The 57,671-nt window shown below is 53.3% G+C and carries 51 protein-coding genes, 2 pseudogenes and 1 other annotated feature (2 of these 54 running past the window's edge); of the genes and pseudogenes, 17 read left to right on the top strand and 36 right to left on the bottom strand.

The features are described from left to right. Together D7I37_RS15725 and D7I37_RS15720 are read left to right on the top strand one after the other, a co-directional pair. Positions 1 to 763, top strand: the 3' portion of a protein-coding gene (locus tag D7I37_RS15725; RefSeq protein WP_129543975.1) for a cystathionine beta-synthase. It extends 605 nt beyond the left edge of the window; 763 of the gene's 1,368 nt are visible here — the last part of the coding sequence; its start codon lies beyond the left edge, outside the window; its stop codon occupies positions 761 to 763. Between the two features lie 12 nt (positions 764 to 775). After that, entirely contained in the window at positions 776 to 1,921 is a 1,146-nt protein-coding gene (locus D7I37_RS15720) for a PLP-dependent aspartate aminotransferase family protein (RefSeq protein ID WP_061798531.1), read from the top strand. Between the two features lie 45 nt (positions 1,922 to 1,966). Here the strand turns inward: D7I37_RS15720 and D7I37_RS15715 are convergent, their stop codons facing one another. Continuing rightward, on the bottom strand, positions 1,967 to 2,995 hold the full coding sequence (locus tag D7I37_RS15715) for an isopenicillin N synthase family oxygenase (RefSeq protein WP_061798547.1): 1,029 nt from the start codon (positions 2,993 to 2,995) through the stop codon (positions 1,967 to 1,969). A gap of 287 nt (positions 2,996 to 3,282) precedes the next feature. Between D7I37_RS15715 and D7I37_RS15710 the strand changes: the two genes are divergently transcribed. Beyond that, positions 3,283 to 3,939 carry an HAD family phosphatase gene (locus D7I37_RS15710; protein ID WP_129543974.1) on the top strand — a complete coding sequence of 219 codons (657 nt, stop codon included), beginning with the start codon at positions 3,283 to 3,285 and terminating at the stop codon, positions 3,937 to 3,939. 96 nt (positions 3,940 to 4,035) lie between these two features. After that, positions 4,036 to 4,656 carry a glutathione S-transferase family protein gene (locus D7I37_RS15705; protein ID WP_061798528.1) on the top strand — a complete coding sequence of 207 codons (621 nt, stop codon included), beginning with the start codon at positions 4,036 to 4,038 and terminating at the stop codon, positions 4,654 to 4,656. A gap of 14 nt (positions 4,657 to 4,670) precedes the next feature. On the opposite strand, the gene D7I37_RS15700 is transcribed toward D7I37_RS15705, so the two are convergent. Next, positions 4,671 to 5,771: a PQQ-dependent sugar dehydrogenase gene (locus D7I37_RS15700; protein WP_095096686.1), complete on the bottom strand. Its 1,101-nt coding sequence runs from the start codon at positions 5,769 to 5,771 to the stop codon at positions 4,671 to 4,673. Positions 5,772 to 5,902: 131 nt separating this feature from the next. Here D7I37_RS15700 and D7I37_RS15695 point away from each other — a divergent pair, with 131 nt between their 5' ends. Both D7I37_RS15695 and D7I37_RS15690 read left to right on the top strand, forming a co-directional pair. After that, positions 5,903 to 6,322 carry an N-acetyltransferase gene (locus tag D7I37_RS15695; protein ID WP_095096683.1) on the top strand — a complete coding sequence of 140 codons (420 nt, stop codon included), beginning with the start codon at positions 5,903 to 5,905 and terminating at the stop codon, positions 6,320 to 6,322. A gap of 11 nt (positions 6,323 to 6,333) precedes the next feature. Next, positions 6,334 to 7,317, top strand: coding sequence for a magnesium and cobalt transport protein CorA (locus tag D7I37_RS15690; protein WP_061798545.1), 984 nt, complete (start codon positions 6,334 to 6,336; stop codon positions 7,315 to 7,317). Between the two features lie 59 nt (positions 7,318 to 7,376). On the opposite strand, the gene D7I37_RS15685 is transcribed toward D7I37_RS15690, so the two are convergent. Then, positions 7,377 to 8,762, bottom strand: a complete 1,386-nt coding sequence (locus D7I37_RS15685; protein ID WP_095096680.1) for a sodium:solute symporter — start codon at positions 8,760 to 8,762, stop codon at positions 7,377 to 7,379. A gap of 75 nt (positions 8,763 to 8,837) precedes the next feature. After that, entirely contained in the window at positions 8,838 to 9,770 is a 933-nt protein-coding gene (gene speB / locus D7I37_RS15680) for an agmatinase (RefSeq protein WP_061798525.1), read from the bottom strand. Positions 9,771 to 10,023: 253 nt separating this feature from the next. Here speB and D7I37_RS15675 point away from each other — a divergent pair, with 253 nt between their 5' ends. Continuing rightward, positions 10,024 to 10,950 carry a LysR family transcriptional regulator gene (locus tag D7I37_RS15675; RefSeq protein ID WP_061798523.1) on the top strand — a complete coding sequence of 309 codons (927 nt, stop codon included), beginning with the start codon at positions 10,024 to 10,026 and terminating at the stop codon, positions 10,948 to 10,950. Here the strand turns inward: D7I37_RS15675 and D7I37_RS15670 are convergent. Beyond that, the gene (locus D7I37_RS15670) at positions 10,943 to 11,767 is read right to left on the bottom strand and encodes an SDR family oxidoreductase (RefSeq protein ID WP_061798522.1); all 825 of its coding nucleotides are present in this window, start codon (positions 11,765 to 11,767) and stop codon (positions 10,943 to 10,945) included. The genes D7I37_RS15675 and D7I37_RS15670 overlap by 8 nt on opposite strands. A gap of 230 nt (positions 11,768 to 11,997) precedes the next feature. On the opposite strand from D7I37_RS15670, the gene hisL reads away from it, so the two are divergent. The 9 genes from hisL (at position 11,998) to hisIE (ending at position 19,280) form a co-directional block, all read left to right on the top strand. After that, a complete protein-coding gene (gene hisL, locus D7I37_RS15665; protein ID WP_115939823.1) occupies positions 11,998 to 12,045 on the top strand; it encodes a his operon leader peptide in 48 nt (15 codons plus the stop codon). Next, positions 12,021 to 12,147: a sequence feature (His leader region), on the top strand. (Overlaps the previous gene by 25 nt.) A 70-nt stretch (positions 12,148 to 12,217) precedes the next feature. Beyond that, positions 12,218 to 13,117: an ATP phosphoribosyltransferase gene (gene hisG, locus D7I37_RS15660; RefSeq protein ID WP_061798521.1), complete on the top strand. Its 900-nt coding sequence runs from the start codon at positions 12,218 to 12,220 to the stop codon at positions 13,115 to 13,117. 4 nt (positions 13,118 to 13,121) lie between these two features. After that, complete coding sequence (gene hisD / locus D7I37_RS15655; RefSeq protein ID WP_061798519.1) at positions 13,122 to 14,429, top strand: histidinol dehydrogenase; 1,308 nt, start codon at positions 13,122 to 13,124, stop codon at positions 14,427 to 14,429. Next, entirely contained in the window at positions 14,426 to 15,514 is a 1,089-nt protein-coding gene (gene hisC, locus D7I37_RS15650; protein ID WP_095096670.1) for a histidinol-phosphate transaminase, read from the top strand. The genes hisD and hisC overlap by 4 nt, the downstream gene beginning before the upstream one ends. Then, positions 15,511 to 16,578: a bifunctional histidinol-phosphatase/imidazoleglycerol-phosphate dehydratase HisB gene (hisB, locus tag D7I37_RS15645; RefSeq protein ID WP_061798517.1), complete on the top strand. Its 1,068-nt coding sequence runs from the start codon at positions 15,511 to 15,513 to the stop codon at positions 16,576 to 16,578. Before hisC ends, hisB begins: the two co-directional genes overlap by 4 nt. After that, a complete protein-coding gene (gene hisH / locus D7I37_RS15640) occupies positions 16,578 to 17,168 on the top strand; it encodes an imidazole glycerol phosphate synthase subunit HisH (protein WP_095096667.1) in 591 nt (196 codons plus the stop codon). Before hisB ends, hisH begins: the two co-directional genes overlap by 1 nt. A gap of 5 nt (positions 17,169 to 17,173) precedes the next feature. Then, positions 17,174 to 17,911, top strand: coding sequence for a 1-(5-phosphoribosyl)-5-[(5-phosphoribosylamino)methylideneamino]imidazole-4-carboxamide isomerase (gene hisA / locus D7I37_RS15635; RefSeq protein ID WP_129543973.1), 738 nt, complete (start codon positions 17,174 to 17,176; stop codon positions 17,909 to 17,911). After that, positions 17,893 to 18,669 carry an imidazole glycerol phosphate synthase subunit HisF gene (gene hisF / locus D7I37_RS15630; protein ID WP_061798513.1) on the top strand — a complete coding sequence of 259 codons (777 nt, stop codon included), beginning with the start codon at positions 17,893 to 17,895 and terminating at the stop codon, positions 18,667 to 18,669. The genes hisA and hisF overlap by 19 nt, the downstream gene beginning before the upstream one ends. After that, positions 18,663 to 19,280, top strand: coding sequence for a bifunctional phosphoribosyl-AMP cyclohydrolase/phosphoribosyl-ATP diphosphatase HisIE (hisIE, locus tag D7I37_RS15625; protein ID WP_129543972.1), 618 nt, complete (start codon positions 18,663 to 18,665; stop codon positions 19,278 to 19,280). The genes hisF and hisIE overlap by 7 nt, the downstream gene beginning before the upstream one ends. A gap of 185 nt (positions 19,281 to 19,465) precedes the next feature. Here the strand turns inward: hisIE and D7I37_RS15620 are convergent, their stop codons facing one another. Together D7I37_RS15620 and D7I37_RS27580 are read right to left on the bottom strand one after the other, a co-directional pair. After that, positions 19,466 to 21,976: an acyltransferase family protein gene (locus tag D7I37_RS15620; protein WP_129543971.1), complete on the bottom strand. Its 2,511-nt coding sequence runs from the start codon at positions 21,974 to 21,976 to the stop codon at positions 19,466 to 19,468. A 206-nt stretch (positions 21,977 to 22,182) separates the two neighbouring features. Further along, a complete protein-coding gene (locus tag D7I37_RS27580) occupies positions 22,183 to 22,395 on the bottom strand; it encodes an integrase core domain-containing protein (protein WP_129543970.1) in 213 nt (70 codons plus the stop codon). Here D7I37_RS27580 and D7I37_RS15610 point away from each other — a divergent pair. Next, positions 22,394 to 23,494 (top strand): annotated as a pseudogene (locus D7I37_RS15610) (IS3 family transposase). The gene D7I37_RS27580 and the pseudogene D7I37_RS15610 sit on opposite strands and share 2 nt — an antisense overlap. 22 nt (positions 23,495 to 23,516) lie before the next feature. Here the strand turns inward: D7I37_RS15610 and D7I37_RS15605 are convergent. From D7I37_RS15605 to wbaP, 29 genes and pseudogenes are all read right to left on the bottom strand, one after another. Then, positions 23,517 to 23,750 (bottom strand): annotated as a pseudogene (locus D7I37_RS15605) (hypothetical protein); the annotation flags it as partial. 122 nt (positions 23,751 to 23,872) lie between these two features. After that, positions 23,873 to 25,279 carry an NADP-dependent phosphogluconate dehydrogenase gene (gene gndA, locus D7I37_RS15600; RefSeq protein ID WP_129543969.1) on the bottom strand — a complete coding sequence of 469 codons (1,407 nt, stop codon included), beginning with the start codon at positions 25,277 to 25,279 and terminating at the stop codon, positions 23,873 to 23,875. Between the two features lie 207 nt (positions 25,280 to 25,486). After that, the gene (locus D7I37_RS15595) at positions 25,487 to 26,617 is read right to left on the bottom strand and encodes a glycosyltransferase family 4 protein (protein WP_129543968.1); all 1,131 of its coding nucleotides are present in this window, start codon (positions 26,615 to 26,617) and stop codon (positions 25,487 to 25,489) included. Next, positions 26,610 to 27,755 carry a glycosyltransferase family 1 protein gene (locus D7I37_RS15590; protein ID WP_061798506.1) on the bottom strand — a complete coding sequence of 382 codons (1,146 nt, stop codon included), beginning with the start codon at positions 27,753 to 27,755 and terminating at the stop codon, positions 26,610 to 26,612. The genes D7I37_RS15595 and D7I37_RS15590 overlap by 8 nt, the downstream gene beginning before the upstream one ends. Positions 27,756 to 27,856: 101 nt before the next feature. Then, positions 27,857 to 31,501 carry a glycosyltransferase gene (locus D7I37_RS15585; RefSeq protein WP_129543967.1) on the bottom strand — a complete coding sequence of 1,215 codons (3,645 nt, stop codon included), beginning with the start codon at positions 31,499 to 31,501 and terminating at the stop codon, positions 27,857 to 27,859. Further along, the gene (locus D7I37_RS15580) at positions 31,501 to 32,796 is read right to left on the bottom strand and encodes a bifunctional 2-polyprenyl-6-hydroxyphenol methylase/3-demethylubiquinol 3-O-methyltransferase UbiG (protein WP_129543966.1); all 1,296 of its coding nucleotides are present in this window, start codon (positions 32,794 to 32,796) and stop codon (positions 31,501 to 31,503) included. The genes D7I37_RS15585 and D7I37_RS15580 overlap by 1 nt, the downstream gene beginning before the upstream one ends. Next, positions 32,793 to 34,010 (bottom strand): ABC transporter ATP-binding protein, encoded by a 1,218-nt coding sequence (locus D7I37_RS15575; protein WP_129543965.1) that lies wholly within the window; start codon positions 34,008 to 34,010, stop codon positions 32,793 to 32,795. Before D7I37_RS15575 ends, D7I37_RS15580 begins: the two co-directional genes overlap by 4 nt. Beyond that, positions 34,010 to 34,795, bottom strand: coding sequence for an ABC transporter permease (locus tag D7I37_RS15570; RefSeq protein WP_165283136.1), 786 nt, complete (start codon positions 34,793 to 34,795; stop codon positions 34,010 to 34,012). Before D7I37_RS15570 ends, D7I37_RS15575 begins: the two co-directional genes overlap by 1 nt. Positions 34,796 to 34,806: 11 nt before the next feature. Beyond that, complete coding sequence (gene cpsG, locus D7I37_RS15565) at positions 34,807 to 36,180, bottom strand: phosphomannomutase CpsG (RefSeq protein ID WP_129543963.1); 1,374 nt, start codon at positions 36,178 to 36,180, stop codon at positions 34,807 to 34,809. A gap of 14 nt (positions 36,181 to 36,194) precedes the next feature. Further along, positions 36,195 to 37,607, bottom strand: coding sequence for a mannose-1-phosphate guanylyltransferase/mannose-6-phosphate isomerase (locus tag D7I37_RS15560; protein WP_129543962.1), 1,413 nt, complete (start codon positions 37,605 to 37,607; stop codon positions 36,195 to 36,197). A 590-nt stretch (positions 37,608 to 38,197) separates the two neighbouring features. Next, complete coding sequence (gene galE / locus D7I37_RS15555) at positions 38,198 to 39,214, bottom strand: UDP-glucose 4-epimerase GalE (RefSeq protein WP_061798500.1); 1,017 nt, start codon at positions 39,212 to 39,214, stop codon at positions 38,198 to 38,200. Positions 39,215 to 39,436: 222 nt separating this feature from the next. After that, complete coding sequence (locus D7I37_RS15550; RefSeq protein WP_061798498.1) at positions 39,437 to 40,813, bottom strand: TolC family outer membrane protein; 1,377 nt, start codon at positions 40,811 to 40,813, stop codon at positions 39,437 to 39,439. Positions 40,814 to 40,815: 2 nt separating this feature from the next. Next, positions 40,816 to 42,147, bottom strand: coding sequence for an HlyD family type I secretion periplasmic adaptor subunit (locus D7I37_RS15545; protein ID WP_129543961.1), 1,332 nt, complete (start codon positions 42,145 to 42,147; stop codon positions 40,816 to 40,818). A 48-nt stretch (positions 42,148 to 42,195) separates the two neighbouring features. After that, positions 42,196 to 43,962, bottom strand: coding sequence for a type I secretion system permease/ATPase (locus D7I37_RS15540; RefSeq protein WP_061798494.1), 1,767 nt, complete (start codon positions 43,960 to 43,962; stop codon positions 42,196 to 42,198). Between the two features lie 350 nt (positions 43,963 to 44,312). Next, complete coding sequence (locus D7I37_RS15535; RefSeq protein ID WP_095096641.1) at positions 44,313 to 45,815, bottom strand: hypothetical protein; 1,503 nt, start codon at positions 45,813 to 45,815, stop codon at positions 44,313 to 44,315. A gap of 132 nt (positions 45,816 to 45,947) precedes the next feature. Then, entirely contained in the window at positions 45,948 to 46,937 is a 990-nt protein-coding gene (locus tag D7I37_RS15530; protein ID WP_231922134.1) for a glycosyltransferase, read from the bottom strand. Then, a complete protein-coding gene (locus D7I37_RS15525) occupies positions 46,934 to 47,890 on the bottom strand; it encodes a polysaccharide pyruvyl transferase family protein (RefSeq protein WP_095096638.1) in 957 nt (318 codons plus the stop codon). The genes D7I37_RS15530 and D7I37_RS15525 overlap by 4 nt, the downstream gene beginning before the upstream one ends. Before the next feature lie 2 nt (positions 47,891 to 47,892). Further along, positions 47,893 to 49,374: an MOP flippase family protein gene (locus D7I37_RS15520; protein ID WP_095096635.1), complete on the bottom strand. Its 1,482-nt coding sequence runs from the start codon at positions 49,372 to 49,374 to the stop codon at positions 47,893 to 47,895. A gap of 163 nt (positions 49,375 to 49,537) precedes the next feature. Beyond that, a complete protein-coding gene (locus tag D7I37_RS15515; protein WP_129543960.1) occupies positions 49,538 to 50,146 on the bottom strand; it encodes a haloacid dehalogenase-like hydrolase in 609 nt (202 codons plus the stop codon). Continuing rightward, positions 50,143 to 50,727 (bottom strand): phosphoribosyltransferase, encoded by a 585-nt coding sequence (locus D7I37_RS15510; protein ID WP_095096629.1) that lies wholly within the window; start codon positions 50,725 to 50,727, stop codon positions 50,143 to 50,145. Before D7I37_RS15510 ends, D7I37_RS15515 begins: the two co-directional genes overlap by 4 nt. A gap of 14 nt (positions 50,728 to 50,741) precedes the next feature. Next, a complete protein-coding gene (locus D7I37_RS15505; RefSeq protein WP_231922133.1) occupies positions 50,742 to 51,587 on the bottom strand; it encodes a glycosyltransferase family 2 protein in 846 nt (281 codons plus the stop codon). Positions 51,588 to 51,628: 41 nt separating this feature from the next. Beyond that, positions 51,629 to 52,240 carry an O-antigen ligase gene (locus tag D7I37_RS27375; protein ID WP_242502922.1) on the bottom strand — a complete coding sequence of 204 codons (612 nt, stop codon included), beginning with the start codon at positions 52,238 to 52,240 and terminating at the stop codon, positions 51,629 to 51,631. A 2-nt stretch (positions 52,241 to 52,242) separates the two neighbouring features. Then, positions 52,243 to 52,821: a hypothetical protein gene (locus tag D7I37_RS27370; protein WP_242502700.1), complete on the bottom strand. Its 579-nt coding sequence runs from the start codon at positions 52,819 to 52,821 to the stop codon at positions 52,243 to 52,245. Between the two features lie 110 nt (positions 52,822 to 52,931). After that, on the bottom strand, positions 52,932 to 53,804 hold the full coding sequence (locus tag D7I37_RS15495; protein WP_231922131.1) for a glycosyltransferase: 873 nt from the start codon (positions 53,802 to 53,804) through the stop codon (positions 52,932 to 52,934). Positions 53,805 to 53,839: 35 nt separating this feature from the next. After that, positions 53,840 to 54,703 carry a dTDP-4-dehydrorhamnose reductase gene (gene rfbD, locus D7I37_RS15490; RefSeq protein WP_095096622.1) on the bottom strand — a complete coding sequence of 288 codons (864 nt, stop codon included), beginning with the start codon at positions 54,701 to 54,703 and terminating at the stop codon, positions 53,840 to 53,842. Beyond that, the gene (rfbC, locus tag D7I37_RS15485) at positions 54,700 to 55,236 is read right to left on the bottom strand and encodes a dTDP-4-dehydrorhamnose 3,5-epimerase (protein ID WP_061798481.1); all 537 of its coding nucleotides are present in this window, start codon (positions 55,234 to 55,236) and stop codon (positions 54,700 to 54,702) included. Before rfbC ends, rfbD begins: the two co-directional genes overlap by 4 nt. A gap of 1 nt (position 55,237) precedes the next feature. Next, positions 55,238 to 56,107: a glucose-1-phosphate thymidylyltransferase RfbA gene (rfbA, locus tag D7I37_RS15480; protein WP_129543959.1), complete on the bottom strand. Its 870-nt coding sequence runs from the start codon at positions 56,105 to 56,107 to the stop codon at positions 55,238 to 55,240. 20 nt (positions 56,108 to 56,127) lie between these two features. Further along, positions 56,128 to 57,192 (bottom strand): dTDP-glucose 4,6-dehydratase, encoded by a 1,065-nt coding sequence (gene rffG, locus D7I37_RS15475; RefSeq protein WP_095100072.1) that lies wholly within the window; start codon positions 57,190 to 57,192, stop codon positions 56,128 to 56,130. A 26-nt stretch (positions 57,193 to 57,218) separates the two neighbouring features. Further along, on the bottom strand, positions 57,219 to 57,671 hold the 3' portion of the coding sequence (gene wbaP, locus D7I37_RS15470) for an undecaprenyl-phosphate galactose phosphotransferase WbaP (RefSeq protein ID WP_129543958.1). Its footprint extends 981 nt past the window's final position; 453 of the gene's 1,434 nt are visible here — the last part of the coding sequence; its start codon lies off the right edge, out of view; the stop codon is at positions 57,219 to 57,221.

The following is a 57,671-nucleotide window of genomic DNA, read 5'->3' as shown; positions in this document are numbered from 1 at the left end:
GCTGGCCGATCCCGCCGGCTCGATCCTGGCGGACTACCTGGACAACGGCCAGATTGGCGAAGCCGGCAGTTGGTTGGTGGAAGGCATCGGTGAGGACTTCGTCCCGCCGCTGAGCGACTTCGGCCAGGTGCGTAACGCTTACCGCATCGGCGACGCTGAAGCCTTCACCACCGCGCGCGACCTGCTGCGCAAGGAAGGCGTATTGGCGGGTTCTTCCACCGGCACCCTGCTGGCCGCCGCGCTGCGCTATTGCCGCGCGCAGACCGAACCCAAGCGGGTGGTGACCTTCGTCTGCGACAGCGGCAACAAATACCTGTCTAAAATGTATAACGACCACTGGATGCTGGAGCAGGGGCTGCTGAGCAAGCCGCAGCACGGCGATCTGCGCGATCTGATCGCCTACCGCCACGACGAAGGCGCCGCGGTATCCGTCTCGCCGGAAGACACGCTGGCGATCGTGCACGCCCGCATGCGGCTGTACGACATCTCGCAGCTGCCGGTGCTGGAGGGCGACCGGGTGGTCGGCCTGATCGACGAATGGGATCTGCTGAACGCCGTGCAGGCGGACGCCGCCCACTTCAGCCTGCCTGCCGGCAGCGCCATGACCCAACAGGTCGACACGCTGCAAAAAGAGGCCGGCTATCGGGACCTGCAGGCCACTTTCAACCACGGCCATGTCGCGGTAGTGCTCGACGGCGAGCGCTTCCTCGGCCTGATCACCCGCACAGACGTGCTTAACGCCTGGCGCCAAAAATTACGTTAATAAGGATCCGTTATGGCCAAGTTTGATACGTTGACCGTTCACGCAGGTTACACCCCCGACGCCACCGGCGCCGTGATGCCGGCGATTTACGCCACCTCCACCTACGCCCAACCGGCGCCGGGCGAGCATACCGGCTATGAATATTCGCGCAGCGCCAACCCGACGCGCACCGCGCTGGAAAGCGCCATCGCCGCACTGGAGGGCGGCAGCCGCGGCTACGCCTTCGCCTCTGGCCTGGCGGCCTGCTCGACGGTGCTGGAGCTGCTCGATCAGGGCAGCCATCTGGTGGCGGTCGACGATCTGTACGGCGGTACCTATCGCCTGCTGGAAAAGGTGCGCAGCCGCACCGCCGGCCTGCGCGTCACCTACGTTGCGCCGGCGGACATCGCCGCGCTGGAGCAGGCGATCGAGCCGGACACCAAAATGATCTGGGTGGAAACCCCCACCAACCCGCTGCTCAAGCTGGCCGATCTGCGCGCCATCGCGGCGATCGCCAAACGGCGCGGGCTGATCAGCGTAGCGGACAACACCTTCGCCTCGCCGTATATTCAGCGCCCGCTGGAGCTCGGTTTTGACCTGGTGGTGCACTCCGCCACCAAATACCTCAACGGCCATTCCGACGTGGTGGCCGGGGTGGCGGCGGTGGGCGACAACCCGGCGCTGGCGGAGCAGCTTGGCTTCCTGCAGAACGCGGTGGGCGGCATCCTCGATCCGTTCAGCAGCTTCCTGACGCTGCGCGGCATGCGCACGCTGGCGCTGCGCATGGAGCGCCACAGCAACAGCGCGCTGCGCATCGCCCAGTGGCTGGAAAGCCAGCCGCAGGTGGAAAACGTTTACTACCCGGGCCTGCCGAGCCATCCGCAGCATGCGCTGGCGGCGCGGCAGATGAGCCGCTTCGGCGGCATGATCTCGGTGCGCTTGCAAGGCGACGACGCCTATGCGCGCCGGGTGATTAAACGTTCGAAGCTGTTCACCCTGGCGGAGAGCCTGGGCGGCGTGGAGAGCCTGATCGGCCAGCCGTTCAGCATGACCCATGCCTCGATCCCGCTGGAGCAGCGGCTGAAGACCGGCATTACCCCGCAGCTGCTGCGGCTGTCGGTGGGGATCGAGGATGCGGAAGACCTGATTGCCGATTTGCAACAGGCGCTGGCGGAGTAACCCGCAGGCGAAAGATGCGCAAGCCCGGCGCAGTGCCGGGCTCTGTTATCTCTGGGCGCCGATAACGTCCCGATAGTAGCGCTGCGCGACGTCCGGATGGGAGCGGATGCGCCCTTTCAGGTAGTTGTAGCCGACGTCGCGAAACAGCGGATTGTGCGGATCGCTGGCCGGGCCCCGGGCCTCGGCCGCCAGATGCGCCGGCAGCCGATACAGCGGCACCACCGCGTCCAGCCGCGCACCGAGGAAAAAGGCGATCGACAGCCGCTCGCTGCCCGCCGGCGGCGTCTCCACCCGATGCATCGTGGCGCGCAGATAGCCGTTGCTCGCCAGCTCCAGCAGCTCGCCGATGTTCACCACGAACGTGTCCTCGCGCGGTTCGGCATCGATCCAGCGCCCTTCGCTCACCTCCACCTGCAGGCCTTTCTGCCGGTCCTGCAGCAGGAAGCTGAGAAAGCCGGAATCCTTGTGCGCCCCGACGCCCTGCCCGCTTCCCGTGGCTTCACGCCCCGGATAGCGGATCAGCTTGATGTGTTCGTTCGGCTTGTCGCCGTACAGCGGATCAAACGCCCGTTCCGGCAGCGCCAGCGCCAGGGCGAAAGCCCGCAGCAGCCGCAGCGACATGGCGGTCATCGCCCGTTGCCACTGCAGCAGCAGCGGCTTCAGCTCCGGCAGCGCGCTAGGCCACTGATTCGGGCCCTGCAGCCGCGCCCAGCGCGGGCTGTCCTCGTTCAATGACAGCGCCGGCCGTTCGGCGCCGATGTCAAACTGTTCGCGCCAGTCCGGCTGGCCGCGGGTCAGCTCCGCCGCCGCGCGGTTATAGCCGCGAAAATGCGGCGAATGCACCATCTGCACCGCCAGCTTGTCGGCCTCCGGCAGCGCGAAAAACCGCCGCGCGCACTGCTGCAGCCCGGCGTTCAGCGCCGGATCGACGCCGTGTCCGCGCAGATAGAAGAATCCGACGTCGCGCGCCGCCGCCCGCAGGCCGTCGAGAAACGCCCGCCGCTGCCGCGCTTCGCCGTCAAGCCGCGAAAGATCCAGCAGCGGCAGCGTCTTCAGCGTCAGTGGTGTGGTCATCATCCGGTTCCTCATCTTCCCCGATCAGGATCGGGCCGCTATAAAGGCGAATTATCAACATCGTCTGCTCCAGAGGGCTGCGCTCGTTGCCCCATAGTTATCACTGCCGCCGCCGGGCGAGCCAATATTGTTGCGTTCTAAGTTATGCAAAGCTTCAACAAAGTGTCGCAGAACTGTCATCAATGTTTCTTATGCTCTGCGCAATTTCACCGACGCCGCTGGCTGGCGGCGTACGGTATCCGCTATTATTCATGCGCCCCCATTCCCTGCCTGCCGGAGAAATACTGATGGATTTAGCCTTATTCGACCTGGATGAAACCCTGATTGATGATGATAGCGCCAGCCTGTGGATCCGCTGGCTGGTCGCTCAGGGGTTCGCGCCGGCGGAGCTGGAACTGCAGGAACAGCAGCTGATGCAGCTTTACTATCAGGGCAAACTGTCGATGGAGGATTACATGCAGGCCACGCTGGCGCCGCTGGCCGGCCTGAGCACCCGAACGGTGGCCGGCTGGGTGCAGCGCTATATTCGCCGCGATATCCTGCCGCGCGTATACCCCGCCGCCCGTGAACGCCTGCAGTGGCACCGCGAGCGCGGCGACTGCATCCTGGTGATCTCCGCCACCGGCGAACACCTGGTGGCGCCGATCGCCGAACAGCTCGGCGCCGACGGCGCGCTGGCGATCGGCGTCGAAGTGGTCGATGACCGCTTTACCGGCAACACCTACGGCACCATGACCTATCAGCAGGGCAAGGTCATCCGCCTGCAGCAGTGGCTGGCGCAGCGCCCGGAGGTGAAGTTCGAACACAGCCACGGCTACAGCGACTCGCTCAACGACGCACCGATGCTGCACTACGTCGACAGCGCGACGGTGATCAACCCCGACAGCGATCTGAGCGCGCTGGCGGCGGAACGGGGTTGGGAAGTGTGCCGCTGGGAACGCTGAGCGGCCGGCAAAAAATGCCTTTCGGTGTGACAAACATCATTTTATGGCGTAGGAATAAAGGCTTAGGTTCGTTAACCCGCTAAATAGAGGCATGACATGCTGACCATCTGGGGCCGTGAAAACTCGAACAACGTCAGGAAAGTGCTGTGGTGCGCCGCAGAGCTGGATCTGAACTACACCCACATCAACGCCGGCGGCGCATTCGGCAAGGTGAACGAGGAACGCTACCGTTCACTGAACCCCAACGGCCTGGTGCCGCTGCTGCAGGACGACGACTTCACGCTGTGGGAGTCCAACGCCATCGTGCGCTATCTGGCGGCCAAGTTTGGCGACGCGTCGTTTTATCCGCAGGATCTGCAGGCGCGCGCCAGCGCCGAAAAATGGATGGACTGGACCACATCGACCCTGGTCGCCCCCTTCTCCATCGTATTTTGGGGCCTGGTGCGCACCCCGCCGGAACAGCGCGACATGGACAAGATCACGGCGGCGATCGCCACGCTGGAAAAACACTTCGACATCGTGGAACAAACGCTGGAACGCCAGCCCTATCTTTCCGGCGAGTCATTCGGCTTCGGCGATATCCCGCTCGGCAGCTTTATCTACGCCTGGTTCGAAATGCCGATCGCCCGCCGCCCGCGCCCGAATCTGGAACGCTGGTACCAGCAGCTGCGCGCCCGCCCGGCCTATCAGCGCGGCGTGATGAGCGAACTGACCTGATTTTCCCCGGGGCGTCACGACGCCCCCACCTTCAGCAGCTTGCCGTCGCTTTCATCGGTCAGCAGATAAAGATAGCCGTCCGGCCCGCTGCGCACTTCGCGGATGCGTTCGCCGCGATCGCCCAGCAGCCGCTCCTCCGCCACCACCTTGTCTCCGTCCAGCGTCAGGCGGATCAGCTCTTTCTGCGCCAGCGCGCCGATAAACAGCGAATGCCGCCAGGCCGGGAAGCGTTGCGCATCATAAAACGCCATGCCGCTGATGCCGGGCGATACCTGCCAGTAATGCAGCGGCGGTTCGGTGCCCGCCGCCCGTTGGCCTTTGGCCTCCGGGATCGGCTGGCCGGAATAGTTGATGCCGTGGGTGGCCAGCGGCCAGCCGTAGTTTTTGCCCGCCTGCGGGATGTTGATCTCGTCGCCGCCGCGCGGCCCGTGTTCGTGTTCCCAGATAACCCCGCTCCACGGATTCAACGCCAGCCCCTGCGGGTTGCGATGGCCATAAGACCACACTTCCGGCCGCTTGCCGGCCTGGCCGACCCAGGGATTATCCGGCGGCACCGCGCCGTCGGCGGTCAGCCGCACCAGCTTGCCCTGCAGCTTATCGGCGTCCTGCGCCGTCGGCCGCTGGTTGTTTTCCCCCAGCGCGATAAACAGATACCCCTGTCGGTCGAACGCCAGCTTGCCGCCGAAGTGGTTGCCGACCGACAGCTTGGGCTGCTGGCGGAAGATCACCTTGAAATTATCCAGCCGCCCGCCGTCATCGCTCAGGCGCCCATAGCCCACCGCGGTGCCCGCCTTGCCGTCATCCCCCGGTTCGGCGAAGCTGAGATAAACCCGGCGGCTGGCGGCGAAATCCGGCGCAGGCAGCACTTCCAACAGCCCGCCCTGCCCCTCGGCATAGACCTTGGGCACGCCGGCTATCGGCGCCGACAGCCCCCGATCCTGCTGCCACAACCGCAGCCTGCCGGGCCGTTCGGTGATCAGCACGCCCTGTTCCGCCGGCAAAAAGGCCAGCGACCAGGGGTGCTCCAATCCGTCCTGCAGCTGAGTGACCGTCGGCGCGGCCTGCAGCAGGCCGCTGCACAACAGCAGGCCGGCCATTAGGGTAAGTCGGGGCATAACGTCCTCCTGAGCGTAAAATGTCCCATTCAGTGTAGCCCAATTGCCCGGCGCGATCGTTTGCATTAAATTTCAACGGGTTGCCTTTTGGCCGTGCTGTGCTTAAGTTAACGGATAACCGAGGAGGAAAGATGAACATTACCGTTGCGGATACGTTGGACGAACATACTCTCGATGCCATCCGCCAGGGCCTGCGCGCCCATAACCAACCCTATATTGACGGCGGCCTGCGCCGCTCCCTCAACGCCTATGCGCGGGACGCCGACGGGCGAGTGGTGGCCGGGCTGACCGCCGTCACCTGGGGCAACTGGCTGAGCATTGACTGGCTGTGGGTGGACGCTCCCCAGCGCGGCAGCGGTCTGGGCCGCCAGGTGATGCAGGCCGCCGAACGAGCAGCGCTGGCGCGCGGCTGCCGCTATTCCCGTTTGGATACCTTCAGCTTTCAGGCGCGGCCGTTCTACGAGAAACTCGGTTATCAGCTGCAAATGACGCTGAAAGATTACCCGGTTGAACATGAATGTTATTTTATGACCAAAACTCTGACTGAATGACGGGCGGCCCGATGGACAGCAAAAGCATGGTGGTGAACAGCGTGGCCTACAAGGCCGGCAAACGGCTGGGCGAAGTGACCATCGACGATATCAGCGAAGTGGTCAAACAACCGGACACTTTCGTCTGGCTGGGGCTGTGGCAGCCGGAGCCGGCGTTTATGCGCAAGGTGCAGGAGGAGTTCGGGCTGCACGATCTGGCGATCGAGGACGCGCTGTGCGCGCACCAGCGCCCCAAGCTGGAAAGCTACGGCGATTCGCTGTTTATCGTGGTGAAAACCGCGCAATGGGGCGACAACGAGGAAGTCGAATACGGAGAAACCCACTTCTTCGTCGGCAAGAATTTTTTGGTGACGGTGCGCCACGGCGCCTCGCCCAGCTACGCGCCGATCCGCGCCAAAGCCGAAGAAAACCATAAGCAAATGTGCCACGGCCCCGGCTTTGCGCTCTATTCGGTGCTGGACTTCGTGGTGGACAACTACCGCAGCGTGGTGGCCAAATTCGAGGCGACCATCGAAGGCATCGAAGCCAACATGTTCAAATCCGAGTTCGATCAGGCGGCGATCGAAAACGTCTACACCCTGCGCCGCCACCTGCTGGCGCTGCGCAACGCCGCGCTGCCGATGGACGAAATCTGCACCCAACTGATCCGCCTGCACGAAGAGGTGATCCCCAAAGAGCTGCGCGCCTACGTGCGCGACGTGCAGGACCATGCCCGGCAGGTGGCCAGTAACATCGACGACATGCGCGAAATGCTCACCAACGCCATGCACGTCAATCTGGCGCTGGTGACGGTGAAGCAAAACGAAGTGGTGAAGCGGTTGGCCGGCTGGGGGGCGATTTTGGCCATTCCGACGGTGATCTTCAGCCTGTACGGAATGAACTTCGCCGACATGCCGGAGCTGAAGTTCCCCTGGGCCTACCACGCCACCCTCGGGGTGACCGTCGCCGGCTGCTTCTTGCTGTATCAAAAGCTGAAGAAGTCGGGCTGGCTGTAGGCGCAGCGCCGCCTGGACATCAACGGCGCCTGCGGCGGTTGCCTCTGGCGTCGCGGCGCTCAGCGCTCGGTCAAAGTCTGCAACTGCGGCGCCGGCCGGCTCAGCAGGCTGCCCAGCACGAAGGCCGCGCCGCCGCCCAGCAATCCGCCGTAGATCGGGCTGTTGGCGTCGATGCCCTGCCAGAACATCAATCCCACGACGCACAGGCTGCCGGTCAGCATGCTGGCGATGGCGCCGAGGCTGGTGGCGCGCCGCCAGAAAATCGCCCCCACCAGCGGGATCAGCATGCCGCCCACCAGCAGGTTATAGGCCAGCGTCAGCGCCGCCAGCACGTCGCGCACCAGAAACGCCAGCCCCAGCATGATCATGCCCATGATCAGAGTGGTGAAACGCCCGGCGGCCAGCCCGCCCGACGGCCGCCGCCGGATCGCCGGCAGCACGTCCTCCAGCGCGATGGTCGACGACGCCAGCAGGCAGGCGCTGGCGGTGGACATCAGCGCCGCCAACGCCGCGGCGGCCACCAGTCCGCTGATGCCGGCCGGCAATACCGCCTGGGCGATGGCGGCAAAGGCGCCGTCGGTGCTGGCCAACTGCGGCAACAGGATTTTGCCGGCCATGCCGATCAGCGCGCCGGTCACGCCATACAGCACGCAATAAACGCCCGCGCCCAGCCCGGCATAGCGCGCCACGTCGACGCTGCGGGCGGTGAACACCCGCTGCCAGATATCCTGGCCGATCAGAATGCCGAAGAAGTAAATCAGGAAAAACACCAGAATGGTGTCCAGACCGATCGACGACAGCCGGTAGTAGCTGTCGGGCAACAGGCTGCCGAACGCTTCCCAGCCGCCGGCCTTGACGATGCTCATCGGCATCAGCACCAGCATCATGCCGACGGTCATGATGATGAACTGGAGGATGTCGGTCAGCGTCAGCGACCACATGCCGCCCAGCGTCGAATACAGCACCACCAACCCGCCGCCGAGCAGGATCGAGGTGGGGAACGACAGCGCGAACATCACCTGCATCACGCTGCCGATGGCGATGATCGAGGTCACCGCCACCATCAGGTCGTAGGCCAGCATGATGGCGCCGCTGGTCACCCTGGCCGCCGGATGGTAGCGGCGCGACAGCACCTGGCTGACGGTATACAGCTTAAGCTGCAGCAGCGGCTTGGCCAGCACCGTGCTCAACACCACGATGCCCAGGCCCAGCGCGCCGCACAGCCAGACGCCGGAAATGCCGTAGGTATAACCGAGTTTGACGGTGCCGATGGTCGAGGCGCCGCCGAGCACCACCGCCGACAGCGTGCCCAGATACAGCCCCGGACCCAAGTTGCGCCCGGCCACCAGGTATGCCTCCTTGGAGTTGGCGCGGCGTATGCCCATCCACCCCACCGCGCCTATCACCAGGAAATAAAACACCACGACCAGCAGATCGAGATTCATAAACACCTCCATACCTTGGTTATCGTTATCAGGAGGCCGGACGCAACCGCTCCGCCGGCAGGGTTTGGCGTGCCCTCAGCGGGCCGGCAGCACGCACAGCATTTCAAACAGCAGGTTGGCCGCCAACAACGCGGTGTTGCCGGTGCGATCGTACGGCGGCGACACCTCCACCACGTCGGCGCCGGCCAGGTTCAGCCCGCGGCAGCCGCGCACGATCTCCAGCCCCTGCCAGACCGACAGCCCGCCGACCTCCGGCGTGCCGGTGCCCGGCGCGAAGGCCGGATCCAGCCCGTCGATGTCGAAGCTGAGATACACCGGCGCATCGCCCATCTGCTGGCGAATTTCCGCCATCAGCGGCGTCAGCGATCGGTGCCAGCACGCTTCCGCCGGCACCACGCGAAAGCCCTGACGGCGCGACCAGTCGAAATCATCCGCCGCATAGCCGCTGCCGCGCAGGCCAATCTGCACCACCCTTTCCGGCGCCAGCAGCCCCTCCTCAAAAGCGCGGCGGAAGGTGGTGCCGTGCGCCAGCCGTTCCCCGAACATCTCTTCGTTGGTATCGGAATGGGCGTCGACGTGGATCAAACCGACCGGGCCATGCCGGCGGGCGACGGCGCGCAGCACCGGCAGCGTCAGGGTGTGGTCGCCGCCCAGCGTCAGCGGAGTGCAACGATGCTCCAGAATGCCGTGGTAAGCCTGTTCGATGCGCCGCACGCTGTCCGCCAGGCTGTAGGGATTGATGGCGACGTCGCCGAGATCGGCCACCTGCAGGCGTTCGAAGGGCGCCGAGCCGGTGCCCATGTTGTAAGGGCGGATCATCACCGACTCCTGACGGATCTGCCGCGGGCCGTAGCGGGTCCCGCTGCGGTTCGAGGTGCCGATATCCAGCGGAATGCCGACGAAGGCCGCATCCAACCCGCGCGCATCTTCGGCCGCGGGCAGGCGCATCATGGTGGGGATGCCGGCGAAACGCGGCATGTCGTTGCCGCTTTGAGGTTGATTCAGCATGGCGTTTCCTTGTTTTGGGGAGTCGGTATTTTCAACATTTGAATAACATTCACAGGCTACCCCGCGGCTTCGTCTGGCTACCATTCCCGCTTTCGCATGTAAGCATTGAAAAAGACGATGTTTACTAAGCCGTTGAACTATTGATTTTTATTTGACATCCATGCCATAAGGAAGGACAAATCACACTCGCCAACGCCCTCTTCTTCGATGTTAAAAACGGGTTAACGGCCAGATACTTTCCGTGGAGGGACAGATGCTCACCAACCTAAGCGATATCGATCTCAAACTGCTGCGGGTGTTCGTCGCGGTGGCGGAGGCGCAGGGCGTCAGCGCCGCTCAGGAGCCGCTGATGATGAATCAGTCCACCATCAGCACCCATCTCGCCTCGCTGGAGACCCGGTTGGGATTTCGCCTGTGCCAGCGCGGCCGCTCCGGTTTCATGCTCACCCCGAAAGGCGAACGCATGCTGATCGCCTGCCGCACGCTGTTCAACGCCGCACGCGACTTTACCCGCATCAGCCAGTCGCTGAACGGCCTGCTGACCGGCGATCTGCAGCTTGGCCTGGTGGACAACCTGGTGTCGCTGCCGGGCAATCCTTTCAGCCAGGCGATCAAAGGGTTCCAACGCCGGCACCAGGACGTGCAGTTGCAGTGCCGCATTTGCTCGCCGACGGAAATTGAACAGGGATTGCTGAACCAGCAGCTCGATCTGGGCATCGGCTATTTTGGCCAGCAGCTGGAGGATTTGCGCTATCAGCCGTGGCTGGAGGAGACCCAGGCGATCTACTGCAGCGCCGACCATCCGCTGTTTGCCGCCGAGCGGCCGGGCCGCGAGCAGATTGAAAACGCCCGCTGGGTCAAACGCGGTTATCTGCTGGCGCAGCGGCTGTGCCCGATCGCGCCGAACAACCTGGCCGCCGTCGCCCACCACATGGAAAGCGTGGCGCATCTGGTGCTCAGCGGGGAATATCTCGGCTACCTGCCCACCCATTACGCCGCGCGCTGGGTGGAGCAAGGCATGTTGAAGCGGCTGGGCGGCGAGGCGCTGTCTTATCGGGCGACGCTGTGCCTGGTCACCCGCCCGGCGCCGCCCAAAGAGGCGCTGACGGCGCTGCGGGAAGACCTGCTGCGGGCGATAAAAAAAGCCCCGCAGGCGGCGGGGCTTCAGGCAATCAATTGACCGGCATGCGCGCCGGATCGGGGTACTGGTATTCGAACCCCAGCTCGTTGCAGATGCGGTTGCCGTCGACCAGCCGCCCGTCCTGCTCCGCCTCGTCGGCGAACTGCGGCGGCGCCAGCTGCAGCTGCTCGGCCAGCGCCGGGTAGAACTCGCGCTTGGTGGGGTGGCTCGGCGCGCACAGGTTGTAGAGATGGCCGCCTTTCGGCAGCTTCAGCAGCAGCTGTATCGCCGCGATCACGTCATCCTGATGCACCAGGTTGACCCCCTGCGAGCCGCCCTTGACGTCGACCTTGCCCGCCAGGAAACGGCCGGGGTGACGATCGGCGCCCACCAGCCCCGCCAGCCGCAGGATGTCCACCGAGGTGTTCGGCAGCTCGTGCAGCCAACGCTCCAGCTCGGCCAGCACCCGCCCCGACGGCGTGATCGGCCGCAGCGGCGAGTCCTCGCGCAGCGTGCCGGCGGTTTCGCCGTACACCGAGGTGGAACTGGTGAACAACACCCGCGGCACGCCGAAGGCCATCGCGCTGTCCACCAGCATGCGCACCGCATTAAAGTAGTTTTCGCTGCCTTCGACGGTGCGCCGGGCCGGCAGGGTCACCACCAGCGCATCCACCCGCAGCAGCTGTTCCAGATCCTCAGGATCGCACAAGAGATCCGGCGTCAGCTCCAGCCGATAGCATTCAATGCCGCTCATGCGCGCGGCCTCAACGCCGTCCGGCGTGGTTTTGCTGCCCACCACGTCATATCCGCGGCTCATCAACGACAGGGCCAGCGGCATGCCCAGCCAGCCCAGACCAATAATGGCTACCTTTTTCATCGTCTCCCTCTCCTGAAGATCGCAGCGCTCTGCCCATTAAGGCTACGCCACTCCGTACGGCGATACAATCCGCCGCCGCTTAAGCTTGGGTAAAACCGTGTTTAGCTAATAACCCAACCGGTTTCAATAAATTAAATTTATGACGTTAAAAAAGGGTTGCGCGACGAGCGGCGGATAGTTTAGGTTAATTAGCAATTCGGCTAGTACCGACCTTTAAAGAGAAAACACCCATGATCAGCGTTCAGTTCAACCACCATCATCACCATCACCCTGACTAGTCTTTCAGGCGATGAGTGCTGGAAGACGGTTTTTTAATCTTCCAGTGGCGCGCAGAACGCAAGAGAGAGCCCTCGGAAGATTTCTTCCGAGGGTTTTTTTTTGGCTCCGGACAGACAGAAAATAAAGTTTTTACAATAAATTCATAAAATTACAGATTAAACAGAGGTTACCATGCTGGACAAAACACGTTTACGGATAGCAATGCAGAAATCGGGCCGCCTGAGCGACGAATCCCAGGAGCTGCTGGCGCGCTGCGGCATCAAAATCAACCTGCAACAGCAACGCCTGATCGCCTTTGCGGAAAATATGCCGATCGATATCCTGCGCGTGCGTGACGACGATATCCCGGGCCTGGTGATGGACGGCGTGGTCGATCTGGGCATCATCGGTGAGAACGTGCTGGAAGAAGAGCTGCTCACCCGCCGCGCTCAGGGCGAAGACCCGCGCTACTTCACCCTGCGCCGCCTGGACTTCGGCGGCTGCCGCCTGTCGCTGGCCACCCCGCTCGACGCCGAATACGCCGGCCCGCAAAGCCTGCAGGACGCCCGCATCGCCACCTCTTACCCGCACCTGCTGAAGCAGTACCTCGACAAACAGGGCGTGCGCTTCAAATCCTGCCTGCTGAACGGCTCGGTGGAGGTGGCGCCGCGCGCCGGCCTGGCCGACGCCATCTGCGACCTGGTCTCCACCGGCGCCACGCTGGAAGCCAACGGCCTGCGTGAAGTGGAAGTGATCTACCGCTCCAAGGCCTGCCTGATCCAGCGCGACGGAGAAATGCCGGAAGCCAAGCAACGGCTGATCGACCGCCTGATGACCCGCATTCAGGGCGTGATCCAGGCGCGTGAATCCAAATACATCATGCTGCACGCGCCGAGCGAGCGTTTGGACGAAATCGTCGCGCTGCTGCCGGGCGCCGAACGCCCGACCATTCTGCCGCTGGCCGGCGCGCAGAACCGCGTGGCGATGCACATGGTCAGCAGCGAAACCCTGTTCTGGGAAACCATGGAAAAACTGAAAGCGCTCGGCGCCAGCTCGATCCTGGTGTTGCCAATTGAGAAGATGATGGAGTAACGCCATGTCGAACTTCAACACCCTGATCAACTGGGCGGACTGCAGCGCCGAACAACGCGCCGCGCTGCTGATGCGCCCGGCGATTTCCGCCTCCGACAGCATTACCCGCACGGTGCGCGAGATCCTCGACAGCGTAAAGGCCAACGGCGACCAGGCGCTGCGCGACTACAGCGCGCGCTTTGACCAAACCGAGGTTGGCGCGCTGCGCGTCAGCGCCGAGCAAATCGCCGCCGCCGGCGCGCGGCTCGGCGACGAGATCAAACAGGCGATGGCGGTGGCCGTCGCCAACGTGGAAACCTTCCACAATGCGCAACGGCTGCCGCCGGTCGACGTCGAAACCCAGCCCGGCGTGCGCTGCCAGCAGATAACTCGCCCGATCGATTCGGTCGGCCTGTACATTCCCGGCGGTTCGGCGCCGCTGTTCTCCACCGTACTGATGCTGGCGACGCCGGCGCGCATCGCCGGCTGCCGCCGGGTGGTGTTGTGCTCGCCGCCGCCGATCGCCGATGAAATCCTCTACGCCGCGCAGCTGTGCGGCGTAGAGGAGGTGTTTCAGGTCGGCGGCGCGCAGGCGATCGCCGCCATGGCCTTCGGCACCGATTCCGTGCCGCGGGTGGCGAAGATCTTCGGCCCGGGCAACGCCTTCGTCACCGAAGCCAAGCGCCAGATCAGCCAACGGCTGGACGGCGCGGCCATCGACATGCCGGCCGGCCCCTCCGAAGTGCTGGTGATCGCCGACGCCGGCGCCACCCCGGCGTTCGTCGCCTCCGATCTGTTGTCGCAGGCCGAACACGGCCCGGACTCGCAGGTGATCCTGCTGACCCCGGACGCCGCGATGGCGCAGGCGGTGGCCGAAGCGGTAGAGCGACAGTTGGCCGAGCTGCCGCGTGCGGAAACCGCCCGCCAGGCGCTGGCCAGCAGTCGCCTGATCGTGGCGCGCGACCTGGAAGAGTGCGTGGCGATCAGCAACCGGTATGGCCCGGAACACCTGATCATTCAGACCCGCAGCGCCCGCGACCTGGTCGACGGCATCACCAGCGCCGGTTCGGTGTTTCTCGGCGACTGGTCGCCGGAATCCGCCGGCGACTACGCCTCCGGCACCAACCACGTGCTGCCGACCTACGGCTACACCGCCACCTGCTCCAGCCTGGGGTTGGCGGACTTCCAGAAGCGCATGACGGTGCAGGAGCTGACGCCGCAGGGCTTTATGAATCTGGCCGCCACCATCGAAACGCTGGCCGCCGCCGAGCAGCTGATCGCCCACAAAAACGCCGTGACCCTGCGCGTCGCCGCCCTGAAGGAGCAAGCATGAGCATTGAAAACCTGGCGCGCGCCAACGTTCGCGAGCTGACCCCTTACCAGTCGGCGCGCCGCCTCGGCGGCAACGGCGACGTGTGGCTGAACGCCAACGAATACCCGATCGCGCCGGAATTCCAGCTGACCGCCCAGACCTTCAACCGCTACCCGGAGTGCCAGCCGGCGCAGGTGATCGAGCGCTACGCCGCTTACGCCGGGGTGCAGAAAGAGCAGGTGCTGGTCAGCCGCGGCGCCGATGAGGGCATCGAACTGCTGATCCGCGCCTTCTGCGAACCGGGTAAGGACGCCATTCTGTTCTGCCCGCCGACCTACGGCATGTACGCCGTCAGCGCCGAGACCTTCGGCGTGGAGCGCCGCACCGTGGCGGCCAGGGAAGATTGGCAGCTGGATCTGCCGGCCATCGCCGACAGCCTGGACAACGTCAAGCTGATCTACGTCTGCAGCCCGAACAACCCGACCGGCAATCTGATCGACCCAGACTCTCTGCGCAGCCTGCTGGAAATGGCCAAGGGCAAGGCGATCGTCGCGGTTGACGAGGCCTATATCGAGTTTTGCCCGCAGGCGAGCGTGGCCGGTTGGCTGAGCGATTATCCGCACCTGGCGATCCTGCGCACCCTGTCGAAAGCCTTCGCGCTGGCCGGCCTGCGCTGCGGTTTTACCCTGGGCAACGAGGATCTGATCGCCCTGCTGCTGAAGGTGATCGCGCCTTATCCGCTGTCGACGCCGGTGGCCGACATCGCCGCCCAGGCGCTCAGCGCCGAAGGCATCCGCGTGATGCGGCAACGGGTTGGCGAGATTGCCGCCAACCGCAGTTGGCTGCGGCAGGCGCTGCAAAACTGCGCCTGCGTCGAGCAGGTTTTCGCCAGCGACAGCAATTACCTGCTGGTGCGCTTCACCGCCTCAAGTAATGTATTTAAAAGCTTGTGGGATCAGGGCATTATCTTAAGAGACCAAAATAAACAGCCCGGGTTGTCCGGCTGCCTGCGCATCACCATAGGCACCCGTGACGAATGCCGCCGCGTGGTTGACGCGCTGGCCGCCCTGCCCGGCGCCAACGAGACTCGCCAGGAGCCAATGTGAGCCAAAAAATCCTCTTTATTGACCGTGACGGCACGCTGATTGCCGAGCCGCCGGAAGACTTCCAGGTCGACCGTCTGGACAAGCTGGCGCTGGAGCCGGACGTGATCCCTTCGCTGCTGACCCTGCAGCAGGCGGGTTATCAACTGGTGATGATCACCAATCAGGATGGGCTCGGCACCGCCAGTTTCCCGCAGGAAACTTTCGATCCGCCGCACAACCTGATGATGCAGATCCTCAGCTCGCAGGGCGTTCACTTCGCCGATATCCTGATCTGCCCGCACCTGCCGGCGGACAACTGCGACTGCCGCAAGCCGAAAACCGCGCTGGTGAAGGGGTATCTGGAGGCCGGCGCCATGGATACCGCGCACAGTTACGTGATCGGCGATCGCCCGACCGACGTGCAGCTGGCGGAAAACATGGGCATTCACGGGCTGCGCTACCAGCGCGCGACCCTAGGCTGGAAAGAGATCGCTCGCCAGCTGACCCAGCGCGATCGCCATGCGCGGGTTAACCGCGTAACCAAAGAGACGCAGATCGACGTCAACGTCTGGCTGGATCGCGAAGGCGGCAGCAAGATCAAGACCGGCGTCGGTTTCTTCGACCACATGCTGGATCAGATCGCCACCCACGGCGGCTTCCGCATGGACATCGACGTCAAAGGCGACCTGTATATCGATGACCACCACACGGTGGAGGACACCGGGCTGGCGCTCGGCGAAGCGCTGAACAAGGCGCTGGGCGACAAGCGCGGCATCGCCCGCTTCGGCTTCGTGCTGCCGATGGACGAATGCCTGGCGCGCTGCGCGCTGGATATCTCCGGCCGGCCACACCTGGAATACAAGGCCGAGTTCAACTACCAGCGCGTCGGCGATCTCAGCACCGAAATGGTCGAGCACTTCTTCCGCTCGCTGTCTTACACCATGGGCTGCACGCTGCATCTGAAAACCAAGGGCAAAAACGACCATCACCGGGTCGAGAGCCTGTTCAAGGTGTTTGGCCGCACGCTGCGCCAGGCGATCCGCGTTGAAGGCAATACCCTGCCGAGCTCGAAAGGAGTGCTGTGATGAACGTGGTGATTCTGGATACCGGCTGCGCCAACCTGGCCTCCGTCACCTACGCGGTGCAGCGTCTGGGTTATCAGCCGGACGTTAGCCGCGACCCGGAGATCGTGCTGCGTGCCGACAAGCTGTTCCTGCCGGGCGTCGGCACCGCCCAGGCGGCGATGGACCAGCTGAAGGAGCGCGAGCTGATCGAGCTGATCAAGGCCTGCACCCAGCCGGTGCTGGGCATCTGCCTCGGCATGCAGCTGCTGGCGGAAAGCAGCGAGGAGAACGGCGGCATCAGCACGCTGGGCATCATCGATACCCCGGTGAAGCAAATGACCGACTTCGGCCTGCCGCTGCCGCACATGGGATGGAACCAGGTCTCCGCGCTGGCGGGCCACCACCTGTTCCGGGGCATCGAAGACGAGGCCTACTTCTATTTCGTTCACAGCTATGCGATGCCAATATGCCCAAACACCATCGCCCAGGCGAACTACGGCGAGCCCTTCACCGCCGCCGTGCAAAAAGACAACTTCTTCGGCGTGCAGTTTCATCCAGAACGTTCTGGAGCGGCCGGTGCGCAACTGTTGAAAAACTTTCTGGAGATGTAGGCAGCATGATTATTCCGGCTTTGGATTTGATCGACGGCAACGTGGTGCGCCTGCATCAGGGCGATTATGGCCAGCAGCGCGACTACGGCAACGATCCGCACTCGCGGCTGCAGGATTATAAACGACAGGGCGCGCAGGTGCTGCACCTGGTCGACCTGACCGGCGCCAAGGATCCGGCGGCGCGCCAGATCCCGCTGCTGCGCAAGCTGCTGGCCGGGGTTAACGTGCCGGTGCAGGTCGGCGGCGGCATTCGCAACGAGCAGGACGTGGTCGCCCTGCTGGACGCCGGCGCCACCCGCGTGGTGATCGGCTCCACCGCGGTGAAGCAGCCCCGGCTGGTGCAGAGCTGGTTCGAGCGCTACGGCGCCGACGCCCTGGTGCTGGCGCTGGACGTGCGCATCGACGCGCAAGGCGCCAAACGCGTGGCGATCAGCGGCTGGCAGGAGAACTCCGACGCTACGTTGGAACAGGTGGTTGAGCAGTTCCTGCCCTACGGCCTGAAGCACGTGCTGTGCACCGACATTTCGCGCGACGGCACCCTGGCCGGCTCCAACGTGGCGCTGTACCAGGAAATCACCCGCCGTTACCCGCAGGTCGCCTTCCAGGCCTCCGGCGGTATCGGCAACCTGGACGACATCGCCCAGCTGCGCGGCAGCGGCGTTGAAGGGGTGATCGTGGGGCGCGCCCTGCTGGAAGGTAAATTTAGCGTTGAGGAGGCGATCGCATGCTGGCAAAACGGATAATCCCGTGCCTGGATGTCAAAGACGGGCAGGTAGTGAAAGGCGTGCAGTTCCGCAACCATGAAATCATCGGCGATATCGTGCCGCTGGCGCAGCGTTATGCGCAGGAAGGCGCGGACGAGTTGGTGTTCTACGATATCACCGCCTCGTCCGACGGCCGGGTGGTGGATAAGAGCTGGGTGTCGCGCGTGGCGGAAGTGATCGATATCCCGTTCTGCGTCGCCGGCGGCATCAAAAGCGCCGAGGACGCCAGCCAGATCCTGTCTTTCGGCGCCGACAAGATCTCCGTCAACTCGCCGGCGCTGGCCGATCCCGAGCTGATTAGCCGCCTGGCAGACCGTTTCGGCGTGCAGTGCATCGTGGTGGGCATCGATACCTGGTTCGAAGCCGAAACCGGCAAGTATCACGTCAACCAATATACCGGCGACGAGAGCCGCACCCGCGTCACCCAGTGGGAAACCCTCGACTGGGTGCAGGAAGTGCAGCGCCGCGGCGCCGGCGAAATCGTGCTGAACATGATGAATCAGGACGGCGTGCGCAACGGCTACGATCTGCAGCAGCTGCGCTTGGTGCGCGAGCTGTGCAAGGTGCCGTTGATCGCCTCCGGCGGCGCCGGCACCATGGCGCATTTCCTGGAAGCGTTCCGCGATGCGGACGTCGACGGTGCTCTGGCGGCTTCGGTGTTCCACAAACAAATCATTAATATCGGCGAACTGAAAAGGTTCCTGGTCGAACAAGGCGTGGAGATTCGCGTGTGTTAACAGAACAACAGAGAAACCAGCTGGACTGGGAAAAAACCGACAACCTGATGCCGGCTATCGTGCAACACGCCATCTCCGGCGAGGTGCTGATGCTGGGCTATATGAATCAGGAGGCGCTGGCGAAAACCGAGCAAAGCGGCAAGGTCACCTTCTTCTCGCGCACCAAACAGCGGCTGTGGACCAAGGGCGAAAGCTCCGGCCATTTCCTCAACGTGGTCAGCATTACCCCGGACTGCGATAACGACACGCTGTTGGTGCTGGTCAATCCGATCGGCCCGACCTGCCACCTGGGCAACAGCAGCTGCTTCCACCCCGCCGCCAGCGACTGGGGCTTCCTGTACCGGTTGGAACAGCTGCTGGCGGAGCGCAAGACCGCCAGCCCGGACAGCTCGTACACCGCCAGCCTGTACGCCAGCGGCACCAAGCGCATCGCGCAGAAGGTCGGGGAAGAAGGCGTGGAAACCGCGCTGGCCGCCACGGTCAACGACCGCGAAGAGCTGACCAACGAAGCCTCGGACCTGATTTACCACCTGCTGGTGCTGCTGCAGGATCAGGATCTGGACTTGAGCAAGGTGATCGGCCGCCTGCGCGAACGGCATCAGAAGAAATAGCGATCCCGAAGCAAAGCCTGAACCAAGCACGAACTTACCCCCCTGCCTCTCCCCAAAAAGAAGAGGCAGGGGGAGCTATGTTCAGGTGCAGAGGTTACTCTGTAACAGGGGTAACGTTAAGAGCCGGTCACTCAAAACAATAAAGCCGCCAAGCATTAACCTTGGCGGTTTTTTTATCTACTAGCTTAATCGGCAACAATATTAATCGAAACCAGCCCTATCCCTAATTGCCTCTCGTCCCCTGACTCACCAGATTCTTTCGGGCTTGTAGGATAAGGCGGCACAATCTTAATATCCCGTGCACCGTTGGCATTGACAAAATGCAACTTCACTCGTGTCGGCTGCCCACCGATGCTGATGCTCTGCTGCTCATCACCCACCATGACGCTGACCGGTTTGCCGATATTAGGACCATAGCCCTGCGCGATAATTTCTAGCGTAAAACCATGTGGCAGCGCCTGATAAAAGTCCAGCCGTACTGCCTGCGCTACGTTTCCATCGCTCCAGCGCCCCCATGATTCCACGTGTGATAATCCGGAAATGCTGTCAAGGAAATCAGGTACCACCTCTTGGTTGAAAGCATAACCATGGGCAGGCAGAACTGTGGCTCCTTTAAGCCTCTGCTTCGCCAATTTCGGCAGCATATAAGAGGTGAAGCTAGGTAATAGCGTCATATTTCCATAAGCGCTTAGATGATCGCCATCAAAGAACATAGCGTGCCCCTCTCGCCAAACATTGCATGTATTGCCAGGGCACAATGCAGGAAAAGGATCCCACACGCTAACCGCCGGGAGAGCATTTATCACCTGGTTGTAGCTGCCGAGAACCGGAGCTCGGAATTTCTGCAACAGATCACGCTCAACCGACATGCCGTGCGCACAAATAGGATTATTACGATTAAACCAATCAGCACAACGGAAAGGCGGCACAAAGAAGATGGGCTTTGGCGCTTCAAAAACAACCTGTACGCCTTGCTCGCTGAAGTCGCGCAACGTTTCAACCGCATAGGCGACTGAACGTTGCCGATTAGCCTGCGCTTGAGCACTAAAGAAGTTTTGCTGTTGAGATTCCAGTCCGAAATAAACCCACTGATCGGAAAAACGTGGCAGGCGTAAGGACGCCAAGAAGAGAACATCGCCAGACTTGGCCCGCTTGTGCAATGCGCGTAAAGAGGCTTGTGCATGTTCCCTGCACTGGGCATTATCAAGGTCGCGTTCAGGTTGGAAACTGATAAATGGGCAGCCGCCATTGCGATATACATCCACCTCCAGATTGTTCCTGATGGCAAACTGCTTATACAACGCCACATAGGCCAGGGTATGGGAATCGCCAATCACATGCAGCACCCGATACAGGGATGACTTATTTTGCAGGCAGCCTTCAGGTTTAAAAACCATAACCTCTACGCCCTCATCTTCAACCGTGATGGGGTCTGCACGACATCCAGGATATTCCGGGAGCGCAGGTCCGCGATCCGGGTACCAAAGTTCAGCATCTTCGGTCACCTTACTAAGCGAAATTTTATCCGCTCGTGCATTCAGAGTTGAGGCTCCCCAGTAAGCAACGGCAATAACACATAGCCCAACGCCAATAACAACAGGATTAGAAGCCTTTTTGGCCGTTTGGGACCGCCGCATCGGTGTTTCGATTAGATAATAAGATAACGTCGCCAGCAATAAGGTAACGACTAATGCGGCCAACCTGGTCACTGGCGAGTCTAAACCACAGGTCCAACGGAACAGGACAAATGTCGGCCAATGCCACAGGTATAGTGAGTAGGACGTTTTTCCAAAGAACAGAATATACCTATTACCCAATAAGGCCTGCAGCCACGGCAAACATCTTTGTTTATATAGGCTGAATAGGATACCTAACGTAGAAATCACGGCAAGCACAGCACCCGGCATAGGGAAGTTATCCTGCGTGGAAACCACAAAGGAAACCAACAAACCAATAAATGCAGCAATGCCAATAATGCTAGAGAGTCGATTTTCTTTACGTTCACTTTCGTCGGAGGACGGCGTCAAGATCTGGTACAGTAATACCCCTGAAGCCAACTCCCAAAAACGACCAGGGCTCAGAAAATAGGCGTTTGTCGGTTGAGCCTGCGATTGCCATGCGGAGAATACAACCGATGCCAATAGTCCGACCGAAAACAACGCGACAGAGAAATGCTTACCACGCTGGCTGTATAACCAGACAAAAAACAACAGGGGGAAGACAAGGTAAAATTGTTCCTCTACCCCCAGTGACCAGGTATGAGTAAAGGGATTGAACTCGGTCGTTGGAGCGAAGTAATCCCGACCATTGGCGGCCAGAATAAAGTTACTTAATCCCAAAAAGGCAAACAGTCCGGTAGTCTGATTGACATCACTCAGCCAAGAGACCGGAATGAACAATGCAGAAGCATACCCTGTGACCAGTAAGCAGACAATCAGAACCGGGAAGATACGCCGGATCCTTCGGGCATAAAAAAACGCCAAGAACCGCCAGAATCCACCCCCCTTGAAATGAGTGACAGAGGCACTGACGATAAAGCCGGAGATGACGAAGAACACATCTACTCCAACAAAACCGCCAGGGAGCCAAGATGCATGCAAATGATAGATAATAACAGAAATAACAGCTAAAGCTCGGAGCCCATCAATGAATGGAAAGTATTGCGACTGCCCCAATTTTATTTTATTCAACTGCATTATAATTTCACTTTTGTACTCATAGCTTGGGAATGAAGCCATCGAAATTTAAGGTCGCTAGTATTTCATAAAGCACCCGGTAGAGTCCACTGACGTGGTGTAAATTCGATGAATATATGAGAGCCATCACCTTATTAGTAAATGTAATTGTTACTCAGGTCATCGTCTTACCGGTCTCTAACTCTTTAGTTTACTCCCCACACTGACTAGTCCTGGCATAGGTTAACACTTTTATGCCTGTAAAACGCCTGATGTACTGCATCGGGCGTTTTGTATTTTAGCGACTGGTGAGGCCGCTCTCTGTTGTAAATTTCTATCGATTCCCTCACCATCTTTCGTGATCTCTTCCCTTTGTTCAGTACCGGCGTAAAGTAGAGTTTTCGGCCTTTCTTCTCCTGAAAAAAGAGGTCATCTGACATGAAAAAGACACGTTATACCGAAGAACAGATCGCGTTTGCCCTGAAACAGGCTGAAACCGGCACTCGCGTGGAAGAAGTGTGCAGAAAGATGGGGATTTCTGAGGCTACTTTTTACCACTGGAAGAAGAAGTTTGGCGGCATGGGCGTAACGGAACTGCGTCGGCTGCGCCAGCTGGAGGAAGAGAATCACCGCCTGAAACGGCTGGTCGCCGATCTCAGTCTGGACAAGGAAATGCTGCAGAACGTCATCCGAAAAAAGTTCTGAGGCCGATGCAGAAACGCGAGGCGGTCGAATACCTGCTGGCGGCGTACCGTATCGGGGTTCGCAGGGGATGCCGGCTGATGATGCAGAGCCGAACGGTTTACAACTACCGCAGCTGCCGCGATGACCGGGCCCTCACGCAGCGGATACGGGTGATTGCAGAAACCCGCATTCGTTATGGTGTGCAGCGGATCCATATCCTGCTGCGGCGCGAGGTCTGGCTGGTTAACCACAAGAAAACACATCGGATTTACTGTCTGGAAGGGCTGAACCTGCGGTCAAAACGCCCGCGGCGGCACGTGACGGCCAGGCACAGGCGTATCCGCCCGGCCGTGACCGCTGTGGATCCGTGCTGGAGTATGAATTTCGTTGCTGATAATCTGTTCAACGGACGCCGGATCCGTGCCCTGACTGTAGTCGAAAATTTTAGTCGTGAATGCGTGGCGATCGAGGTAGGCCAGGGGCTTCGCGGTGACGATGTGGTCGCCGTGATGGAACGGATCAGGCAGACACAGCAGCGTGTACCCCAGCGGCTACAGACGGACAACGGCAGCGAATTTATCTCGAAAACGCTGGACCCGCTGGGCGTATGAAAACAAGGTAACGATGGACTTCTCACGCCCCGGGAAGCCCACAGATAACGCCCTGGTTGAGTCATTTAACGGCAGCCTGTGTGATGAATGTCTGAACGTGCACTGGTTCCTGTCACTGGAAGATGCTCAGGAGAAGATCGAGCACTGACGGCAGGAATATAATCAATACCGGCCACATTCCTCGTTAATTAACCAGACTCCGGCAGAATTTATCCGAAGCCTGCAAACAGGCCCGGATCTCTGATTTATCCTGGCACCGATATTGGGAAGGGATCAATATGGCGGGCCATAAAGTGGGCGCCTGCACAGGACTCCATGACAACGCTAGAAGCGGTACAGGTAGAGAGAAAGGCGGTTAACTGGGTCCGAGGGAACTTCTTACGTAGCAATGCATTGCCGTATTTATCCTGAACGTGGACATGGACATGGACATGGACATGGACATGGACATGGAACGCATGCTTGCCGAGGTCGATACCGATGAGCGTAACGTTTTGCATGATGATCCCCTTCAGAAAGAAAAACATCCTGCCAGCGTACCGCTCATAGGGTGGGGGTGACCATCTCATTAAGCCGCCGGGCGTTAACCTCGGCGGCTTTTTTTATCGCTCAACGGGCGGGATTATTCCATCCATTCGGTATGGAACACGCCTTCTTTGTCGATGCGTTTGTAGGTGTGAGCACCGAAGTAGTCACGCTGCGCCTGAATCAGGTTGGCCGGCAGCACCGCTGAACGGTAGCTGTCGTAGTAAGCGATGGCCGCAGAGAAGGTCGGCGTCGGGATGCCGTTCTGTACTGCATAGGACACCACGTCGCGCAGCGCCTGCTGGTATTCGTCGGCGATTTGCTTGAAGTATGGCGCCAGCAGCAGGTTGGCGATGTCCGCGTCTGCAGCGTAAGCGTCGGTGATCTTCTGCAGGAACTGGGCGCGGATGATGCAGCCGGCGCGGAAGATCTTGGCGATTTCACCGTAGTGCAGATCCCAGTTGTTTTCTTTGGAAGCCGCTTTCAGCTGAGAGAAGCCCTGCGCATAAGAAACGATTTTGCCCAGGTACAGCGCGCGGCGCACTTTCTCGATGAATTCGGCCTGGTCGCCGCTTACCGGCGTCGCTTTAGGACCGGTCAGCACCGTAGAGGCGGCAACGCGCTGCTCTTTCAGTGAGGACAGGTAGCGCGCGAACACCGATTCGGTGATCAGCGACAGCGGCTCGCCCAGATCCAGAGAGCTCTGGCTGGTCCATTTGCCGGTGCCTTTGTTGGCGGCTTCGTCCAGGATCACATCAACCAGGTATTTACCCTCTTCGTCTTTCTTGGTGAAGATGTCTTTGGTGATGTCGATCAGGTAGCTGTTCAGTTCGCCTTTGTTCCACTCGGCGAAGGTTTCGGCCAGCTGTTCGTTGCTCAGGTTCAGCGCCTGTTTCAGCAGCGAGTAAGCTTCTGCAATCAGCTGCATGTCGCCGTATTCGATGCCGTTGTGCACCATTTTCACATAGTGGCCGGCGCCGTCAGCGCCGATATAGGCCACGCAAGGCTCGCCTTCCGCTACCGCAGCGATTTTTTCCAGGATTGGCGCCACCAGCTCGTAAGCTTCTTTCTGGCCGCCAGGCATGATGGAAGGCCCTTTCAGCGCGCCCTCTTCACCGCCGGACACGCCGGTGCCGATGAAGTTGAAGCCCTGGTCAGACAGTTCGCGGTTACGGCGGATTGTATCCTGATAGTAGGTGTTGCCACCGTCGATCAGGATATCGCCTTTATCCAGGTGCGGCGTCAGAGAGGCAATGGTTTTGTCCGTAGCTTCGCCCGCTTTCACCATCAGCAGGATGCGGCGCGGTTTTTCCAACGATTCGACAAACTCTTCGACGCTGTAGTACGGCGCCAGGTTTTTACCTGGGTTCTCAGCGATAACTTCGTCAGTCTTGTCGCCTGAACGGTTAAAGATGGAAACGGTATAACCACGGCTTTCGATGTTCAGTGCCAGATTGCGGCCCATTACCGCCATGCCGACAACGCCGATTTGTTGCTTGGACATTAGGAACTCCTGTCTGAGGATGACACCTGTTAACGGCCTACGGCCAACAGGTTTTTGATGTGGCAAACATGTTAACTCAGGATTGATACGTGTGGGTAGTGATTGGTGCGATAGGTCACATATCTCGTTTAAATTTTCAGTAACTGGCTGACGGAGCTCACAAAACAAGCAACCGCTTCAAGCCGACAGGGCACCGGCCGGCCGGCTTCAGCCGGGCTCATTTTGGCGTGCCAGCAGCGACCTGTAGATTTTCGTATACTCCTCAACCATTTGCTTTGAAGTAAACATTTCCTCGTAGCGTTCATACGCCTTATTGCCGAACTGCTCTGCCAACCGAGGGTTGCCCCACAGCTTATCCATGGCTTTTCGCAAGGCGGAGGGATCCGACGGAGGGATCACCAATCCGGTCTGGTTATCGATATTGATGAAGGTGGTACCGGTGCCGATTTCACTGGAAATCATGGGTTTTCGGTACATGGCGCCTTCCAGCAGCGATATGCCAAACGCTTCGGAACGCAAATGTGAAGGAAACACAATGCCGTAGCACAGCATCAATAGTGCCGTTTTATCCTCATCCGGCAACGCCCCAAGAAAATGAACGTTTTTCAGCCCCAAATTTTGGGCCTGCTCGCGCAACTCACTTTCTATCGGCCCGGCGCCGACAATCACGATCGGGTAGTCTGCACCGATGGCAGCCTCAAGCAGGATATGCAAACCTTTGTAATAGCGCAGCGTACCGATAAACAGGAAGAACGGCTGACCGATCTGCCGTTGCCATTTATCTAGCCGGCTCTGTTCCGGTACGGGATACGTCGCTTTGTCCAGGCCTATCGGGATTACGGTGACCTTGTTTTTAAAGGTCTCCAATACGTCACTGGTGGCCACATAGTTCGGCGATGTCGCAACAATGCAATCTACCTTGCGCAAAAACAGGTGCATCAGCGGTTTATAAAGCCGCAGCAGGTTTTTTTGTCTAATTATATCAGAGTGATAACTAACCACCGTCGGCTTCTTGACCCCCGAAAGGAAGTGCACGAGGTCCATGTAAGGCCATGGGAAATGGTAGTGAATGATATCCGCTTGTTCGCTGAGCTCTTTAAACTTCTTTATGACGCGAAGCGAGAAAGGGTTAGACGCAATGCTAAAATCTTGTCTGACTTTATGGGCAGTATGCTGTGAAATAACTTCGCAACTATCCTTATCCGCAGGCGTCACGGACAGGACATCCGTCGAGACGCCTTTCTCGACACCGCCTTCAGCAAGCTGATATATCACTTGCTCGATGCCGCCGAAAGAGTCTGGATAATAAGTTTTATAGAAATGGAGTACTTTAATCATTATTGGCCAGTTTTTGATAAACGTCTAAAGTTTGGCGAGTGCAACTTTGCCAGGAAAACGTTGCTGCATTTGACAACCCTAGTTCGACAGCCTCTTTGCGCCACTGTTCATCCGTCAGGCCCCTGGTGATGAGCTCCGTTAATAAACTGACATCCTCCGGGGCATGGGTCATCGCCGCGCCGCCCACCACCTCCGGCAACGAGGAGCTGTTAGAACAGATTACCGGGGTTCCTGAGCTCATGGCTTCCAGCACCGGCAGCCCGAAGCCTTCATAGTGCGAAGGGAAAACAAACAGGCTGGCGGCAGAGTACAACAGCGGTAATTCCTCCGCGGCGGCAAATCCCAGGTATTTGAGCCAGCCTTCACGCTGCCCTCGTTCGATTTCCTGCATGATGTCATCATTGCGCCATCCCTTATAGCCAGAGAGAACTAACGGATAACGAGTGCGTAGCTCACCCGGAAGGTTTCTATAGGCGTGGATTAAAGAAAGGATGTTCTTTCTCGGTTCAATGGTACCAACAAATAAGGTGAAGCCTTTATAGGCTAAGCCAAATTTTTTTAAAATGCTGGATACCTGCTCCGCCTTGCGCGGGTAAAAATCGGGAGAGCTGGCCAAATGGACCGTGTGAATCTTTTCAAGCGGGTAGTCAAAATACTCATGAATCTCGTTACGGATATAGTTCGATACCGTTATAAGACCATTAGCCCGGGACAATGCGCTTAACATTTCTTTCTGGGTAAAACGGTTCCTTTTGGGATCGAAGCAGTGTTCCCATTTAAACGGAGAAAGATCATGAAACGTTGCGACGGAGGGGCCATCAAAGGGAGGGAGAAAAAAGTTAGGACCATGGAAAAGGCAACGTTCATAGCCACGCAGCGCCTTCTTTTTGAGGCGCGGCATCAGCAATCTATAGGCCTCAATCGCCAGAGAGTTGCTCTGCACAATTTTTTTTAACCGGTGACTCCCATCAGATGTATTTTTTGCTGTGGGAATATCTGATAAAAAGTGAGTGCCGGAAAAAAAATGAAGCTCTTCAATTTCGTTGCTGCTTTGCAAGCCCTTTGCCAACTCATAGGTATAACGCCCTATGCCCGTTAGCGGAAACTTGATGGGCTCAACAGAAAGAATTATTTTCATCTAGGGTCATATTCCATGGAATATTTATGCTTTCAGCATATAGATACAATGCAGCAGGGCAAAACGGCGCCTGCTGCATTGAAAGGGCTAAAACCCAGGGGCTACTTGAAGTGCTTGGCTCTTAACAAACCCGTACACATATTTTCAAGCCTTCTGGCGACGGCATGGTAATCATGCTGTTCGCACCATGCATCCGCACGGCGCTGTGTTTCAACTGCACTCGCCGAGTTTTTAGCGATATCAGAGATAATTTCGGCAATGCCCTCGGCCACCTCCGTTGCCGAGGCGCCCTCGAATTTGAAGACGGCATCGCCGAGATCGTCAAAGATGGCTAACGGCGTCACCGCCACGGGCTTATGCGTCGCCATGCCGTAGCGTACCGCACCACTGGCTGACTCGCCGGTGTTTTGATAAGCGAAGACCAGCAGATCGGCATCAGAGAGCAAACGCAGACTTTCTTTGTCATCCAGAAAATCGTTATGCATCTCGACCAGATCTTCAACCTTCAGATTAGCCGCCGTCGCTTTAAGCTCGCGCACCAGGGCGGCGGATTCACTGACGGGATATTCCGCATTAACCAACCTTAAGCGGATAGGTTTACCCACCTTTTTAAGGTAGGCCACCGCTTCGATGAGCTCTTTCAACCCTTTGTGAGGCAAGCAAAAACCGTAGCTCGCCACCAGCGGCAGCGCATTGCGTTTGGCGGCCACCGGCGCCTTGGCGGGATAATTAATCACCCCGTGCGGGAAGAGGGTCACATTATTGACCAGACCCAGCTGTTTCAGGCGGTTGATGTCGGTAATAGAGTGCACCAGCAAACGATCGCACATTTTCAGCGCGTCGACCATTTCTGACAACCGGAAGTTCCAGTGCGGCTCTTTTTCCAGCGGATCGACCGTCGAATGCATGGCCATAACGATAACCCTGCCCGCCTGGTGGTGCCTTTCGATGAAGGCCGATAGCTCGCGGTGGTTAAAGAACCCGTAGTTGAACTGGATAACGAGCGTATTCAAACGCAGCGTTTCGATCTGCGCATCCAGGGCATCAAGATAGTTGTTTTCTTTGCCAACCACCCAGCTCCGCAGAACGTTGCTTTCATCCGCATGAACCAGATCATTCGCTGTCGGTGCGAAAATCACGATCTGATCGCTCGGCATGTCAGCGACCAGATGTTGCGAGTAGGTGGCAATGCCGCATTTGGTATTCCAGGTCGAAAGCCAACCAATGCGGGCGCCCTCTTGCGCGACGTCGAAATGCTTACGCAACGCGCCGACCGCCGCGGCCGATCGCTGGGCGACATCGTCCCAGGTAAACTGACGGAGAATAAGCTCGCGGCCTTTTGCCGCCATAGCGGATAGCTGCGTCTTGTCGGTAGCGGCGGCCTGTTTCATTGCCTCAGCCAGATTCTCGACGTCGGCGCCGACCCATGACGAAGAGAACAGGCCAAAGTGTGTGTTCGCGCGCTCAAAACGGTAATCGACCAGCCACGAGTTTTCTGGCGTGCAAAAATCAAGCTGCCCGCTCCAATCGGTGGTGATCGCCGGCAAGCCGCTCAGCATAGCTTCCGCAATCGGCAAGCCGAACCCTTCGGCGCAGCTTGGCGCCACCAACACATCGCAATACTCGTAGAGCGCCTTCAGCTCCTGCTCCGGCATATCCTGTTCGATGATAATGACGTCAGGATAGCTGGCATGCTGCTTCTGGGCCTGCTTCAGCCAAGCCTGCACTTCATTGTGCGGATTAGCGAAGGTTTTAATGATCAGGGAAACGTCATCCTGGGCGGTGAATGCGGCGCCATAAGCCGCCAGCATCGCCTGAACGCCCTTGCGCGGGAAACACGAAGAAACATGCAGGAACCTGAATGTCTTGGCGTTCAGCTGCGGTTGCTGCGCGGACTGAATGCGTTCCCAATGCTCGCACCCGTTCCCTACGTTAAACACGGGAACCTTGGTGCCATTATCGATCAATACTTTACGTACATGTTCGGAGGTGCAAAGGATCGCATCCAGCTCACGGTTGAAGTTGTTGATCCAACCTTGCGGAAAACCGCTTTCTTCCCAGGCATAGCAATGCAGGAGCTTCACATCGGCCTTCATGTTACTGACGCGTGGCGGATAGAGGTTGCGGCTCAATACGTTAACCGGCCTATCGCTCCGTTGCTGAACCCGTTGATGATATGCTTTCAGATCCGCGTTGTTCTCATCATTCAGGAAGGCTTCACTCGGAGCAAAGTCGCCCGGCCCTTCCGTTGAGTGCAATAAAACCTCAACATTATCCCGACTGAGCGCCCGCGCGAATTCTCTATTCACCAGAGCCAAGCTGTAGGAGCTGTCATAAGGCCCTTCGACACGCCAGGACAACGCAGCCAAATCAATCCCCTGCAGTTCCAACCGTTTGGCATTGCGGTCCATCGCTTCGGCGGTGGAGCGTAAATCGTTATCTGTAGGTTCTTCGCGGCATGCGATCGCGGAGATGGCGGCAATCAATTGCGATGATGTTACCGTCTCGGGCATCACTTCTCCGCCATCGGAAACCAATTGTTCAAAGCGCGCCAAGGCGGTAATTCCCGCCTTGTCCCACGAGAACTTGCCGGCCTGCTCCATCGCGTGCTGCTTAAGCTTGCCGAGGAAAACCTCATCACTCAACGCCTGATGAAGCTTCTCTTTAATTGATTCCACTGAATAAGGATCAAACAAGGCGTCGGCGTAGCCTATCACTTCCGGAATACTGGTTACGTTAGAGCCGATAGTCGCCGCGCCGCACGTCATGGCCTCCAAAATCGGCAGACCAAACCCCTCATGCAGCGAAGCGAAAACAAACAGCTTGGCCAACTGATAAAAAACGACCAAATCTTGTTCCGACACATACCCGGTCAGGATCATCTCGTCTTCACGCAGCTGAACGTTTTGAGCAATAGACCTCAGGTAGCTGCGATCGCTGTCCGACAGCTTACTGACGATGACCAACTGGTTTTTTTCACGCAATGCCGGCGCCAATTTGCTATAGGCTTCAATCAAACGTTTGAAGTTTTTACGGGAATCGAAACCGCCCGGAGCATACAGCACGACATCGCGGGTAATGCCGTATCGCTGTTTTAAAGCGGAAAATTCATCGTCTGATGCCTCGCTGATAACAAAATGCTCCTCTGTCGCAGCAGAGATCGTGCACACCTTGTCTGCGGGGACATCCAACCATTCCATCACCTCGGCAGAGGTGTAGTCCGAGTTGGTGAGCAGCAGGTCGGCTTTCTTCAGCCAATTGACTTTCTTAAGGTAGTATTCTTTATAAACTTCATCCTGAAGGTATACGTCCGATTGCACCAATGGGATCAGGTCATGATGCAACACCGCCACTTTTGTTTTAGGCGTGAATTTGGCGATCGAGGTCACCGCGTTATCCACATGCCCTTCAAACAAGCTGGTGATAAACACAACATCAGGTTCAAGATTGTGTAAAAAGGCCTCGCGAACATACTCCGCGCATTCGCCCCGCCAGGCATTGTGCCTCTCCATCGCTCGCACCGGGCCAGGCGCATACCAAACCACGATATTTTCGGCCGGAACCAGGCGACTAAACTGCGCCTTCAGGTCGGCGATGGTTTCCGGGAATAATGAGGACAAAGCGATAAAGATTTCGTGTTGGCTGTTGTTGCGGATAATCGCCTTGGCGATCGAAATAGTATAGCGACCAATCCCACGAAAGCGGCTTTCCGTTTGTGCCCCTTGCAGGTCAATAACAATGCGCATTATGACTCTCCGTGCTTCTTATTATTTGCGTTCTTTAACTGTTCATACAGATCAATGGCCCTGGTCGTCATATTCTCCTGATAAACAACATGACGTTCATTCGCCATAAGATCGGCGTGATAGTTAGGCGCGGAATTCAAAACGCGTCGGAAAACAGATTGCAGCAACCGGTATACGCCCAGCTTTCTAGCGCTGGAGAGCACAAAGCCTTTGAACTTTGGATGCTCATGGAACAGGCCGAGAGTCGTATTGATCGTTTTTCTCAAAACCTTTTTGACCGCCTTGCGGCCCCGGGCTTTGATGCCTTCATCCCGAACAGCCTGCAGCTGACAAGAAACCCACCGTAATGGATAAGTCACACGCCAAGAATTACTGGCATGCACATCAATGAGTTGTTGCTGCAAGCTTTGATTGTGGACATGTACCGCCATCAGTTCCTGATGCGATTTATCCCATTGGTGCCGGACGCGCTCCAATTGATTGCCCATGTCGTGAAGTTTCGCCGCCTGCGCACGCTGCGCCTTATCCACTCGCTTAAATTGACTCTGCAAGCGTTGGTCATAGCGATCGCTCAGGCCATCGAGAGTAATCCCATATTCTTTATCGAAATAAGAATCTAACTCGCGGACAATCGACTCGTCGGCCTCTTTCTGGGCAATCAGGCTATAATCGGGGCTGACGCCTTTCAACACGTCGACCAAATAAACCGACGAGTCCGAGTCTCTCAACGCGGATTTTTCCTGCAGGCGCAGTATCTTGGTTCTCAGAAAGCCGTAATAGTTTGGAATGAACTCAAGCAGCGCGGGGGGCAGCGGATGGTTGTGGGTGGGATCCATATAAAAAGAGCAGGTTCCGACGCTCACGTTTTCAGGATTCGGCGTCTCCAGAATCAGCAGGCCGCCAGGTTTTAACACTCGCAGAGCCTCTTTGACCAATGACTGTAAAACCTCAAAGGGCAGATGTTCGGCAATATGAAAACCGGTAATGGCCAGCAGGCTGGCGTCTGCCTGCTGTTGGAGAAAGTCCAGGCAATCCATCTTCTTCACGTTCAGGCCGACCTGCAAGGCGCGTTCGAGCATGCCATCATCCAGATCGACCCCCATGGCCGGAATAGCATTGTCCCTTAAGGTTTCGAGCCACTCTCCACGCCCACAGCCCACATCGACAACTTCAGCTGAAGGGTAAATTTTTGCCAACGCCGTGATGAAAGGAAGGTACACGGATAAGCGTTGTTTGATGTCCTGTACGCTACCCCGATGCTTTTCCTCAAAAACGCGATAGAAATCATCACTCATTCAAAAATCTCCAACTTAGGAGGCAACCAGGCTACTCCAATAAATTCTTTCTCGTCTGAATTCACCACGTTGAAAACGACCGCTAAATCGCGCCATTCGTAATTTTTGCCAACGTGAGTTCCAGACGTGTGTAAAGCGACCGCAACCGAGTAGGATCCAACGCCCAAGTTGGCTGAAAAAGCAAATGAAAAGGTTCTAGAATCATTCTCTTTCAGCTCAAACAGCGGCTGCCCCAGGTGATGGGTATTGGTGCCAAAAACCGGCTGTCCTAATCGGTCTTTAATCATATACCCCACAACCAGTTCGGGAAGCGCCTCATTGATATGCACTTTAACCTGCAGATTAACAGGCTGCCCCACTGTCGCCACCTCGATGCTTTCACCCTCATCGTTCAACAGACGAATATCGGTGATGCTCGCTTCACCCGAGCCGGAACGGGTCTGTAACTTTCCGTTATTTTCAACCTGGCGAATAGACAAGTTCTGCTTGTCGGCGAGCAACGCATTATAATAATCCATTACGGATTCCGGCTCGCCCTCCATCTCTATCCTGCCTTTATTCAGCAAAATAGCCCTGTCGCATATGCTTTGGATCGCCTGCTTGTCATGTGAAACCAGCAGAAGCGTAGTGCCTAGCTTGCGAAACTCGCGTATCCGCTCGAAACTTTTGTGTTGGAAATAGGCGTCGCCGACGGACAATGCCTCATCGACAATCAGAATATCCGGCCGAATCGCCGTTGCAACGCTGAATGCCAGTCGCACCTGCATACCGCTTGAATAAACACGGACTGGCTGATCGATATAATCGCCGATTTCGGCGAACTCTTCGATTTCCGGCATCAGTTCCGTAATTTTTTCGACGGAAATACCCAGCAACTGCCCGGACATATAAACATTCTGGCGGCCAGTAAAGTCAGAATGGAAGCCCATCCCGAGCTCCAGCAGCGCGGCCACACGGCCAGAAAGAGCAATGCCGCCGCAGGTGGGTTTGGCAGTGCCGGTAATCAACTTCAATAATGTGCTTTTACCTGCGCCGTTGATCCCAATAATACCCAGCGCTTCGCCAGGCTCAACGTTAAAACTGATGTCCTGCAGGATCCACTTCAGCTTATGCTTGACGGTATTAAATGGCGAAATCCATTCAACCAGGCGCCCGGTTTTAGAGGTGTACTGTTTGTATGCTTTGCCAACATTATGTACTTTGATATAACTCATTATAACTCGTCCACCATATCTGCAGCATGCTTCCTGAACAGTCTCATCCCAAACGCGCAGAATATTATTGCCAGTACCAATACCGGCCATAATGAGTACCAGTTAGGTTGCTGATGATAGGCAAATATCGACTGGTATGACTGCATTACCCGAGCCATTGGGTTATACATCAGTGATTTTCTTGCCCATTCCGGCAGCGAATTCAATACGTAGACGATAGGTGTAAACCAGAACCAGAACTGCAGCAATACGCCTACAAACTGCCCGACGTCGCGGAAGAATACGTTCATCACCCCCAATGTCATTCCCAGCCCGACGGTGAACAGGACCTGCAGTGCCAAAACCGGCAGCACGGAGAAGAATAAAACCCCTGGGAAATTACCGGTAAAAACAAGGAAGACCAAAAACAAACTGAATATGATGGCAAAGTTTAAAACCGCCGATGCGGTAACGATGACCGGCAAACATATTTTCGGGAAGCTGAGTTTTTTGATTAAGTTGGCATTGGTGATAAATACACTTTGACCCTTATCAAGAATCTCGGTAAATAGACCCCACGTCAGCACCCCGGAACACAGATAAATACTGTAAGCAAAAGGACCAGAGTTATCAGGCATCCTGGCCTTCATCACCTCGGAAAATACCAGCGTATAAACCAAAATCATGGCTAACGGCTGCAATACCAACCACAGCGCCCCCAACATGCTGGTCTGATAACGGGACTGAAAGTCCCGTTTAATACTGCTCCAAATGAACCCCCGATAACCGTAGATGGCTAATAACATCTCTTTCATTGTTATTCTCCGCCTAAGAGTGCCAGAATCTCTTTAGTTTTCTTCTGCATCAGTTCAACGTTCCCCTTTGATTCAACGTTCAAACGCACGACAGGCTCGGTATTTGAGGTGCGCAAATTAAAACGCCATTCATCAAACTCAAGACTAATACCGTCAGTCATATCAAAAACCAGAGCATCATTTTTATAGACGTTCAAAACGCGATCAATGGCAGTCTTGGCATCAAGCAGCTTGCGGTTAATCTCGCCGGATGCCGGATAGGCGCGCATGCGATCCTTCACCAATGCACTCAGCGCTTTGCCTTTGGCTGAAAGCAGGCTGGCGACCAGCAGCCATGGGATCATCCCGCTGTCGCAATACGCGAAATCGCGGAAATAATGATGCGCGCTCATCTCGCCGCCGTAGATAGCGTCTTCTTTGCGCATGCGTTCTTTGATAAAGGCATGCCCGGTTTTCGACATAACCGGTACGCCGCCGGCCTGATTGACAATGTCAATCGTGTTCCAGGAAAGGCGAGGGTCGTGAATGATCTTGGCACCGGGGTGAGTCTGAAGGAAAGCCTCGGCCAGCAGGCCAACGATGTAGTAGCCTTCAATGAAGGTGGCTTTTTCATCAAACAGGAAACAACGGTCAAAATCGCCGTCGAAGGCGATGCCCATATCCGCCCGATGCTCAACTACCGCTTTGGCGGTGTCGGCGCGGCACTCTGGCAACAGCGGGTTGGGAATGCCATTAGGGAAATGGCCATCAGGCTGGTGGTGAACCTTGACGAAAGAGACCGGGATATTATCACGTTTGAACCGACGCTCGATCTCATCGATAATGTGGCCGGCCGCGCCATTACCTGAGTTGATGACCAGTTTCATCGGTTTCAACTCAGCCACATCAATATAGCTCAGCAAATGATCCACATACTCGTTCAGGACAGAAAGAGTCTGGTAACTGCCACGCCGGCTTTCATCAACCGGCGCGAAATTGTTGTCTTCCGCCAGTTGCTTGATATTCAATAGGCCCGTATCACCGCTAATCGGCTGGGCATTGGCTTTAACTAACTTCATACCGTTGTAATTCATTGGGTTATGGCTAGCCGTAACCTCAATGCCACCATCCATACCCAGATGGAAAGTGGCGAAATACACTTCTTCTGTTCCACTCATGCCGATATCGTATACATCGGCACCGGCATCCCGCAGCCCGTTAGCCAAAGCCAGCTTCAGCGCCTCGCTCGTCAGGCGCACATCCCCGCCCACAATCACGCGCTGGGGTTTCAGGTATTCGCCATAGGCGCGGCCGATACGGTAGGCAATGTCTTCATTCAGCTCTTCGCCAAGCTGCCCACGAATATCATATGCTTTAAAACAAGTTAAGGTACTCATTAAAACCTCAAAAATTAGCAACGACCGTAATGATCTTTAATACGGATAATGTCATCATCCCCTAAATAAGAGCCCGATTGGATTTCGATCAGCTCCAAGGGAATATTCCCTGGGTTTTCTAAACGGTGAATGACCCCGATAGGAATGAATGTTGACTGATTTTCAGTAAGCAAGAACGTTTTATCCCCGGTTGTTACCTTTGCCGTACCAGAAAGTACGACCCAGTGCTCTGTACGGTGATGATGCATTTGCAGAGAGAACGCCTCTCCCGGATTCACGGTAATGCGATTCACATTAAAGCGTTTTTCCGCCACCAAAATGTCGCAAATGCCCCATGGGCGATAAACTTCGCGGTGTCTTCTGTATTCGCTTCTTTTTTGTTTCTTCAGATGTTCTACAACTTTCTTAACATCCTGAACTTTCGATTTATCAACAACCAACACCGCATCTTTAGTGTTAACGATCACCAGGTTGTCCACCCCCACGGCAGCCACCAGCTTTTCGTCGGTGTTGATATAGCAATCGTGGGTGTTGTGCAGGAAGGTATCACCGGTCAATGCGTTACCCGCATCGTCTTTTTGGCTCACCTCCCATAATGCAGACCATGAGCCGACATCGCTCCAGCCGGCATCAAGCGGGATCACTACGGCATCATGGGTTTTCTCCATCACCGCATAGTCAACCGACTCCTCCGGGCAAGCGGCAAAAGCGTCTCGATTGACGTTGATGAAGTTTTTATCGCATTCGGTCTCATTCAGAGAATGACGGCAGGCTTCGAGAATGTCCGGACGGAACTTCTCCAGCTCTTCCAGATAGCGTTTGGCGCGGAACATGAACATGCCGCTGTTCCATAAATATTCACCGGAATCCACATAGCTTTGGGCAGTGGCAAGATTGGGTTTTTCAACAAAGCGTTTTACGCCCGCCGCCACCGAGTCTTCACCGCAGGGTTCGCCGCGCTGAATATAGCCATAACCCGTTTCCGGGCCGGTCGGCACAATGCCGAAGGTGACGAGGCTTTGCTTCGCCGCGAAAGGCATCGCCGCCTCGATGGCGCGATGGAATGTCTTGTTGTCTTTGATGATGTGGTCTGCAGCCAACACCAACATGATGGGATCTTGCCCCTGAGCAACGGCATTCAGGGCCGCCAAGGCGATAGCCGGCGCCGTATTGCGGCCAATAGGCTCCAAAATGATATTATGGGACAACATGTCGATTTGACGCAGTTGCTCAGCCACCATAAAACGGTGGTCTTCGTTACAGATTACGACAGGCTCACCGATTTCCACCCCATCAAGTCGTTTTAACGTTTCCTGCAACATCGAGTGCAAGCTGTGCAAACGCAAAAACTGTTTAGGGTGAAGTTCACGGGACATCGGCCATAAGCGGCTACCAGTGCCGCCTGCCATAATTACGGGTAGTAACATTTTTTATCCTTTATAACGCTCAGCTAGATAGCTCCAGCAATACAACCACTTAAGCCAATACATCACGTTCAATTGCTGCGCTTACTATTGTCTTTTCAATTCACCGGCTAAAAGCCAGCAGAACGACTCATCACTATCGTTACAGTTTCAACACCTGCACAGGTGATAAACCCAGCTGTCATCGGCGCCAGCGAAAAGCACGCTACCGCCCTTGGCTCAACAGCTACCAACTGACTGATATTAAATAAAATTTTCTATACAAGCCCGTTGCGATGGCCCCCTGTATGGCACGCGGTGTCACACATTTGTCATCCTGACGGGGTATATAGGCTAACAGCATAAATATTTTTGCTGCGTATGCTATCACCTTACCTATCAAAACACCTGTACATTATCTGTTCTTTCAGGCTTATCTGAAAATGAACGTTCATTAAACATGCAGAAAAAAATTCATTACATACAAAATCATTATCAATCAAATAGTTATTATAATTGTCATTTTATCGATGATAGCAAATGAGGATATATCTTATAGGATACATGACTGCAGTCTTCTGACCGCAATCATGCATTTGAGGGATCGGGAAACGTTACTTGCGGTAGCCTTGCGGGTTTTTGCTTTGCCAATTCCAGGTATCGCGCATCATTTCATCAACGCCGCGTCTAACTTCCCAGCCCAGCTCGTTTTTCGCCAGGTTGGCATCGGCCCAGAATGCCGGCAGATCGCCGTCGCGGCGCGGCAATATCTGATAGGGGATAGCGACGCCTGACGCTTTTTCAAACGCCTGCACCATCTCCAGCACGGAATACCCTACCCCGGCGCCCAGGTTGTACGCCTTGATCCCTTCAATCTTATTTAAGTGATCCATCGCCATCAGGTGGCCTTCCGCCAGATCCATCACATGGATGTAATCGCGAACGCCGGTGCCGTCCTTGGTGGGGTAATCGCCGCCAAAGATGCCCAGTTTTTCCAGCTTGCCAATCGCCACCTGAGAGATATACGGCAAAAGATTGTTGGGAATGCCGTTAGGATCTTCGCCAATCATGCCCGACTCATGGGCGCCCACCGGGTTGAAATAACGCAAGGCGATGATGGAGAACTGCGGCTCGGCTTTAGCAAAATCCTGCAGGACCTGTTCCACCATCAGCTTGGAGGTGCCATAAGGACTGGTGGTGCCGCCGATTGGCGTGGTTTCCACATAAGGCACCGGAGAGTTGGCACCATACACGGTGGCTGAAGAGCTGAAGATAAAGCGGTGTACTCCGGCCCGGCGCATCGCATCCAGCAACACCAAAGTGCCGGCTACGTTGTTTTGATAATACTCGAGCGGCTTACGCGTCGATTCGCCGACCGCCTTCAATCCCGCGAAGTGGATCACTGCGGTGATGTCATGATCGCTGAAGATGCCATTCAGACATGCGGCATCCTGAATATCCCCCTGATAGAACGCAGCGGATTTGCCCGTCAATTTTGCCACGCGAGACAAGGATTCCTCTGACGAATTCGACAGATTATCCAACACCACCACCTCTTCACCACGCGCCAGCAAGGCCAGTACCGTGTGAGAACCAATATAACCGGCACCGCCAGTGACTAAAATCGCCATAACAACTCCCTACGCGCTCCCATAGCGCTGAAATTATGATTTATACTCCATTCTGACCAGCAAGTCAGTCAGAAGCTTCCGGATCGAAGGCGCTGCGCCAACCGAGGCTGACAACCCGTTTCAAGTCAAATGGTTATCGGGGAAATTCGCCTTCACTCCTCCGCTCAGCCGCAATAAAAAAGAGCAGCGCAACGCTGCTCTTTCTGTCGCGCATGGCGCGGGCTAGCGCGAACGCGCGAAATATTGCGCTACGCGTTTCACGTCGTTTTCATCCAGCGTTCCCGAGTCGCTCAGCAGAGTGATCCACGATTTGATGTAAGTGTATTTCGCCGAGGCCAGATCCTTTTGCGCGCTGTACAGCTGCTGTTCGGCATTGAGCACGTCAACGTTAACGCGCTGCCCAGCCAGCACGCTTTGCCGCGTTGCCGTCACCTGCGTGGTCGCAGATTTCACCGCCAGTTCATAAGCCGCCAGCTTGGCGCGGCTGCTGATGCACAGATTGAACTGCTTGCGTAAATCGTTCAGCGTAGTGCCGGTCTGCGCATCCATCTCATACATCGCCTGGCCGTATCGCGCCGCAGCCTGGCGGGTCGACGCCGAAACCCCACCGCCGGAATAGATAGGCATGCTGACCTGCACGCCGATGCTGTCGGTACGGTATTTCTGGTTTACCGTGTTATCGCTGCTGGAATCGTTCTCCGAGTGCGAAGCGTAGAGCTGCACCTGCGGCATAAAGCCGGCCCGGTTTCTCTCCACGTCATATTTCGCCGCATCAACGCCGTGACGGGACGCCGCCAGCGCGGGGTTATTCTCCAAAGCAATCTTTTGCCATTCGTCAAATTTTGACGGGATAAGCGGCGCTACCTGGAATTTCCCCGGGCGCAATACCTGCAGCTCATCGACCTGATCCAACGGCATGCCGATAATCACTTCCAGCTCACGCTGGGCCGAATCCAACGCATCACGCGCTTCGATCACCTGGGCTTCCGCCAGGCTATAGCGCGCCTGGGTTTCCGAAACGTCGGTAATGGTGCCTTCGCCCGCACTCATCAAGCGATCGTTCAACGTCAGCTGCTCTTTGTAAGCCGCCTTTTGCGCTTCGGCCAAGGCGATTTGATCCTTGGAATAGGCCACTTCGACATAGGCGCTGATCACTCTCACCGCAAGATCCAGCAATTTCCCGCGGTAACGCTCATCCGACATCAAGGTTTGGGCGACGCCGGCCTTATAGCGCGCGTAGGCTTCATAATCGAACAGCGGCTGCGTCAACGTTACCGAGCTGGAGTAACTGCGGTATTGCTGGCGCTTGGTCGTCTCTGAGACGTTGCCAAAAAAATCGCTTTGCGGATACTTTTGCGTCTGCCAGTTACGCGGCGAATTCTGGTAATTGAGCGACACCTTCGGCAGCAGCCCCGCCCTGCCGATATTTTCGTTTTCGTCCCCCGCCTCTTTCTCTTTTATCGCCGCCCTGAAGGTCGGATCTTTCTCAAGTGCCAGCGAATATGCGTCTAAAATCCCTATTGAATATACCGGCGCAGAAATCGCAAACAATAGGGTGCTAATGGCAAGACCAGCAGCCTGTCGTTTTAATCGAATCAAAATTATTCCTCAGTCAATGAAGTATGAGCGCGATCCAAAATAGGTTTGAACAAATAACTCAGCAGCGAGCGCGACCCCGTTTTAACAAACACCTCGACCGGCATGCCTGGCTTGATCTCTTCCGCATTCAGCATCTTCATGCCTTCCGGCGTAACGGTAGCCTGCATTTGGTAATACGGCTCGCCATTGGCCTTATCCACCAGGCGGTCAGCGGAAATCAACGTCACCGTACCCGGGATCTTCGGGGTTTTATTTTGATTGAAAGCGGTAAACATCAGGTCGACCGGTAACCCGTTATAAACCTTGTCGATCAGTTCAACTTTCAAGCGAGCATCGACAACCAGGTTCGCCTGGCTTGGAACAACATCCAGCAGGTGATCCCCCGCCGCGACGACGCCCCCTTGGGTAAAGATGCTCAACCCAACCACCGTACCGGTGACCGGCGCCGTAATGGCGGTATTGCCCAGGTCAAAGTTCGCCATTTCGAGTTTGTTGCGGTATTCACTGGATTCCATCTGCGTCTGCGCCAGTTGCGTTCTGACCTCGCGCTGATAGTCCGCCATACGCTGTTCGATTTTTTGTTGAGTTTCCAGCAGCTGTTTTTGCAATTGGCCGATACGCCCCTGGCTTTCATCCATGCTGCCGTTAACTTCGGCAAATTGGCGCTGAATTTCCAAATAGCGGTTTCGCGGCAAATACCCGTCGGCAGCCAGCGACTTCATGCTGTTCATTTGCTCACGCAAGGTTGATAGCTGGATCTTCTTATTGACCAGCGAGTCCTGTGAACCTTTCAGTTGAAAACGGATCCCATCCATGGCTTGCCTGTAACCATCGATCTCGCTTTGCAGCCCCTGGCGCCGGGAAACAAACAGCTGATTTTGCAGGGCCAGTATTTCAGCGACACGCGGCTGCGTCTGGATTGCCTGGAGCACCGGGGAAAAAGTAACGCTTTTCAGACCGTCGCGCTCCGCCAACAGCCGTCCGCTCGACGCCAAGGTGGTGAAATATTGGTCGCGCAATGAATCGACCTGCGCCTGAACCTGCGTCTGGCTTAGCTGCACCAATATCTGGCCGGCTTTAACCTTTTCGCCCTCTTTCACAAGAATATTGTTAATGATGCCGCTCGCCGGCGCCTGCACCGTTTTACGATTGCCGGATACAATCACCGAGCCGGATGATGCAACCCCTTTATCCAGTGGTGCGAATGCAGCCCATGCCAGAAAACCAATAAACCCAATCAGGATGACCAGCCATCCCATACGGGTATAGCGCCTTTCATCCAGAGGCATTTCGCTAATATATGAGCCCTTTGCCTCATTAATCTGCGTAGACATTACTGCTCCTTTGACCGCTGCCGACAAAACGTCGAAATAAAACTCATGTTAATGGGTTTGTGTTTTTGGCAAATTTTCCTGCTCAAGCTCACTGTTCACCGCTTGGGCCACCGGCTGCTGCGCCGGCGCTTTTTGTGCCTGTGACAGCGCCTGTATAACCTGCTGCGTAGTGCCAAATGCATTTACCTGACCGTTAGTCAGCACCAGCAGCTTGTTGGTCATCGAGAGCAAATTGGTGCGATGCGTGATCAACACCACCGTCGTTTTACGTTGGTGCAGCGTCTGTATGGCGATATTGAGCGCGCGTTCCCCAATGTCATCAAGGTTGGAGTTGGGTTCATCCAACACCACCAGAGACGGGGAACCATAAAGGGCGCGCGCCAAACCGATCCTTTGCTTTTGCCCGCCGGAAAGCCCGGCGCCGCCATTGCCAATGACCGAGTCGTAGCCGTTGGGAAAGCGCAGGATCATTTCATGCACGCCCGCCAGCTGGGCGGCCTCGATGACTTTCTCCGAGTCGATGTCATTAAAGCGGGCGATATTCTCGGCGATTGTGCCGGCAAATAACTCGATGTCTTGCGGCAGGTAGCCGATATAAGGACCCAGTTCATCCTTATTCCACTGATAAATGTCGGCGCCATCGAGCCGGACTATGCCTGCAGAGACGGGCCAGATCCCTACCAACAGCCGAGCAAGCGTTGACTTTCCCGAAGCGCTCGGGCCGATAATGCCCAACACGTCCCCCGCCTGCAGCGCAAAACTGACGTTGTGCAGCACGGCATTCGCTTGCGAGCCCGGCGGCGTTGCCGTCACGTTCTCAACGGACAACGCGCCCTGAGGACGCGGCAATGACATCCCCTCCCCGCGCTGCGGATACGCATTTAATAATTGAACCAGGCGGTTATATGAGAGTTTGGAAGAGCTGTAGCTTTTCCAAACGTTAATGACTTGTTCGATAGGCGCCAGCGTGCGCCCCATCAGAATAGAGCCGGCGATCATCATGCCGGGCGTGATCAGCCCATCAATCGCTAACCAGCCGCCCAGCCCCAGCACCAGGGACTGTAAAGAAAGCCGCACAAACTTGGTTATGGAGGTCACGCGCGCCGAGCGCTCGCTGGCGATTCGCTGGTTATTGAGGAATCTTTTATGCAGGTTGAACCAACGCCGCTTTAAATTCGGCAACATCCCCAACGCTTCGATCACTTCCGCATTACGCAAGTTGGTGCTCGCCAGGCTGCTGGACATAATTGACAGCTTACTCGCTTCGCCTAGCGGCTTGCGCGACAGCCATTCGTTCAACACCGCCAACCCGACCAGCAACAGCGAGCCGACCAACGCGAAAAGGCCCAGCCACGGGTTAAACAGGAAGATAACCAGCAAATAGATCGGGAACCACGGGGCGTCAAAGAAGGCGAACAACGCGCTGCCGGTCAAAAACTGCCGTACGTTGGTGAGGTCGTTCAGCATTTGCCCGGCATCTGAAGAACCGTTTTTCAGATTAGCCTCAAAGGCTGCGGTATAAATTCGCGTGTTGAGCTGCATATCCAATTGGCTGCCAATGCGAATGACCACCATGCTGCGCACATACTCCAGCAATGCCATTACGCCAAACATGGACAGCATAATAAGCGTCAACATCAACAGGGTAATTTCATTCCGCGAGGGGAGCGCGCGATCATAGACCTGCAGCATATAAATCGACGGGACCAACATAAGCAGGTTGATTAACGCAGTAAAAATACCCAAGGTCCAGAACACCTTGCTGCGAGCGCGCACGACGGCTGCAATTTCATTATAGGGTAACGTTGGGGTCACACTAATCCCTCTTAAACCTATGGTTTACTGTTTACAGTTAATGGCTTAACCCGGCAAAATCCCTCTCAACAGGTTATAAAACAATCTGCTGAAACGGAGTGCTAGAACTGGAATTAACTATGGTAGAGGGTTTGAGATTAGGCAAGGTCGGGAGGGAAGAAAGACAAAAAAATTATAACGTTACATGGTTAATGATTAACCCGGGATACCGTCGGAAAATAAGAAAGGGCTTGACTGCGGGGCAACGCTTAAAAAATAAAAAAAGGGCAGAGTTTTACTCTGCCCTCGTTAGGTCAACAGCTAAAAATTTTTCACTTGCGTTTTACATCAAAAATTCTCGGTCACGTAATTTATTTGTCATTTGGCATCGGGGAGCGACTGACGGCCATGGCCGGCAACTTGGCGGCAAATGATGACTTATTGACCGTTTGCCAATCCGGTTTTTCGTCGGTATAGATGGCAATGGGTTTATCGTCTACTTTAATTCCCTGCGAAATATCCGCCTTATTCTCAACATCCAGGTTCCACTGTTCGATAGAGACATTGCCTCTAATCCCGGTAACCGTAGCCGGCGTTACGCGCGCATTTTTGGGCGGGTTTTTCCACATGAGAATCGTGTATTTTTTACCCTTGGTGTTAGGGTTGGCTTGTAAAACATAGGCCTCAACGTCTTTCTGCGGGCTAGCCATATAGAGCAAGTGCTTCCCTTTCATTGCGTCGACTGCCATGGCATAAGCCAGTAAGCGTAATTTAGGCTTCCAGTTCTCGTCAAACAAACCGAAGTAGTACAGCTTGCCGTTCAAGAATCGATCCTGAGCCAAATAATAATCGACTCTTTTCATATCATAGAAATAGAAACCGCGTGCAAATAGCTTCACCAGGTCATACGGATTTGACTGATATCGACCCGTCGAGGCCGTATCGAGCTGTTCCGTATCCAGGATAGGTTTGTTGCCGCCCCCGTATTTGTTCGCCATATCCCGCATATAGCCAGGCAAATTATCCGCGCCGAAAACATAGTGGTGAATAGAGTAAGCATCCGCATACTTATCTATACCGAGCTTAAAGCTTTTATCGACAAATCTCCGGCCGCCGTCTAACCCACCTTTAAACTCTGAACGTGAGTATGTCGCTGCAAAAGCCACCGTTTTAATATTTTGCCCTGAGGCCTGAATGGCTTCTTTGAGCATTTTCATCTCATTGACATACATCGCCGGGGTCGATTTAATCCACCAAACGCTCGGCGCATCCACCTCATTGCCTAACTCAGCATATTTGACATCATAACCTTCAAGATGTTTTAAGGTGACATTGAGGTAATTCTTATATTTGTCATAATACTTGGGATCAACAGCAGAAAGTTTATTATGAGAAACTGTGTATTTTGCTGGTGGGTAACCGAAAAGGAAATTATGACTCATGCCATACTTTTTAGCTTCCTTCAGTTGGAAATCGACCTCTTTAAAATTAGTAGGGTCCCCATTAGCATCAGCGACTCGGTGCCACGCGGTTTCTGCACTGCGTAAACTATTTACCCCGGTACGAGATAGAAGTTCAAATGCCTTATCGATCGCTTTCAAATCACCCGTCGATTTAACCGCGGGTATTTCCATCCCGTGTACACCAAAATCTACACCATCATTGTCCGAACTGCGTGAAAGCTCACGTTTCATAAGCTTATTATAGACATATGTTGAAGTGTCATCACTTAGGTCTTCACGGGTTTTCTTCATCTCTGCATAATATTGAGCTTGAGTCGCAGCCGCTTTTGCACACATTGGCAGTGAACTCACGATAAAAAACAAGCAGGAAAGACTATAAGCGCCAACATTTGCAGTAGGATATAATTTCATGTTACCTCCAAAATAAATATAAAAAGCTGAGCATCCTGAGGTCAATGACAAAAGAGATTAAATCCTTTTTTGTGAATTTAAAAGCCCTTACATTATTAATAAGGGCTAAACCTGAAATGGTACTTCTTAGGCTTAGGCGTAGATTGGCCTGGTTAACCTACGTTTGATTAAATAAAACAATCTATAAACACGAGGGTTTAGTTTAGCCAGATAAATCAACACACTCTTGTTTCTTTCTTTAATTCCGACAAGTTTAACATTAAGATCATCAGTAAGAGATATGTGACCACATTCAATAATATTTGAGATGGTGATAATGTTAGTATAAATTCTATCGCTAAGATGTTTTTTTGTCTTTTTGCTTTCACTTGCGCTTCGTAGCAACTCTAATGCATTAATACTCTCAATATAACCAATCACATTTTTCTCATTGCGATTGCTTTGCATAATAGAACCAGCTCGCACTCTGCGCTTAAACAGGATTTTATTTGATGCTGTGACCTTCCCAGCCTTGAAGAACAACCGAGGCGTGAACTCTTCATCTTCATGGATTATAGGCTTAAATCTTAGATCATGCTTAGAAAGTAAATTAGAACGAAAAACATACATCCAGGCATTAGGATAGAATGTGCCATACGCCGACAAGGTGTTGAACGCGGCAACACCATCAGGAAAATCTTTATCCATCTTTCTCGTATAGAACGGCAATGGCTGATTGGAGTTGTTCGGCGTGTCAAAAAAGGAGTCTGCCGAGAAACAGAAGATATCCAGGTCAGAATTACGCTGATATGCCAGCATAAATTCTTCCAACAATGTCGGAACCGCGATATCGTCCGAGTCGAAGTAATAGGTAAACTCACCGGTCACATGACGGCTGCCCTCATTACGCGCCTCACCTAAACCATGGTTTGTCGTATGAACGATCTTGACAACCTCAAGATGACCATAGAGTTCTTCAAGCAAGTCGCCGGAACCATCGGTAGAACCATCATCTACAATGATGACCTCATAGGGGGCCACAGACTGGGCAAGAATAGAGTCTACCGCCTGTTTTACATATTTCTTGACATTATAAACAGGTATAACTACCGAGATTTTTACGGAATCGTTGGATATCATCATATTTTAATCAGCTCACAACCAGGAACACCCTTCGTCCAGGACTCATAGTAACCAGAGTTCTTGCCATAAGAGTTATCGATAAGCTGGGTATGCATTTTCAATAAACAGCACAGGATGTGACCATGCATACGTGAAGTGACGACTGACTCATGAGACATGAAAAGAGAGTTAACACGAGCAACTAATTTATCCGTATACCAATACCAAAGGGTATTAGCTGGGAAGAGATTTCCTGGAATTCGTTTGTTCAATTTTTCGAACAGGTGCATAGTCTTCATAAAACGACGGTCGCCGTCTGAACAAATATCGTACCAGTCTACGAACTCATTGGGATCGGCATTTTCACCCAGAACAGAGAGATCGGTTTTTTCGATGTCTCGTCTGATCATCCACATGGTTTTCTTTTTTACATCACCCTCTTTTTGTTGAGGGAAAATGTTCCACAGTGATTGCGCCATGTCAGGGCAGAGGAACACATTATCGCAGAAGTGTTTTTTAAGGATCTCCTGGCTATTGGTGTCTCGACAAAAAATCGTCAGATTAGGGTGCTGTTTAAATATCTCACCCGACTTTATCAGGTTGCTGCTCTCTTTGAAATGGACAGTTTGCGGTAAGATAACCACTTTATTTTTCTTGTATTTTTTAACAACGGCTTCGCGAAGCCTCTGATGCGCTGGATAAAGATCGCCAAAGTTCCCACCGCCGTGAAGGACGATAATAACATTTTCCGGAATAGAATCAGTCTGCTCGACAAAATGCATGCTGGTATGGTCAGAGTGACGAGAAATGACCTTATAATTATTCTCTTTAAAGAATTGCTCTGCCCCTTTGAGAATCAATAAATCACCAACATTCAAATGCAAGGGATAATCAAGATAAATTATTTCGCTACCTTTAGGTATAACCTTTTCAATAACGGACAAGTTATCTTTTAAAGTTTGCATTCTTTCCATCTTTAACATTCCACCCTGAAAATTTTACGTAATTTTTCACTTTTAATTAGCTGCAACTTCACTTCATTAATCAACGGCGCCTTAGTGAAGTAAATGGTTATAGCAAAAGCAAAAAGACCAAGAAATATTTGCATAAATAAACTAACGGCATTCGATACCTGAGGAGGCATAAAATACCCAACACACCAACTGACAACTATGGTCGGCACCGTTAATTTAAATGGCAACCATAGACTATCAATGTACTGACGATAACTGGGGCCAAGCACTGGTTTAATCAATATGAAATAGCTAAGGTAAGTATTGATAACCTGGACGATTAAAAATGCCAGTGCAACCCCTATAGCGCCACCTAACTTAACGCCAAGCAACATGCTCGGGATAAAAAGCAATGTTTTGAACACATTGAACTTAAAACTAATGTCAACCCTGGCCTTGGCCATCAGCAAAGAGCCTATAGGATTGCCAATAGAACGAAGAAGACCGACGACACAAAGAATTTGCAAAATAGGAGTAATGAACAGCCAGCGCTCGCCAAAAACAAACAACACAAAACTATGAGAAACCACCATCAAGCCAAGCAATGCCGGAAAGTTGATGATACCAACCAGAGAAATCAGTTTGTAGAAAGAGTCTTTCAACTTGGCACTGTCATCCTGAATTTTTGCAAACGCAGGGAATAAGACACGCGTGATAATGGGGTTTAACTTGGTCGGCGGCATAACCGCGACATTATAAGCCAGGTTATAGCCCCCGGTGACAACTGTACCTAATGTCCGTGCCAAAATAGCTGTTGAAACGTTGGTATTGAGGAAATTGACAAGACTGTCAGCGGTCAGATAAGCGCCAAACTTGATGTTAGATTTCACCTCGAAAAATGAAAACTTCATGCTGGGGCGATAAATACTGCGGCCGAAATAAGCGAACAATAACGTTCTTACCAAAGCGTTAATTAAATACCCGTAGATCGCAACAATGGCGAAAGGGTAGATAGTGGCAAAGCCGAGAGAAAACGCGAAGCCCAAGAAATAGGAAAATGACTCGATTTTACCGATAGTAGCAAAATCAAGCTCCTTTTGCATCAAAGCGCGGAACTGTTGCCCATGCGGGATAAGCAAAAAGGCAATGGAGATTATTTTAACCAATGGCTCTAACCCTGGTGCATTTAAGGCATCAGCAATCAAGCCGCTGGTTAAAAACGTGACAACGCTAACCGTAAATCCAATCCCGACGTTTAACCAATATAGCGTGGTTAATTGAGACTCTGTAATGTCTTTTTTCTGAACAATTGAATTTGATATACCGAAGTCTGAAATAGTGTCAGCAAGTGCGATCACGACCATGGCTATGGTCAGAAGGCCAAACTCACTTCGCTCAATCATACGTGAAAGCAATGTCAATTGTAAAAAACTGAGGCCTATAATGATCACGGTGGAAATTGCAGACCATTTAGCTCCCCGCACCGTTTTTTCTCGTAGACTCATAATTATTTAATGACCTATAAAAATTGCCCACTTTCCTTCATCAATTAAATAATTGCAATCAGAAAGGGCTGAGAGAGGGTGTATGTAACCCAAGAAATTCCCAATATCAGATAATAGTATGATGACCAGTTAGCCAAGATACGGCGGGTTAGCTTCATTCATATCAATCAATTATTTGATAATTTTCCTGGGATAATCTCTCAACAAGCTTCTTTTTAGAAGCGGGGTCAGGTGAAACCAAATAGGTGAACTTGCAAGCGTTGATTAATGGAAAATCATCATAATGATCGGTAAACAAAAAATCTGGATTTGAAGAGAAAACTTTCAATACGGCTTTCTTTTTCTCTTCATTGAGAGTTTCTATGAATGTATTATCAGATACAAAATGAGAGTAAATCACCGTATCAAAAACACCTGCTTTCTGTGAAAACGGAATGACATAGATATCCGGAGCAGCCGTAGCAAGACAACGGATTGCATCTTTATGCAATGCTAATAGATCTTGCCGCAGAGAAAAGATTGCCAAATAGTTACCATATAATTTCCCCACCTTTTTCCAGAAAGGTGAACCAACCTGAATAGCCAAGACCGCCGCCTTAAAACCTACGCGATCCAGCTTTCGTTGTTTTCGAAGACGGACGAATCCTATAAATCTCTTCAAAAAAGAGAATCGAAAAAAAACAAACGATAATAAGAATGACAAAATAATCCATACTTTAAAAGTATTGAATTTAACCAAGGTTCCATCTAGATCGTATGCAATATATTTCATTTCGCCGGAGCCACATCGTTAGCCCAAGGACAACGCAGCAGAATGTCTTCATACATGCAGAAGTCCGGTTTTACAACAGGATTGGAAAAGGTCACATTAAGTGCAGCAGTTCTGACTGCTGCACCCTCGCCTACTTGATTTTTGATATATTTAATACAATCAACAAATGTTCCACCGCTATCTACGGAATCATCAACCAAGACAATATTCTGGCATTCTTTAAGCAGTCTCAAATCGCCCTCTTTGAAAATGACCTCACCAGAACTTACCGCTCGTCCATTACGATTAAACCGCCATTCATTATACTTAATTTCAGCAATCCTAAGGGAGTTATTTATAAACACTGGCAATAAAGGTAGCACTTTCGCTATCTTGAATTTTTTCTTATGTTTAGTTGAGGCTCTCTGCCGCTTGATAATTACAGTGGGTAAATTCAACCTCTCTGCAATCTTTTTTGCAACAAACTCGCCTCCAGTGGCGATACCAACGATTAGGTCCGGTGAGTAACCTGCATTGATCTTATCAGCAAGCTGAAAACACAAATTATCAAAATCAGAATTTAGTACAGTAATGACTTTCATAAACACTCCACGACCTATTTTTTTTCAACAAACTTAACCCAAGCAAGCTTGCTCAACGCCAAGGGTAATGCACGCCATTTATATTTCTTTGCCACATCGACATCATTTATCGCAGAATGCCATTTTGCCCAATATGGAACAGCTTTTCTCGAGGCATTCCACCCACGACAATGGAATGCGGTACATTCATTGTAGATACCTAAACGCCAGCCTGCCTTGACAAGTCGCTGAGATATTTCAATGTCTTCCTTGTACATATAATAAGTACGTTCGAAACCTGGCAACCCCTTCGAATCAACGCATTGAGTTAGCGCAGAGACTCGAGTCAACATAAAAGCACCGCAGATAGCTTCTGCAGGCGTAAAAGTCTCTTCAATATCTATTTGTGGTTCGTTCGCCTTAATATCTTGCCAACGTCCATAATAGTTACAGGCTATTCCAACCGAATCAAAAACATTCAACGACTTATTAGCATGAATATCATACCGAACCAATGGAACCGTAAGCATCCCAACATTATTTTGTTCCGGTAATGCTGCGAAACTCAACAGTTTTTCCAGGCAGCCGCTTTCAATACGTGCATCAGGATTCAAAAATAGAACCCAATCAAATTTATCAAGGTCGTATAGCGCTTTATTATTGCCCGCAACAAAACCAATATTTTCTTCTTTGATAACGCTAAGCTTATTAGTCGATATCAAATGATCTAAATACTCGGTATCTTTAGATCCTGAATCTACAATTCTGATTTCCAGATCACTGTTTATGTTATCGAGGCCACTAACGCACCACTGAATATGTTTTTCACTATTATACGTAACTACGATAACCAAGCATTTATTACTCATACCATTTTCCATGTAATCTTCATATTAAGTTTTTATAGTAAACCACTTGACTATCATTTTTCTTTGTAGAAATCATCAACGAAATGGAATCTCGAGAAGAAGAATATAATAATCCCGCCTGAAGCACCGAATAAAAACGGGTTCACAGAACCAGATAATAACCAGATAGCAAAACACACTAATGGCATAATTAAATTCTTAACTCGTTTTTTACCATTGACATTTATAGCATTGGATAGACATGTAAATAAGAAAATCAAAAACAGAGTGCTGACACCTATTATTCCAAAATCCATAACCAATGACAAGGTTTGACTTTCATACAAATATGGCGTAGACGTTGACCGCAGTGCATTTGGTATATAATATCCCATTCCATGGCCGAGAAGAGGATGAGAAGATATTGCATTTAACAATGCATTGTTTTGGAATATACGCTCCTTGTCAGAAGCAGCATTTAAACTCTGATTATTCAGTCGGGAATCTATAAGTGCAAATATTACATCACCAAGCGGGGTAAAGAATAGTATTATTACGATGCCAACTATAGATAAAATCGATATCTTGACAATTTTTGAAAATGTAGCTTCTAATAATATAGCCAAGCCAATGAACAGAACACCTTGAGCCCAGAAAGATCTTGATAAGGTTAAAGCGAGAGAGATAACTAATAATATGAAAACGATCTTAGTATTAACCCCCCCCTCCCAAGAATCATATCTTTCGTTATGAAATAAAGCATAAATGGAACTAGTGAATCCATGGGGATTTGTAGACGAGTGATGAATGTATCGCCGACACCCAACTTCATCATATTAATGTCCCAGACTTCTGTAATCCAGGTAATGATATCTAGCGAGCTAATCCCTGTGATCACAGAAAATATTATGATGAATATTTTCCCACATGCAATTAAGGAAAGACATATCTTTAAAGAATTATATATTATTTCCCTATTACTAATATCATAACGCCCACACTCAACCAAAAACAAGGCAACAATAACCGCAAGAAGAATATCCCTACCCTGACCCGATATATTTGCCAAATCATTATTCATTTGCATTGAATAAAGAGCCGCGACAACCAAGAATATTAAAAAAGGGATAATGGTTATAGTGAACTTGGCAAATATTTTCTTATGTGAAAACAAATAGCAGAGTATAGAAACAATAATTAATGGACTGCGTAGAACGAGCAAATATATTGTAGTTTTTATAAAGAAACTAGATTTTATTTTAGACATGGTTGCCATCATTAGGTTAACTCAAGAAGTATTATTTATTAGATGCCAAATATTAATAACAAAAATATTTATATATAATTATAACACTTCTTGATTCAGTTAGCACTGCCTTATCTGTTTATTAATTTCTTAACAATAAACTTCGGATTGAATTTTATAAAACTCCAGTAAGCAGCTCTTGGAATACCTACTTTTTTATCACTCATATCGATAAGAAATTGCATAAAATCTCTATCACTCCCCTGATACATGCTCTTATTTCTGTTTAACAAGTCCGTCAAAGAACGACTGAGGGGGTAACTTTTTGACACTCGCTCTTCGTTAATTGTATGATCATGATGCATTATATACTTCGATTCTTTCTTACGTAAAAAACCACCGTATTTATTCGCCAACCGTAACCAAGTATCCCAGTCTTGCAAGCGCTTAACTTCAGGATTGAAGCCACCAATGTCTCTTAATCGAGAGGTCAATGTAAATATCTGATTTGAAGCAACATTTTCGAAAAGAATCGATCTAAAATCGCTAAAGTATATATCCTTTTTTTTATTATAAAAGTTCTTTTGCTTCCCGTCTGCAAACCTCTCGATAAAATCACAACAAATGAATGAGTATTTATCATTCCAGCTATCTACTAAAAATCTTATTCTATCCGGTGTAAATTCATCATCGTCATCTAGCCCTGTAATAAAGTGCCCTGTAGCCTTGAATATACCCAAATTCCTTGTTGCACAGGCGCCTTTATTTTCCTCATTACGCAGATAGATAATATCCGAATCACTTTCTGCCAGACTTTCCATAAAACTTTTCGTTTCATCCGTAGAAGCATCATCGCAAACAATCAGTTCTATATTTTTATAATCTTGTTCTTTTACAGAACGAATAGCTCGCTTAAGTCGCTCTAACCGATTGAACGTCGAAATATAAACACTCACCTTTGGCAAATTATCCATAAAACTCCCATTTTTATCACGATTGCCCATACCCACCCCAAGACATACCATTTACTCAAAAGAAATTATTTATTCTTAATTTCATTTAAAACATATCTCAGACTATCAGAAACACTAACGCTACGAATGCCCTGTTCAGATATCTTGCTCTTTGATAAAATTGAATACTTTGGCCTTGCCGCTGGTGTTTTATAATCTTCAGTAGTGATTTTTTTCACTACAATATTCTTATCAATTAGCTTGGCATCGTTCGCATACTCGAATATTCTTTCTGCGAAATCCGCCCAGTTCATTTCATCTGATCCGCAATAATGATAAATACCACCTTTGACGTTCGCCGATAGCAAGCTAATAATTGCAGATGCAATATCTCCGGCATAGGTCGGGCAACCGTACTGGTCGGCAACCACCCCCAAGGTGTCGCGATCATTAGCCAACCGCAGCATGGTTTTCACAAAGTTATTGCCATACTCACTGAATACCCAAGCGGTGCGAATAATGATGGCTTCGGGCTGTACACCGGCGACGGCAATCTCACCATCCAGCTTGGTTTTACCGTAAACGCCCAGCGGGTTCGTTGCATCGGTTTCAACATAAGGCGTCGTCGCCGTGCCGTCGAAAACATAGTCAGTCGACACATGCACCAGGCGCGCGCCAACGTCGTTGGCTGCCAACGCCAAATTTTTGGGGCCAGTCTCGTTGATCAGAGCCGCCAATTCGCGGTCACTCTCTGCTTTATCTACTGCGGTATATGCAGCGGCGTTAACGATAACGTTCGGTTCAAATTGCGCGACCGCCTGTTTAACTTTGGCTAAATCGGTAATATCGAGCACGTCCGAGTCCGTAGCCCAGACTTCCCAACCCTGCGGCAAACGATCCTGGAAGCAGCTGCCCAGCTGCCCTTTAGAGCCCGTCAGCAATACCTTCATTTGGCCAACTCCTTAAACAACTTACCGACTTTATCTTTCTCAGAAAGCAGTGGATTATCAATTGGCCATTCGATACCAACTTCAGGATCGTTCCACAGCAGACAACCTTCATGCGCCGGGTTGTAGTAATCCGTGCATTTATATTCGAAATCGGCAATATCGGAAAGAACCACGAAACCATGTGCCAAGCCTGGCGGGACCCAAAATTGCGTCTTGTTCTCTTCCGACAGAATGACGCCTTCCCAGGCGCCGTAGGTCGGTGAATCCGGGCGAATATCGACGGCCACATCGAAAACTTCGCCGCGGACTACGCGAACCAGCTTACCTTGCGGATTTACTTTTTGAAAATGCAAGCCGCGCAACACGCCTTTGGCGGAACGCGAATGGTTGTCCTGAACAAAATCAAGATCGATATTCAGCATTTCTTGGTAGCGTTTTTTCTCGAAGGTTTCCAGGAAGAAACCGCGCGCATCACCGAAGACCTTAGGCTGAATAATTTTTACGCCTTCAATTTTTGTGTCGATAACCTGCATATCACTTGTCCCCGATCAAATGAGCAAGATACTGCCCATAAAGTGTCTTACTGAGCAATTTTGCTTCTTCCGCTACCTGTTCACGCGAAAGCCACCCTTTGCGGAATGCAATCTCTTCCAGGCACGCCACTTTGAACCCCTGACGTTTCTCAATGGTATGAATGAATTGCGATGCTTCAATCAGGCTGTCGTGTGTCCCGGTATCCAGCCAGGCAAAACCGCGCCCCAGCAGTTCTACATTCAAATTACCTTGATCCAGATACATCTGGTTCAACGTGGTAATTTCCAGCTCACCGCGGTGGGAAGGCTTAACCTGCTTGGCCATATCCACGACATTGTTGTCATAGAAGTACAGGCCGGTAACCGCCCAGTTGGACTTGGGCACCTTAGGTTTTTCTTCAAGAGATAAGGCCCGGAATTGCTCGTCAAACTCAACAACACCAAACCGTTCAGGATCCATAACCTGATAACCGAAAACGGTAGCACCTTCATTACGGGCTACTACGTTTTCCAATTTTGCACCGAAACTTTGGCCAAAATAGATATTGTCACCCAGAACCAGAGCGCAGCGCTCACCGTTGATAAACTCTTCGCCAATCAGGAAAGCTTGAGCCAGCCCATCTGGACTTGGTTGGATTTCATAGCTCAGTCTGATGCCAAAACGGCTGCCATCTCCAAGTAAGCGCTGGAAAGAGGGCATATCCTCTGGCGTTGAGATAACCAGAATGTCCCGAATGCCGGCTAACATCAGCACCGAAATTGGATAATAAACCATCGGTTTATCATAAATAGGCAGCAATTGTTTAGATACACCACGAGTGATTGGGTATAAACGTGTGCCGGAGCCCCCCGCTAATACAATACCTTTCATTTTCTACTCCTAACTTAATATTAACGGGCCTGACCTAAGCGCTCACCAGCATATGAACCATCTTTAACTCGGCTCCACCACTCTTCATTCGCCAGATACCATTCTACCGTTTTTTTAATACCGCTCTCAAACGTCTCTTGAGGCTTCCAACCCAGCTCTCGCTCAATTTTTGAAGCATCAATCGCGTAACGAATATCGTGGCCAGGACGGTCAGTGACATAGGTAATCAAGTCTTCATATTGCCCCACGCCTGCCGGTTTGTTTGGCACCAACTCATCCAACAAGCGGCAAATTGTTTGCACCACTTCGATATTTTTACGCTCGTTATGGCCACCGATGTTGTAGGTCTCCCCCACTTCCCCCTCTGTGACAACTTTATATAGCGCACGGGCATGGTCTTCTACATATAACCAATCACGAATTTGTGCGCCATTGCCATACACCGGTAAGGATTTGCCATCCAGTGCGTTAAGGATGATCAGCGGGATCAATTTTTCCGGGAAATGATAAGGACCATAGTTGTTGGAACAGTTGGTGACTATGGTTGGGAAACCGTAGGTACGCAGCCACGCGCGAACCAGATGGTCGCTGGACGCTTTAGAAGCGGAATACGGGCTGCTTGGGGCATACGGCGTGGTCTCGGTAAACAGGTCATCGGTACCATGCAAGTCGCCATAGACTTCATCGGTAGAAATATGATGGAAACGGAATGCCTTTTTCCCGTCCGCATCCAGCGTATTCCAATATTGACGCGCCGCTTCCAGGAGAGTGTAAGTACCCACAATATTGGTTTCAATAAATGCGGCGGGGCCATCAATAGAACGGTCTACGTGGCTTTCTGCAGCCAGATGCATCACTGCATCTGGTTTAAATTCACTAAAGATGCGGTCCAGTTCTGCACGATTGCAAATATCGGCATGTTCAAATGTATAACGCTCGCTGTCTGCAATCGTTTTTAACGACTCGAGATTCCCTGCATAGGTCAGGCTATCCAGAACCAAGATCTCATCCGCGGTATCGTTAATAATATGGCGAGCCACAGCAGACCCAATAAACCCGGCACCGCCGGTAACGATAATTTTCATAGCACCCTCAATATCCATTATATTATTTAATATGCGCCATCTCTTTTTAATACCACATTGATGGTTTTGAAAAGAATTGCAATATCATTCCATAGGGACCAATTTTTAACATACCATGCATCAAAATATACACGGGTATCATAGTCCACATCGTTTCTTCCGCTGACCTGCCAAAGACCTGTCATTCCAGGTTTTGCCATCAGGTAGTAATCAACATCGCCGGCATAGCGCTCTAATTCTTTTTCGATTACCGGACGCGGCCCCACCAAACTCATTTCGCCCTTCAGTACGTTAAAGAGTTGCGGTAACTCATCTAAACTGGTTTTTCGAATGAATTTACCGACTCTGGTAATGCGAGGGTCATTTTTGAGTTTAAAATCTTTGTCCCATTCGGCTCGCGCTTCAGGATCATTTTCTAATAGTTGCTTGAGTACTTCTTGCGAATTCATCACCATAGAACGAAACTTTAAGCATTTGAA

It is taken from the genome of Serratia sp. 1D1416, from assembly GCF_003641105.1.
Taxonomy (GTDB): Bacteria; Pseudomonadota; Gammaproteobacteria; order Enterobacterales; family Enterobacteriaceae; genus Serratia; species Serratia ficaria.
The sequence above is the reverse complement of the archived record's forward strand: the minus strand, read 5'-3'. Positions and strand labels throughout refer to the sequence as shown.

Coding starts and splice junctions, on each gene's coding strand:
- D7I37_RS15720 (WP_061798531.1), top strand. CDS start 776: ATGGCCAAGTTTGATACGTTGACCGTTCACGCAGGTTACACCCCCGAC.
- D7I37_RS15715 (WP_061798547.1), bottom strand. CDS start 2,995: ATGACCACACCACTGACGCTGAAGACGCTGCCGCTGCTGGATCTTTCG.
- D7I37_RS15710 (WP_129543974.1), top strand. CDS start 3,283: ATGGATTTAGCCTTATTCGACCTGGATGAAACCCTGATTGATGATGAT.
- D7I37_RS15705 (WP_061798528.1), top strand. CDS start 4,036: ATGCTGACCATCTGGGGCCGTGAAAACTCGAACAACGTCAGGAAAGTG.
- D7I37_RS15700 (WP_095096686.1), bottom strand. CDS start 5,771: ATGCCCCGACTTACCCTAATGGCCGGCCTGCTGTTGTGCAGCGGCCTG.
- D7I37_RS15695 (WP_095096683.1), top strand. CDS start 5,903: ATGAACATTACCGTTGCGGATACGTTGGACGAACATACTCTCGATGCC.
- D7I37_RS15690 (WP_061798545.1), top strand. CDS start 6,334: ATGGACAGCAAAAGCATGGTGGTGAACAGCGTGGCCTACAAGGCCGGC.
- D7I37_RS15685 (WP_095096680.1), bottom strand. CDS start 8,762: ATGAATCTCGATCTGCTGGTCGTGGTGTTTTATTTCCTGGTGATAGGC.
- speB (WP_061798525.1), bottom strand. CDS start 9,770: ATGCTGAATCAACCTCAAAGCGGCAACGACATGCCGCGTTTCGCCGGC.
- D7I37_RS15675 (WP_061798523.1), top strand. CDS start 10,024: ATGCTCACCAACCTAAGCGATATCGATCTCAAACTGCTGCGGGTGTTC.
- D7I37_RS15670 (WP_061798522.1), bottom strand. CDS start 11,767: ATGAAAAAGGTAGCCATTATTGGTCTGGGCTGGCTGGGCATGCCGCTG.
- hisG (WP_061798521.1), top strand. CDS start 12,218: ATGCTGGACAAAACACGTTTACGGATAGCAATGCAGAAATCGGGCCGC.
- hisD (WP_061798519.1), top strand. CDS start 13,122: ATGTCGAACTTCAACACCCTGATCAACTGGGCGGACTGCAGCGCCGAA.
- hisC (WP_095096670.1), top strand. CDS start 14,426: ATGAGCATTGAAAACCTGGCGCGCGCCAACGTTCGCGAGCTGACCCCT.
- hisH (WP_095096667.1), top strand. CDS start 16,578: ATGAACGTGGTGATTCTGGATACCGGCTGCGCCAACCTGGCCTCCGTC.
- hisA (WP_129543973.1), top strand. CDS start 17,174: ATGATTATTCCGGCTTTGGATTTGATCGACGGCAACGTGGTGCGCCTG.
- hisF (WP_061798513.1), top strand. CDS start 17,893: ATGCTGGCAAAACGGATAATCCCGTGCCTGGATGTCAAAGACGGGCAG.
- D7I37_RS15620 (WP_129543971.1), bottom strand. CDS start 21,976: ATGCAGTTGAATAAAATAAAATTGGGGCAGTCGCAATACTTTCCATTC.
- D7I37_RS27580 (WP_129543970.1), bottom strand. CDS start 22,395: ATGTCAGATGACCTCTTTTTTCAGGAGAAGAAAGGCCGAAAACTCTAC.
- gndA (WP_129543969.1), bottom strand. CDS start 25,279: ATGTCCAAGCAACAAATCGGCGTTGTCGGCATGGCGGTAATGGGCCGC.
- D7I37_RS15595 (WP_129543968.1), bottom strand. CDS start 26,617: ATGATTAAAGTACTCCATTTCTATAAAACTTATTATCCAGACTCTTTC.
- D7I37_RS15590 (WP_061798506.1), bottom strand. CDS start 27,755: ATGAAAATAATTCTTTCTGTTGAGCCCATCAAGTTTCCGCTAACGGGC.
- D7I37_RS15585 (WP_129543967.1), bottom strand. CDS start 31,501: ATGCGCATTGTTATTGACCTGCAAGGGGCACAAACGGAAAGCCGCTTT.
- D7I37_RS15580 (WP_129543966.1), bottom strand. CDS start 32,796: ATGAGTGATGATTTCTATCGCGTTTTTGAGGAAAAGCATCGGGGTAGC.
- D7I37_RS15575 (WP_129543965.1), bottom strand. CDS start 34,010: ATGAGTTATATCAAAGTACATAATGTTGGCAAAGCATACAAACAGTAC.
- D7I37_RS15570 (WP_165283136.1), bottom strand. CDS start 34,795: ATGTTATTAGCCATCTACGGTTATCGGGGGTTCATTTGGAGCAGTATT.
- cpsG (WP_129543963.1), bottom strand. CDS start 36,180: ATGAGTACCTTAACTTGTTTTAAAGCATATGATATTCGTGGGCAGCTT.
- D7I37_RS15560 (WP_129543962.1), bottom strand. CDS start 37,607: ATGTTACTACCCGTAATTATGGCAGGCGGCACTGGTAGCCGCTTATGG.
- galE (WP_061798500.1), bottom strand. CDS start 39,214: ATGGCGATTTTAGTCACTGGCGGTGCCGGTTATATTGGTTCTCACACG.
- D7I37_RS15545 (WP_129543961.1), bottom strand. CDS start 42,147: ATGTCTACGCAGATTAATGAGGCAAAGGGCTCATATATTAGCGAAATG.
- D7I37_RS15535 (WP_095096641.1), bottom strand. CDS start 45,815: ATGAAATTATATCCTACTGCAAATGTTGGCGCTTATAGTCTTTCCTGC.
- D7I37_RS15530 (WP_231922134.1), bottom strand. CDS start 46,937: ATGATGATATCCAACGATTCCGTAAAAATCTCGGTAGTTATACCTGTT.
- D7I37_RS15525 (WP_095096638.1), bottom strand. CDS start 47,890: ATGGAAAGAATGCAAACTTTAAAAGATAACTTGTCCGTTATTGAAAAG.
- D7I37_RS15520 (WP_095096635.1), bottom strand. CDS start 49,374: ATGAGTCTACGAGAAAAAACGGTGCGGGGAGCTAAATGGTCTGCAATT.
- D7I37_RS15515 (WP_129543960.1), bottom strand. CDS start 50,146: ATGAAATATATTGCATACGATCTAGATGGAACCTTGGTTAAATTCAAT.
- D7I37_RS15510 (WP_095096629.1), bottom strand. CDS start 50,727: ATGAAAGTCATTACTGTACTAAATTCTGATTTTGATAATTTGTGTTTT.
- D7I37_RS15505 (WP_231922133.1), bottom strand. CDS start 51,587: ATGGAAAATGGTATGAGTAATAAATGCTTGGTTATCGTAGTTACGTAT.
- D7I37_RS27370 (WP_242502700.1), bottom strand. CDS start 52,821: ATGTCTAAAATAAAATCTAGTTTCTTTATAAAAACTACAATATATTTG.
- D7I37_RS15495 (WP_231922131.1), bottom strand. CDS start 53,804: ATGGGCAATCGTGATAAAAATGGGAGTTTTATGGATAATTTGCCAAAG.
- rfbD (WP_095096622.1), bottom strand. CDS start 54,703: ATGAAGGTATTGCTGACGGGCTCTAAAGGGCAGCTGGGCAGCTGCTTC.
- rfbC (WP_061798481.1), bottom strand. CDS start 55,236: ATGCAGGTTATCGACACAAAAATTGAAGGCGTAAAAATTATTCAGCCT.
- rfbA (WP_129543959.1), bottom strand. CDS start 56,107: ATGAAAGGTATTGTATTAGCGGGGGGCTCCGGCACACGTTTATACCCA.
- rffG (WP_095100072.1), bottom strand. CDS start 57,192: ATGAAAATTATCGTTACCGGCGGTGCCGGGTTTATTGGGTCTGCTGTG.